General features: G+C 76.5%; 57 protein-coding genes (2 of these 57 running past the window's edge). 26 read left to right on the top strand and 31 right to left on the bottom strand.

From position 1 onward, the window contains the following. Together ACL02T_RS08910 and ACL02T_RS08905 are read left to right on the top strand one after the other, a co-directional pair. A protein-coding gene (locus ACL02T_RS08910) for a class I SAM-dependent methyltransferase (protein ID WP_412830140.1) crosses the window boundary here: on the top strand, positions 1-155 show its 3' end. 493 nt of this gene lie to the left of the window's left edge; the window shows 155 of its 648 coding nt (coding positions 494-648); the start codon falls outside the window, past its left edge; the stop codon is at positions 153-155. Between the two features lie 61 nt (positions 156-216). Next, complete coding sequence (locus ACL02T_RS08905) at positions 217-1,257, top strand: CHASE3 domain-containing protein (RefSeq protein ID WP_412830139.1); 1,041 nt, start codon at positions 217-219, stop codon at positions 1,255-1,257. Between the two features lie 7 nt (positions 1,258-1,264). Here the strand turns inward: ACL02T_RS08905 and ACL02T_RS08900 are convergent, their stop codons facing one another. Then, positions 1,265-2,140: a universal stress protein gene (locus tag ACL02T_RS08900; RefSeq protein WP_412830138.1), complete on the bottom strand. Its 876-nt coding sequence runs from the start codon at positions 2,138-2,140 to the stop codon at positions 1,265-1,267. 146 nt (positions 2,141-2,286) lie between these two features. Further along, the gene (locus ACL02T_RS08895; protein WP_412830137.1) at positions 2,287-2,859 is read right to left on the bottom strand and encodes an Rv1733c family protein; all 573 of its coding nucleotides are present in this window, start codon (positions 2,857-2,859) and stop codon (positions 2,287-2,289) included. A gap of 242 nt (positions 2,860-3,101) precedes the next feature. Here ACL02T_RS08895 and ACL02T_RS08890 point away from each other — a divergent pair, with 242 nt between their 5' ends. Together ACL02T_RS08890 and ACL02T_RS08885 are read left to right on the top strand one after the other, a co-directional pair. Then, the gene (locus tag ACL02T_RS08890) at positions 3,102-3,569 is read left to right on the top strand and encodes an Hsp20/alpha crystallin family protein (RefSeq protein ID WP_412830136.1); all 468 of its coding nucleotides are present in this window, start codon (positions 3,102-3,104) and stop codon (positions 3,567-3,569) included. 65 nt (positions 3,570-3,634) lie between these two features. After that, positions 3,635-4,645, top strand: a complete 1,011-nt coding sequence (locus ACL02T_RS08885; RefSeq protein WP_412830135.1) for a glyceraldehyde 3-phosphate dehydrogenase NAD-binding domain-containing protein — start codon at positions 3,635-3,637, stop codon at positions 4,643-4,645. A gap of 64 nt (positions 4,646-4,709) precedes the next feature. On the opposite strand, the gene ACL02T_RS08880 is transcribed toward ACL02T_RS08885, so the two are convergent. The 4 genes from ACL02T_RS08880 to ACL02T_RS08865 are packed head-to-tail and all read right to left on the bottom strand — an operon-like array spanning position 4,710 to position 7,219. Further along, complete coding sequence (locus ACL02T_RS08880) at positions 4,710-5,402, bottom strand: CBS domain-containing protein (protein WP_412830134.1); 693 nt, start codon at positions 5,400-5,402, stop codon at positions 4,710-4,712. Further along, a complete protein-coding gene (locus tag ACL02T_RS08875; protein WP_412830133.1) occupies positions 5,399-6,388 on the bottom strand; it encodes a CBS domain-containing protein in 990 nt (329 codons plus the stop codon). The genes ACL02T_RS08880 and ACL02T_RS08875 overlap by 4 nt, the downstream gene beginning before the upstream one ends. Further along, a complete protein-coding gene (locus tag ACL02T_RS08870) occupies positions 6,385-6,963 on the bottom strand; it encodes an Rv1733c family protein (RefSeq protein WP_412830132.1) in 579 nt (192 codons plus the stop codon). The genes ACL02T_RS08875 and ACL02T_RS08870 overlap by 4 nt, the downstream gene beginning before the upstream one ends. Next, the gene (locus ACL02T_RS08865; protein ID WP_412830131.1) at positions 6,950-7,219 is read right to left on the bottom strand and encodes a hypothetical protein; all 270 of its coding nucleotides are present in this window, start codon (positions 7,217-7,219) and stop codon (positions 6,950-6,952) included. Before ACL02T_RS08865 ends, ACL02T_RS08870 begins: the two co-directional genes overlap by 14 nt. Before the next feature lie 206 nt (positions 7,220-7,425). On the opposite strand from ACL02T_RS08865, the gene ACL02T_RS08860 reads away from it, so the two are divergent. Then, a complete protein-coding gene (locus ACL02T_RS08860; RefSeq protein WP_412830272.1) occupies positions 7,426-8,268 on the top strand; it encodes a universal stress protein in 843 nt (280 codons plus the stop codon). Then, the gene (locus ACL02T_RS08855; RefSeq protein ID WP_412830130.1) at positions 8,265-8,939 is read left to right on the top strand and encodes a CBS domain-containing protein; all 675 of its coding nucleotides are present in this window, start codon (positions 8,265-8,267) and stop codon (positions 8,937-8,939) included. Before ACL02T_RS08860 ends, ACL02T_RS08855 begins: the two co-directional genes overlap by 4 nt. Positions 8,940-8,961: 22 nt before the next feature. Here ACL02T_RS08855 and ACL02T_RS08850 read toward each other — a convergent pair whose 3' ends face one another. The 5 genes from ACL02T_RS08850 to ACL02T_RS08830 form a co-directional block, all read right to left on the bottom strand. Next, the gene (locus ACL02T_RS08850; protein ID WP_412830129.1) at positions 8,962-11,445 is read right to left on the bottom strand and encodes a glycoside hydrolase family 65 protein; all 2,484 of its coding nucleotides are present in this window, start codon (positions 11,443-11,445) and stop codon (positions 8,962-8,964) included. Between the two features lie 86 nt (positions 11,446-11,531). Continuing rightward, positions 11,532-12,773, bottom strand: coding sequence for a site-2 protease family protein (locus ACL02T_RS08845; RefSeq protein WP_412830128.1), 1,242 nt, complete (start codon positions 12,771-12,773; stop codon positions 11,532-11,534). 52 nt (positions 12,774-12,825) lie between these two features. Beyond that, positions 12,826-14,274 carry a wax ester/triacylglycerol synthase family O-acyltransferase gene (locus tag ACL02T_RS08840; RefSeq protein WP_412830127.1) on the bottom strand — a complete coding sequence of 483 codons (1,449 nt, stop codon included), beginning with the start codon at positions 14,272-14,274 and terminating at the stop codon, positions 12,826-12,828. A gap of 11 nt (positions 14,275-14,285) precedes the next feature. Further along, positions 14,286-15,044, bottom strand: coding sequence for an AMP-binding protein (locus ACL02T_RS08835; protein WP_412830126.1), 759 nt, complete (start codon positions 15,042-15,044; stop codon positions 14,286-14,288). Positions 15,045-15,052: 8 nt separating this feature from the next. Next, entirely contained in the window at positions 15,053-16,426 is a 1,374-nt protein-coding gene (locus tag ACL02T_RS08830) for a WS/DGAT domain-containing protein (RefSeq protein ID WP_412830125.1), read from the bottom strand. A 528-nt stretch (positions 16,427-16,954) separates the two neighbouring features. Between ACL02T_RS08830 and ACL02T_RS08825 the strand changes: the two genes are divergently transcribed. Further along, complete coding sequence (locus ACL02T_RS08825; protein WP_412830124.1) at positions 16,955-17,221, top strand: phosphopantetheine-binding protein; 267 nt, start codon at positions 16,955-16,957, stop codon at positions 17,219-17,221. Positions 17,222-17,237: 16 nt separating this feature from the next. Here ACL02T_RS08825 and ACL02T_RS08820 read toward each other — a convergent pair whose 3' ends face one another. Both ACL02T_RS08820 and ACL02T_RS08815 read right to left on the bottom strand, forming a co-directional pair. Continuing rightward, positions 17,238-17,732: an ATP-binding protein gene (locus tag ACL02T_RS08820; protein WP_412830123.1), complete on the bottom strand. Its 495-nt coding sequence runs from the start codon at positions 17,730-17,732 to the stop codon at positions 17,238-17,240. A gap of 59 nt (positions 17,733-17,791) precedes the next feature. Next, a complete protein-coding gene (locus ACL02T_RS08815; protein WP_412830122.1) occupies positions 17,792-18,139 on the bottom strand; it encodes an anti-sigma factor antagonist in 348 nt (115 codons plus the stop codon). A gap of 193 nt (positions 18,140-18,332) precedes the next feature. On the opposite strand from ACL02T_RS08815, the gene ACL02T_RS08810 reads away from it, so the two are divergent. Beyond that, on the top strand, positions 18,333-18,788 hold the full coding sequence (locus ACL02T_RS08810) for an ATP-binding protein (protein WP_412830121.1): 456 nt from the start codon (positions 18,333-18,335) through the stop codon (positions 18,786-18,788). Here the strand turns inward: ACL02T_RS08810 and ACL02T_RS08805 are convergent. Continuing rightward, on the bottom strand, positions 18,742-19,743 hold the full coding sequence (locus ACL02T_RS08805) for a universal stress protein (RefSeq protein WP_412830120.1): 1,002 nt from the start codon (positions 19,741-19,743) through the stop codon (positions 18,742-18,744). The genes ACL02T_RS08810 and ACL02T_RS08805 overlap by 47 nt on opposite strands. A gap of 222 nt (positions 19,744-19,965) precedes the next feature. On the opposite strand from ACL02T_RS08805, the gene ACL02T_RS08800 reads away from it, so the two are divergent. Both ACL02T_RS08800 and ACL02T_RS08795 read left to right on the top strand, forming a co-directional pair. Next, complete coding sequence (locus ACL02T_RS08800; protein ID WP_412830119.1) at positions 19,966-20,592, top strand: universal stress protein; 627 nt, start codon at positions 19,966-19,968, stop codon at positions 20,590-20,592. Positions 20,593-21,038: 446 nt separating this feature from the next. Further along, positions 21,039-21,212: a hypothetical protein gene (locus ACL02T_RS08795; protein WP_412830118.1), complete on the top strand. Its 174-nt coding sequence runs from the start codon at positions 21,039-21,041 to the stop codon at positions 21,210-21,212. A gap of 504 nt (positions 21,213-21,716) precedes the next feature. Here ACL02T_RS08795 and ACL02T_RS08790 read toward each other — a convergent pair. The 5 genes from ACL02T_RS08790 to ACL02T_RS08770 form a co-directional block, all read right to left on the bottom strand. After that, the gene (locus ACL02T_RS08790) at positions 21,717-23,225 is read right to left on the bottom strand and encodes a multicopper oxidase family protein (RefSeq protein WP_412830117.1); all 1,509 of its coding nucleotides are present in this window, start codon (positions 23,223-23,225) and stop codon (positions 21,717-21,719) included. A gap of 45 nt (positions 23,226-23,270) precedes the next feature. Next, positions 23,271-23,537 carry an SHOCT domain-containing protein gene (locus ACL02T_RS08785; RefSeq protein WP_412830116.1) on the bottom strand — a complete coding sequence of 89 codons (267 nt, stop codon included), beginning with the start codon at positions 23,535-23,537 and terminating at the stop codon, positions 23,271-23,273. A gap of 153 nt (positions 23,538-23,690) precedes the next feature. Further along, positions 23,691-25,994, bottom strand: coding sequence for a heavy metal translocating P-type ATPase (locus tag ACL02T_RS08780; RefSeq protein ID WP_412830115.1), 2,304 nt, complete (start codon positions 25,992-25,994; stop codon positions 23,691-23,693). Beyond that, positions 25,994-26,986 carry a DUF8832 domain-containing protein gene (locus tag ACL02T_RS08775; RefSeq protein WP_412830114.1) on the bottom strand — a complete coding sequence of 331 codons (993 nt, stop codon included), beginning with the start codon at positions 26,984-26,986 and terminating at the stop codon, positions 25,994-25,996. Before ACL02T_RS08775 ends, ACL02T_RS08780 begins: the two co-directional genes overlap by 1 nt. A gap of 13 nt (positions 26,987-26,999) precedes the next feature. Continuing rightward, positions 27,000-27,281 (bottom strand): metal-sensitive transcriptional regulator, encoded by a 282-nt coding sequence (locus ACL02T_RS08770; RefSeq protein WP_412830113.1) that lies wholly within the window; start codon positions 27,279-27,281, stop codon positions 27,000-27,002. A 251-nt stretch (positions 27,282-27,532) separates the two neighbouring features. Here ACL02T_RS08770 and ACL02T_RS08765 point away from each other — a divergent pair, with 251 nt between their 5' ends. From ACL02T_RS08765 to ACL02T_RS08705, 13 genes are all read left to right on the top strand, one after another. After that, a complete protein-coding gene (locus ACL02T_RS08765; protein ID WP_412830112.1) occupies positions 27,533-27,883 on the top strand; it encodes an NADH-quinone oxidoreductase subunit A in 351 nt (116 codons plus the stop codon). Further along, on the top strand, positions 27,874-29,286 hold the full coding sequence (locus ACL02T_RS08760; protein ID WP_412830111.1) for a hypothetical protein: 1,413 nt from the start codon (positions 27,874-27,876) through the stop codon (positions 29,284-29,286). The genes ACL02T_RS08765 and ACL02T_RS08760 overlap by 10 nt, the downstream gene beginning before the upstream one ends. Further along, positions 29,279-30,235 carry an NADH-quinone oxidoreductase subunit H gene (locus tag ACL02T_RS08755; RefSeq protein WP_412830110.1) on the top strand — a complete coding sequence of 319 codons (957 nt, stop codon included), beginning with the start codon at positions 29,279-29,281 and terminating at the stop codon, positions 30,233-30,235. Before ACL02T_RS08760 ends, ACL02T_RS08755 begins: the two co-directional genes overlap by 8 nt. Further along, complete coding sequence (locus tag ACL02T_RS08750) at positions 30,236-30,793, top strand: NADH-quinone oxidoreductase subunit J (RefSeq protein ID WP_412830109.1); 558 nt, start codon at positions 30,236-30,238, stop codon at positions 30,791-30,793. It abuts the gene before it with no gap. Beyond that, on the top strand, positions 30,790-31,095 hold the full coding sequence (locus ACL02T_RS08745) for an NADH-quinone oxidoreductase subunit NuoK (protein WP_412830108.1): 306 nt from the start codon (positions 30,790-30,792) through the stop codon (positions 31,093-31,095). Before ACL02T_RS08750 ends, ACL02T_RS08745 begins: the two co-directional genes overlap by 4 nt. Positions 31,096-31,102: 7 nt before the next feature. Continuing rightward, the gene (locus tag ACL02T_RS08740; protein WP_412830107.1) at positions 31,103-32,962 is read left to right on the top strand and encodes an NADH-quinone oxidoreductase subunit 5 family protein; all 1,860 of its coding nucleotides are present in this window, start codon (positions 31,103-31,105) and stop codon (positions 32,960-32,962) included. A 13-nt stretch (positions 32,963-32,975) separates the two neighbouring features. Then, positions 32,976-34,493 carry a complex I subunit 4 family protein gene (locus ACL02T_RS08735; RefSeq protein ID WP_412830106.1) on the top strand — a complete coding sequence of 506 codons (1,518 nt, stop codon included), beginning with the start codon at positions 32,976-32,978 and terminating at the stop codon, positions 34,491-34,493. Beyond that, a complete protein-coding gene (locus tag ACL02T_RS08730) occupies positions 34,493-35,932 on the top strand; it encodes an NADH-quinone oxidoreductase subunit N (protein WP_412830105.1) in 1,440 nt (479 codons plus the stop codon). Before ACL02T_RS08735 ends, ACL02T_RS08730 begins: the two co-directional genes overlap by 1 nt. A gap of 69 nt (positions 35,933-36,001) precedes the next feature. Beyond that, a complete protein-coding gene (acsA, locus tag ACL02T_RS08725) occupies positions 36,002-37,816 on the top strand; it encodes an acetate--CoA ligase (RefSeq protein WP_412830104.1) in 1,815 nt (604 codons plus the stop codon). Further along, positions 37,813-38,811 (top strand): pyruvate dehydrogenase (acetyl-transferring) E1 component subunit alpha, encoded by a 999-nt coding sequence (gene pdhA / locus ACL02T_RS08720; RefSeq protein WP_412830103.1) that lies wholly within the window; start codon positions 37,813-37,815, stop codon positions 38,809-38,811. Before acsA ends, pdhA begins: the two co-directional genes overlap by 4 nt. After that, a complete protein-coding gene (locus tag ACL02T_RS08715) occupies positions 38,808-39,800 on the top strand; it encodes an alpha-ketoacid dehydrogenase subunit beta (RefSeq protein WP_412830102.1) in 993 nt (330 codons plus the stop codon). The genes pdhA and ACL02T_RS08715 overlap by 4 nt, the downstream gene beginning before the upstream one ends. A 1-nt stretch (position 39,801) precedes the next feature. Beyond that, positions 39,802-41,289: a dihydrolipoamide acetyltransferase family protein gene (locus tag ACL02T_RS08710; protein WP_412830101.1), complete on the top strand. Its 1,488-nt coding sequence runs from the start codon at positions 39,802-39,804 to the stop codon at positions 41,287-41,289. A gap of 145 nt (positions 41,290-41,434) precedes the next feature. Then, positions 41,435-42,193 (top strand): ABC transporter ATP-binding protein, encoded by a 759-nt coding sequence (locus ACL02T_RS08705; RefSeq protein ID WP_412830100.1) that lies wholly within the window; start codon positions 41,435-41,437, stop codon positions 42,191-42,193. 46 nt (positions 42,194-42,239) lie between these two features. Here the strand turns inward: ACL02T_RS08705 and ACL02T_RS08700 are convergent, their stop codons facing one another. The 3 genes from ACL02T_RS08700 to ACL02T_RS08690 all read right to left on the bottom strand — a co-directional run bounded on the left by ACL02T_RS08700 (position 42,240) and on the right by ACL02T_RS08690 (position 43,858). Next, a complete protein-coding gene (locus ACL02T_RS08700; protein WP_412830099.1) occupies positions 42,240-42,926 on the bottom strand; it encodes a universal stress protein in 687 nt (228 codons plus the stop codon). A 215-nt stretch (positions 42,927-43,141) separates the two neighbouring features. Continuing rightward, entirely contained in the window at positions 43,142-43,414 is a 273-nt protein-coding gene (locus ACL02T_RS08695) for a metal-sensitive transcriptional regulator (RefSeq protein ID WP_412830098.1), read from the bottom strand. 36 nt (positions 43,415-43,450) lie between these two features. Further along, entirely contained in the window at positions 43,451-43,858 is a 408-nt protein-coding gene (locus ACL02T_RS08690; RefSeq protein WP_412830097.1) for a carboxymuconolactone decarboxylase family protein, read from the bottom strand. A gap of 249 nt (positions 43,859-44,107) precedes the next feature. Here ACL02T_RS08690 and ACL02T_RS08685 point away from each other — a divergent pair, with 249 nt between their 5' ends. Next, positions 44,108-44,719: a rhodanese-like domain-containing protein gene (locus tag ACL02T_RS08685; RefSeq protein WP_412830096.1), complete on the top strand. Its 612-nt coding sequence runs from the start codon at positions 44,108-44,110 to the stop codon at positions 44,717-44,719. A gap of 83 nt (positions 44,720-44,802) precedes the next feature. On the opposite strand, the gene ACL02T_RS08680 is transcribed toward ACL02T_RS08685, so the two are convergent. The 6 genes from ACL02T_RS08680 to ACL02T_RS08655 form a co-directional block, all read right to left on the bottom strand. Next, positions 44,803-45,444 (bottom strand): chemotaxis protein CheB, encoded by a 642-nt coding sequence (locus ACL02T_RS08680; RefSeq protein WP_412830095.1) that lies wholly within the window; start codon positions 45,442-45,444, stop codon positions 44,803-44,805. A gap of 52 nt (positions 45,445-45,496) precedes the next feature. After that, positions 45,497-47,077, bottom strand: coding sequence for a DUF4389 domain-containing protein (locus ACL02T_RS08675; RefSeq protein ID WP_412830094.1), 1,581 nt, complete (start codon positions 47,075-47,077; stop codon positions 45,497-45,499). Continuing rightward, positions 47,074-47,562: a universal stress protein gene (locus ACL02T_RS08670; protein WP_412830093.1), complete on the bottom strand. Its 489-nt coding sequence runs from the start codon at positions 47,560-47,562 to the stop codon at positions 47,074-47,076. Before ACL02T_RS08670 ends, ACL02T_RS08675 begins: the two co-directional genes overlap by 4 nt. 107 nt (positions 47,563-47,669) lie before the next feature. Then, the gene (locus tag ACL02T_RS08665; protein WP_412830092.1) at positions 47,670-47,909 is read right to left on the bottom strand and encodes a DUF1918 domain-containing protein; all 240 of its coding nucleotides are present in this window, start codon (positions 47,907-47,909) and stop codon (positions 47,670-47,672) included. Between the two features lie 19 nt (positions 47,910-47,928). Then, entirely contained in the window at positions 47,929-50,433 is a 2,505-nt protein-coding gene (gene ppsA / locus ACL02T_RS08660) for a phosphoenolpyruvate synthase (protein ID WP_412830091.1), read from the bottom strand. Continuing rightward, entirely contained in the window at positions 50,430-51,380 is a 951-nt protein-coding gene (locus ACL02T_RS08655) for a universal stress protein (protein ID WP_412830090.1), read from the bottom strand. Before ACL02T_RS08655 ends, ppsA begins: the two co-directional genes overlap by 4 nt. 217 nt (positions 51,381-51,597) lie before the next feature. On the opposite strand from ACL02T_RS08655, the gene ACL02T_RS08650 reads away from it, so the two are divergent. Next, complete coding sequence (locus tag ACL02T_RS08650) at positions 51,598-52,473, top strand: universal stress protein (protein WP_412830089.1); 876 nt, start codon at positions 51,598-51,600, stop codon at positions 52,471-52,473. 29 nt (positions 52,474-52,502) lie between these two features. Here ACL02T_RS08650 and ACL02T_RS08645 read toward each other — a convergent pair whose 3' ends face one another. From ACL02T_RS08645 to ACL02T_RS08635, 3 genes are read right to left on the bottom strand one after another with little or no spacing between them, the layout of a single operon-like run. Next, positions 52,503-52,982 carry a universal stress protein gene (locus ACL02T_RS08645; protein ID WP_412830088.1) on the bottom strand — a complete coding sequence of 160 codons (480 nt, stop codon included), beginning with the start codon at positions 52,980-52,982 and terminating at the stop codon, positions 52,503-52,505. Continuing rightward, positions 52,975-53,445 (bottom strand): CBS domain-containing protein, encoded by a 471-nt coding sequence (locus tag ACL02T_RS08640; RefSeq protein ID WP_412830087.1) that lies wholly within the window; start codon positions 53,443-53,445, stop codon positions 52,975-52,977. Before ACL02T_RS08640 ends, ACL02T_RS08645 begins: the two co-directional genes overlap by 8 nt. Beyond that, positions 53,442-54,182: a SpoIIAA family protein gene (locus ACL02T_RS08635; RefSeq protein ID WP_412830086.1), complete on the bottom strand. Its 741-nt coding sequence runs from the start codon at positions 54,180-54,182 to the stop codon at positions 53,442-53,444. Before ACL02T_RS08635 ends, ACL02T_RS08640 begins: the two co-directional genes overlap by 4 nt. A gap of 315 nt (positions 54,183-54,497) precedes the next feature. Here ACL02T_RS08635 and ACL02T_RS08630 point away from each other — a divergent pair, with 315 nt between their 5' ends. Continuing rightward, positions 54,498-55,040, top strand: the beginning of a protein-coding gene (locus ACL02T_RS08630; RefSeq protein ID WP_412830085.1) for a cation-translocating P-type ATPase. Its footprint extends 2,256 nt past the window's final position; only the first 543 of its 2,799 coding nucleotides appear in the window; its start codon is at positions 54,498-54,500; its stop codon lies off the right edge, out of view.

Genomic DNA, 55,040 nt, shown 5'->3' with positions numbered 1-55,040 from the left:
CGGTGTGGCGCACCCTCGCGTGCGGATGCCGGCCCAACCAGGACACCGCCGCCCTGCTCGAGGACGCGGGATTCGCCTGGGTCGACAGGGACCGGCACGACCTGCCGGTCCCCGTGGTGTCCCCGCTCGTCGCCGGTCTGCTGATCCCGCGGTGACGTGCTCGAGGTCGCCGCGGAGGATTCCCGCGCCCGCCACATCGCCTTACGCTCCGAACGTGTGAGGCGACCTCGTCCGGGCCGGCGCTCCCTGCGCCGGCGCATCCAGATCCTCGTGGGTGGGGTGCTCGCGACGGTCCTGGCGCTGCTCGCGGTCGCCCTGGTCAGCTCCTGGCAGGCCGCCGCAGCCGACCGGGTCGTGATCGAGCGGCTCGGACCCGCGGCGACCTCGCTGGAGCGGCTGCAGAGCGCCTACGTCGACCAGGAGACCGGGCTGCGGGGGTTCGTGCTGACCGGGCAGGAGCCGTTCCTGGAGCCCTACACCGCCGCCGAACCCGTCATCGCCGCGGAGCAGCGGCGGCTCCGCGACGCCCTGCCCGAGCACACCGGCATGCTCGACGAGGTGGCCGCCGCTCACGAGGACTGGTCGACGAACGTCGCCCGGCTCGGCCTCGAGCTCCGTCGCGCCGGCGACATGGACCGCATCCTCGCCATGGTCGGGCAGGGCGTGGGGAAGAGCCGCTTCGACGCGCTCCGCGCCCGGCTCGACGCGGTGCGCACGCAGGTGGAGCTGGAAGCCGCCGCGGCGCAGGGGCACGCCGATGCGGCACGGGCGCGGGTCACGACCGTGCTCGTGGCCGCCGGGGTGCTCACCGTCCTGCTCGGTGTCGCGGCCCTGGTGTTCCTCCGCCGCTGGGTGATCACCCCGCTCGACCGGCTGGTCGACGACGTCTCCCAGGTCGCGGGTGGCCGGTACGGGCATCCGATCCGCGACGACGGGCTGCTCGAGCTGGCCACGGTCGGCCGCGGGGTCGGGCTCATGCGTGACCGGCTGACCGCCCACGCCGCCGACGCCGCCGCCCTGGCCCGCCGGGACGGCGGGGCGGCCGAGTCCGAGCGGATGGCCGGTGAGCTGCGCGAGGACGTCCTGCTCGAACTGTCCTCGATCACCATGGCGGTCACCGCGGCCGGGGCCCGCCACCCGGACTCGGCGCAGGACCTCCGGCCGGTGGTCGACCGGCTCGACGAGGTCATCCGCACGACCAGCACCGCGATCTTCGGGCGGCCGGGTGCGGAACCCGACCGTGAGCAGGGCGGTTGACGCGAGATCAGTCGGCCGGGGCCGCGGCCGGGACGCGGACGGGGCCGAGGACGACCGGGCAGGGGGCGAAGCCGACGAGCCCGCGGCTGGTGGAGCCGAGCAGCATCCCGTCGTCGTGCCGGGGCGACCGGGCGGCGCGCCGCGGCGCGACCACGACGAGCCGGGCCGACTCGGCGAGTCGCAGCAGCGTGCGCAGCGCCGTGCCCTCCACTCCCCGGGCCTCCACGGGTACCTCCGGGACCCGGGCGGCGGCCCGCTGCCGCGCGGCGTCGAGGGTGGCCCGGCCGCGGGCGGCCAGCTCGGTCGGGTCGTCCTGCAGTCGGTGCGCGCCGCCGCCGGGCCCGGCGACGACGTCGGACCAGGCGTGTACCAGCAGCAACGTGGCCGCAAGGTCGTGGGCCAGGTCGGCGGCGAGATCGAGGGCCCCGGCACCGGCCTCGGTGCCGTCGACCCCCACGACGACCGGTCCGGAGACCGCCGGCGGCCGGTCCGGCGCCGCACCCCGGACGACCGCGAGCGGGCACGGCGTCCCCCCGGCGAGCCGGGCGGCGGCGGTCCCGGCGAGGAGCCCGGACGAGCTGCCCTCCCCGTAGCTGCCCACCACCAGCAGGCCCGCGGTGTCCGCCCGCGCCAGCAGCGCCTCCGCGACGGCCTCCGGCCCCGCCGGACCCTGGACGAGGTCCGCGTGGGCGCCCAGCTTCGCGGCGAGCGCGGTCAGCCATCCGGGTGCCCCGGTTCCCGCCCCGACGTGCACCAGGTGCAGCGGGGCCCCGCGGGCGTCGGCGATCTCGGCGGCCCAGGCGGCGGCGTCCCGGGCGGACGGTGCCTCGTCCACCCCGACGACCACCGGTCGTGCGGCCCGTTCCTGCTCGCTGTCCACCACGCGTCCCCCTGAGGTCCGGCCGGTCCCCGGCCACGGTCTGCCGTCCCTCACGGTCGCACGACCCGCCGCTGCGCGGCAGGGCACGCCGGCGCGAGAGCCGGTGCGCTGCGGGCGGCACGACCGGGACCTGTGCCCCTACCGCCCGCTCACCCGGTCGAGGTCCGCCCGCTCCAGCGCGGCTCGACCTCCGCCCACTCCCGGCCCCACGTGGCGGCGTTGGCCCGCAGGAGCACGGCCGCGAGGAGCCGGCGCACGCCGACGAGCACACCCACCAGCAGGCCCAGGAGGACGGCGGCGCCGAGCACCGCGCCGCCGAGGACGGACCCGCGGCCGGCCGGCGCGGGGGCGGTGGCGCCGCTCCGGTCGACCCAGACGAGCTCGACCTCGCCCGCGGCGGGCCGCCCGGGCACCTGCACGGTCCCGGTCCGGGGTGTGCCGTCGGGCGCGGTCCACCTGGCGGGCACGCGGGAGGTCGGTGCGACCCCGCGCGTCGCGGCGGGTGAGAGCGGCGGGGCATCGGCCAGGACGGTCGCCTCGACCTGCGTGCGCTCGGCCGCCTCCTGCTCCGCCCGGGCCAGACCCGCGCCGTAGTTGGACAGGGCGAGCACGATGATCGCGAGCGCGCCCAGGAGACCGGCCACCGACAACACCACCACGGCGGCCAGTTCGATCCGGTCCGTGCCGCGTCGCGGCAGCGGGCGAGCCTCCTCGGCGTCCACACCGCACCTCCCGTGCTCGCCGTCCGGGGACACGGTCAGCCAACCTCGGCGCCCTCGGTCGTGGCAGGGCCGGTGGTCCCACTCGCGGGCCACCGTCGGCGGCACGCACGAGGGACGTCCGCCCGCCCGGAACCGGGACCGACGCCCCTGCGCACCGGCGGCGCGGCGGCGCAGGGTCGGAGGGGCCCGCAGGAGACGAGGACGACGACACCCGGGCACGAACGACGACGAGGAGGACGGACATGAGCATGATCTCGCGCCGCGAGAAGGGATCCGACGTCTCGCCCTTCGGCCGCATGGACCGCCTGTTCGACGAGTGGTTCCGTGCGCTGCCGATGCGACGGCCCTTCGGGCCGGACTGGCCCGGGGAGGAGCTGATCCGGATCGACGAGTACCGCGAGGGCGACACCCAGGTGATCAAGGCCGAGCTGCCCGGCATCGACCCGGCCCGGGACGTCGAGATCACCGCCACCGACGGCATGCTCCGGATCAAGGCCGAGCGCCGCATCGAGCAGGACCGCGAGGACAAGGGCTACACCCGCCACGAGATCCGCTACGGGTCGATGACCCGCACCCTTCCCCTGCCCGAGAACGTCTCCGAGAGCGACATCACGGCGAGCTACGCGAACGGCATCCTCGAGATCCGCGTCCCGATGCCGCCCGAGCCCGAGGTGAAGAAGCCGACCACCATCCCGGTCAGCAGCTCCTGACCACGATCCACCGGGGTGCCGCGCCCGCCCGGGCGCGGCACCCCTCGTCACGAGGGGACACCGCCGTGCGCGTGCGCGTGAGCATCGACGGGGCCGGGCGACTCGGCCGTCAGCTGCTGCGGGCGATCACCGACCGCCGGGAGCCCGACTACGAGGTCGTGGCGGTCCGCGACCGCGCGCCGGCCCACGAGGTCGCGCGGCGGCTCCTGCACGACTCCACCCACGGCCACTGGGACCACCGCGTCGAGGTCGTCGACGAGCACCTCGGCCTCGACGACCACACGATCCGGGTGCTCCACGAGGAGCACCCGCACTGGGCCGGCGCCGACGTGGAGATCGTCGTCCGCACCGGGGCCGACTGTGCGGGAGGGTCGGCGCCGTTCGACCGCGAGGGTGCGCGCCCGGCCCACGGTGTCCGCGCCGTCCTCGTCGCCGGGGGACCGGACGACGGGGCGGACGTCACGGTCGTGCCCGGCCTCGACGAGGACGTCTACGACGCCACCCGGCACCGCGTGGTCTCGGCGTCGTCGGCGGAGGCGGCCTGTGCCGCGGCGCTGCTCGCCCCGCTGCACCGCGGCTTCGGCGTGGTGGACGCGCTGGTGACGGCGGTCGAGGGCCGGACCGCACCCGTCGCCGACCCGACCGACCCGCACCTCGGGCGCGACGCCGCGGTCAACATCGTGCCCACGGGCTGCCGGGTCGGCACCGAGGTCGGTGCGCTCCTGCCCGACCTGCGCGACCGCGTCGACGGGCTGGTGCTCCGGGTGCCCACCGCCGACGCCGCCCTCGTCGACCTGACCGCGCGGCTCGCCGCGCCCGTCACGCCCGGACAGGTCCGGCGCAGCCTGACCACCGCCGCGGACGGCCCGCTCAAGGGCCTGCTCACCTGCACCCGGGAGCCGCTGGTCTCGCGCGACGTCGTCGGGGAGACCGCCTCGTGCGTCGCCGACCTCGGCCTCGTCCGCACCCGCGGCGAGCTGGTCACGGTGGTGGGCTGGTACGACCCCGAGGCCGGACACGTGCACCGGGTCGCCGACCTGCTCGGGATCATGGCCCGCACCCTCCCCGGTCGCTGAGCCCCGCCGCCGGACCCGGTCGCCCGGCCCGGTCGCCCGGCCCGGTCGCGAGGACCGGGCTCACTCAGAGGCTCCAGACGTCGACCGCCCGCTCGTCCACGTCGTGGGTGAGCCGGTCGACCACGTCGACCACCCCCTCGAGGCGGCGGGTCAGCGTGACGGCCACGACGGCGTCGGCATGGCTCGGGACCCGGCCCTCGAGCGTCACGATCCCGCCGGATGCCGTCACCGTCACCCGTGCCGGGTCCACGAGCAGGATTCGGAGGAAGACCTCGTCGCGGACCTCGCGCACCAGGTCCTCGTCCGGTCGCTCGAACACGCGCAGCAGGTCCCGGCGGCCGACCACGCCGCGCAGCCGCAGCGTGTCGTCCGCGACCCGGTCGACGACCGGGAGCCAGCCCACCCGGTGCGTCGCCATCGTGCGTGCCGCCTCGGCGACGCCGGTCTCGGGCGTCACGGTGACGACCTCGGTCGTCATGAGGTCGCGCGCGCGGGCGTGCGGCGGGACCTCCGGACGGTGCCGCCACCGGAGCCGGCGGTGGACCACGGGCGGCTCCACGTCGTCGTGTTCGGCGAGGCGGAGCACGTCCGCCTCCGACACGACCCCGAGCAGGCTCTCCCCGTCGAGCACGGGCAGCGTCCGGACGCCGCGCCGGCGCAGGCCGGCGACGATCTCGGTGACGGAGGCGTCCGGGCCGACCGCCTCGACGTCGGTCGTCATGACCTCGCCGACGAGGGTCCGCCGCAGCGCGCTCACCGTGTCACCCCGGCCGGTTCGGCCGCGCGGGCAGGGCGGGCCTCCTCGTCCGGCTGCCCCACGGACGGCACGACGGTCACGCTGCAGGGTGCGTGCAGCACGCAGTGCACCCCGACCGAACCGAGCAGCAGGCTCGCCCCGGCCCCACGCCCCCGCGAGCCGACGACGAGCAGGTCGGCCCCCGCCGCGCAGCCGGTGAGCACGTGCCCCGGGTCGCCCGGCACGGCCCGCACCGCCACCTCCGGGAGTGTGGCCGCGCCGTCCTCCGCGCGCATTCCCCCGGCGACCTCGCCGGCCCTCGCCCGCAGCTCGCGCTCGATCTCCGCGGCCAGCCCGGCCGGCGTCGGCACCTGCGGGACGCCGTAGACCACCGGCCAGGAGGCGGGAACGGCGAACGCCGACACCACCTCGACCCCGGCTCCGCGGCGGGCCGCCTCGCGCAGCGCGAAGCGCACCGCGGCGACGGCACCGGGCGACCCGTCGTCGCCGACCACGATCCGCCCGCCGGGTGCGGCCTCGCGCCGGGCCGGCCGGTCCGGCAGCCCGCGCCGCCGGCGCACCTGCTCCGCGCTGTGCTCGCCGCGCGCGACGACCCGCAGCACGTCCCGGCGGGTGACGATCCCGACCAGGTCGCCGTCGTCGACGATCGGCACCGACCGCACGTGGGAGGTCAGCATCAGCGACACCAGGTCCGCGAGATCGTCCTCCGGGCGCATCGCGAACGGTGTCCCCGACATGGCCTCGTCGACGACCTGCGGTGCGGGGCCCTCGGGCCACCCGTCGGGCCGGAACCGGTCGCGGACCAGGTCGGTCTCGGTCGTGATGCCGAGCAGCCGCCCCCCGGCGTCGACCACCGGGGCGGCGGTGAAGCCGTGCGCGGCCAGCAGGGCCGCCGCGGCCGCGACCGGTGTCCCGCTCCGCACGGTGATGACGGGGCTGCTCATGACGTCCTCGGCCCGCAGGCCGGTCACCACCCCGGCGGTCACCGGGTCCTCCGCCACTGCGGCTCGACCTCGGCCCACTCCCGCTCCCACTCGTCGGCGTGCAGCCGGCCGACCCCGCGGAACGCCAGGTGCCCGAGGGCGCCCACCACGCACCCGCCGACCAGCAGGACGCCGAGCGCGGTCGCGAGCGTGACGAACACGGCCTCGGTCGTCGTCAGCGGCGCGCGCACCAGCCGGCCGTCGTCGGTGACCCATGCCCCGACCGGCGCCCCGACCTGCGCCGGGCCCGTGACCTCGGTGGTCCCGGTGTGCTCCACCCCCTGGCCGTCGGTCCAGCGCACGGCGGCGGGGACGCGGTGGGCGCCCTCGGGCACGATCGGCACGTCCTCGGTCAGCACCGCGACGACAGGGCTGCGATCCCGGGCCTCGGCCTCGACCCGGTCGGACAGGGCGCCGTGCACCCTGAGCCCCAGCACGAGTGCGGCCCCGAGCACCAGCAGCGCCGCGGCGCAGACCGCCCAGGCGGTCAGGTCGGCGATCCGGTCGGATCGGCGACGGGGCATCCGGGCGGCGCGGCGTCCGGGACGGGACGGGCGGGCGTGCTCATCGGCGCGCATCGCGGGTCACCCCCACGGGCGCGGCCGGGCGGTCGACGGAATCGGTGCGCGGCATGTCCTCGTCTCCTCGCGGGTCGATCGACGGTTCCGGGGTGTCCGTCCCCGGTGCCGCAGCGCTCGCGGTCAGCAGCGCCGCGTCGACGGCCGGGTCGAGGTCGGCCTCGTCGCCGTACAGCGCGTCGAGGACGGGATCGGTGTCGTCGACCCCGGCCGGCTCGACGGGCGGGTCCTGCGCCGTCGGCGACCGGGTGCTCATGGGCCCAGCGTGCCCCCGGGGTCCGCGCTCGGAGCAGGGCCGAAGGTCCGCCTTCGCCCCTGCGGTGGCCACGAGCGGGACGGGCCCACCGGCGGCGCCGCGCACCGGCGGGCCGGGCCGAACGCCCCTGCCTCGTTCCGGCCGGACCGGGACTTCGGACACTGCCCCCGGGCGCGCCGCGGCGGGAGGCTCCGGGCGTGGACGAGATGCGCTCCGACGTCACCGCGGACCGGCCGGTGGTGGTCCTCGACGACGGCGGGACCGCGGCCGGGCTCGCCGCCCAGCGGTGGGCCGCGGCCGAGGCCGCCCGCCACCGGCTCCCGCTGCGGCTGGTCGGGACCCGGGACGACCTCGCGGCGGCACGCACCCTGCACCGCCTTCGCCGCGAGTACCCGCGCCTGTCCGTGCACCTGACGGGGCTCTCCGCCGCGCCGGCCGAGGCCCTGGGCCCGCTCACCGCGAAGGCGTCGCTGCTCGTCCTGCCCGCGCCGGCACCCGCCGCCGTCCTCGCCGCCACCTGCTGTCCGACGGCCGTCGTCCCGGCCGGCGAGCCCGTCCGCGGCCGGGTGGTCGTGGGCGTCGCACCGTGGACGCGCGAGGACGTGCTGCGGCGGGCGGTGGAGGAGGCCCTCGCCCGGGACGCGGTGCTGGTCGCCGCGCGCGCCTGGAGCAGCAGGCTCGTCGACCTGGGCCGGGTCCTGCCGGCCGGGCTGACCCGGTGGGACCGCGCGGCGGCGCGGGCCGAGCGCGAGCTCGCCGACACGCTCGCCCCGTGGCGGGACCGTCCCGGGCTGCGGCTGCACCCCGTCGTCGTCCGGGACGACGCCGCACCCCTGCTCGTCATGCTGTCGGCCGAGGCCGAACTGCTCGTCCTGGGCCGGTCGGCGCGGGGTGCGGCCACGGGGACGGTCGCCGGCGCCGCCACGGCCGAGGTCCTCGCGGCGGCCCGGTGCCCCGTGCTGGTCGTGCCGGAGCGACCACCGACCCTGCCGGCCCGGGACTCGCGTACCTGTGCCGACGCGCCGCACCGGTCGACGCTCGACGCATGAAGAACCTGACCGTCGGCGACGTCATGACCACGGCGGTGCTGACCGCCCGTCCCGCGATGCCGCTCAAGGAGGCCGCGCGGGTGCTGCACGACCGGCACATCAGTGCGCTGCCGGTGCTCGACGAGGACGACCGGCTCGTCGGGATCGTCTCCGAACGCGACGTCCTGCTCGCCCAGAGCGCCCCGATCCCCCGCGACGCGCACTGGTGGGAGGCGCCCGCGCGCCGCGACGAGCTGCGCCGCCGCTCCGGGGACACCGTCGGCCACGTGATGACGACCAAGGTGGTGACCACTGTCGCGGACGTGCCGCTCGCCCGCGCCGCGCGGCTGATGAACCGGCACGGGGTCAAGCGCCTGCCGGTCCTGGACGAGGCCGGCAGGCGCCTGGTCGGCGTGGTCAGCCGCACCGACCTGCTCCGCGCGTTCCTGCGCTCCGACGACGACATCCGCGCCGACGTGCGCGGCGAGGTCCTGGTCCACCTGTTGTGGCAGGACCCGACGGCCGTGGAGGTCGAGGTCGTCGACGGGGTGGTCTCGTTGACGGGCGAGCTGGGCGAGCGCAGTACGGCCGAGGCCGCCGAGCGCCTGGTCCGCCGCCTCGACGGGGTGGTCGACGTCGTCTCCCACCTGACCTGGCGGATCGACGACGGCGGTCTCGCCCGCCGCCGCTGAACCGGCGCCGGGCCGGCCGCCGTCAGCGACCCGCGGCCGGAACCGGGGCCACCGTCCCGGCCGCGGTGGGCACCGCGGTGAAGCGGGCCGTCTCCCCGGGGTGCAGGAGCCGGACGTCCTCGCCGCAGCCCACCCGGACCGGCCGACCCGGGCCCGGGGCGGCGGCGACCCGGACCTCGCGCCCGCTGACCCGCGCGTCGAGCGTGACGCCGCGGTACTCCACCGCGAACTCCAGCGCGCCGAAGCGGCTCGGCCAGTGCGGGTTGAACCACAGCGCGTCGGCCCACGTCTCCAGGCCCGCGAAGCAGCGCTGCAGCAGGTCGACCGAGCCGGCCATCGCGCCGAGGTGCACGCCCTCGGCGGTGGTGCCGCCCTGGACGTCGGCGAGGTCGCTGCGCAGCGCCCGCGCGAAGTGGTCGAGGGCGTCCTCGCGGTGCGCGCGGGCCAGCACCCAGGCGTGCACGAGGGCGCTGAGGGTGGAGCCGTGGGCGGTGCGGGCGAGGTGGTGGTCGATGGTGCGCGGGATGACCTCCGGCGGCAGGGCGTAGCCGAGCCCGCCGAGCAGCTCGCGCAGCTCGTCGGCGGAGAGCAGGTAGAAGAGCATGAGGGTGTCGGCCTGCTTGGAGACCTGGAAGTCGTCGACCGAGCGGCCCTCCGCCTCCAGGATCCGGTCGAGGCGCTGCAGGTCGCCGTACCGGCTCCGGTAGTCCGCCCAGTCCAGCTCCTCGAGCCGGCTCGCGCCGTGGAACTGCTCGAGCACGCCGTCGGCCCGGAACGGCACGTACATCCGCCGGCACAGGTCCTCCCAGTGCAGCAGCTCGGCCGGGGTGAGCCCGAGCCGCTCGACGAGCTCGGCGCGGCGGGTGCCGGGCAGCGCGGCGAGGGTGTCCCGGGCCCGGTGCCAGAGCCACACGGCCATGACGTTGGTGTAGGCGTTGTCGTCGATCCCCGGCTCGGCGGCGCCGGGATAGCGCGCGGAGTACTCGTCCGGCCCCATCACGCCCCTGATCCGGTAGCGGTCGAGCGCCGGGTCGTGCCGGGCGAGGTCGGCGAAGAACCGCGCGATCTCCAGCAGCACCTCGGCACCGTGCCCGGCGAGGAACTCCCGGTCGCCGGTGGCCTGGTAGTACTGCCAGACGTCGTAGGCCACGGCGAGGCCCACGTGCCGCTGCAGGTGGCTCGTGTCGGGCAGCCACCGGCCCGAGAGCGGGTTGAGGTGCACCCGCTGGCTCTCCTCCCGGCCGTCGCTGCCGGACTGCCAGGGATACATCGCCCCGCGCAGCCCGGCGGCCCGGGCGGCCCGGCGGGCGGCGTCCAGGCGCCGGGTGCGGTAGTACAGGAGCGACCGGGTCAGCTGCGGCATGCGCAGGGTCAGCACCGGGAGCACGAACAGCTCGTCCCAGAACACGTGCCCCCGGTAGGCCTCCCCGTGCAGGCCGCGTGCCGGGACGCCGGCGTCGAGATCGAGGTCGTGCGGCGACGCCGTCTGCAGCACGTGGAACAGCCCCAGCCGCAGCGTGCGCAGCGTCTCCGCGGTGGTGGCGGCGTGCTGGTCGCCGACGCCGTCGGTGAGGTCGACGCGGAACCGCCGCCAGAGCTGGTCCCAGGCCAGCTCGTGGCCGGCCAGCAGGGTCTGGAAGCCCGGCGCCTCGGCGAGCTGCTCGACGGCGGTCAGCGCGGGGTGCGACACCGCCACGTCGCGCGAGGTGACCAGGGCGACGATCTTCTCGACGGTCACCGCCCGGCCCTCGGCGACGTTCAGCTCCAGGTCGTGGGAGATCCGGCCGCGCTCGCGCAGGGTGCGGCGGGTGGCCCCGACTCCCCCGCCGTCGTCCACCCGGGTGCGCGCGGCCTGGGCCACCGTCAGTTCCGACTGCGTGGTCCGCGCGACGAGCAGGACCGTCTCGGGATCGACCTCCTCGCGGACGAGGACCCGCAGGTGCCGGGCGGCCATCTCCCGGTAGCGCGCCACGCCGGAGTTGGTCACCGTCCCGTCGAGCCCGGAGCGCACCCGCAGGCGCCCCGACCAGTTCTCGGGCGTGAGGACGGTCTGCAGTCCGGCCAGGTGCCGGCGGTCCAGGTGGACGAACCGGCGCTGGCGCAGCGCCGTCCGGCGGCCCGCGGCGTCGGCGAACCGCAGGACCCGGCTCAGCAATCCGCGCCGCAGGTCCAGGGTGACCCGGTGCTCGAGCAGGTGGGCGGGGTCGAGCGGGTCGATCCACTCCCCCTCGACCGCGACCCGCAGCACCAGCCAGTTCGGGAGGTTGACCATGCTCTCGGTCTCCACGCGGACGCCGCCGATCTCGTCCGTGAGCCGGTTGAAGAACCCGGCGGCGTACGTGCCCGGGTAGTGGGCGCCGCCGGCGCGGCTCTCCGGGGCCGCACCGCGCACCGCCTGGTACCCGTTGCCGAGGGTGCACAGTGCCTCGCGGCGGCCCTCGTCGGCGGGGTCGAACCCGTCGAGGACCAGGGTCCAGGCGTCCGGGCGACGCGTTCCGGCGGGCACCGCCGGGTCGGTCCCCGGGCCGCCCGTCACCGGGCCGCCCGTCCCCGGGCCGCCCGTCACCGGACCGCCCGTCCCCGGACCGGCGCTCACCGCCGGCTCTGTCCGTCCAGGCGCTCCAGCTCGACGAGCCGGGCGAGATCGGCCGTCGTGACCGTGCCCAGGGTCCGGCCGTGGTCGACGACGACGCCGAGGACGTCCGTCCCGGGCACGGGGCCCAGCCCGGCCAGGCGTTCGAGCGGGGTGTCGACGCCGACGACCCGCTCGCCCGGCAGCGCCCGGCCCGCCTCGCGGACGCGGGTGGTGGCGCGCCGGCCGGCCGGGAGCCGCGCCAGGTCGCGCACCGTCACCAGCCCCACCGGGTCGCCGTCGAGCCCCAGCACGAGGAAGGTGGTGTCACGGGACGGGCGCGCACGCAGCTCCGCGGCCAGTGCCTCGGCCGTCCACCCCGCCTGGGCGACGAACCCCGGCGGGTGCACGACCTCGGCGACGGTCCGGCCCGCCAGCGCGGCGGCGACCCGGCTGCCCGCCTGCTCGCTCGCCGCGGTGCGGCCCACGAACCATCCGACGGCGGCGAGCCACAGGCCGGACAGGTCACCTCGCCACACCAGCAGCAGGCCGACGAGCATCATCAGCAGGCCGAGGAACCGCCCGGCCGCGGCCGCGGCCCGGCGGCCCCGCTCCCGGTCGCCCGTGATCCCCCAGACCAGGCCCTCCAGCACCCGGCCGCCGTCGAGCGGGGCCGCCGGCAGCAGGTTGAACACGGCCAGCAGCACGTTGACCGAACCCAGCCAGCCGAGCGCGGCGACCACGACCGCGGGCCAGCCCTCGGCGCGGCCCAGCGCGGCGAGCGCGAGGAAGCCGCCGCCCAGCCCGGCCGAGACGACCGGGCCCGCCAGGGCGACGAGCGCGAGCGCCCGCGGGCCCCGCGGCCGGCCGACCATCTCCGAGATCCCGCCGATGATCCAGAGCGTGACCCGCCGGACGTCGACCCCGAAGCGGTGCGCCACGAGCACGTGCGCGAGCTCGTGCGCGGCGATGGTCACCATGAACAGCACCCCGGCGACGGCCGCGACGGCCCAGAGCACGCCGGACGGCGTCCCGGGCGCGGCGGGGGGCAGCACCCCGGCGGCGAGCAGCCAGGCCAGCAGGGCGACGACGACCAGCACCGACCAGTGCAGCCCCACCGGGACGCCGGCCACCCGCCCGACCGACAGCACCCCGGGCCGCGGCTCCTCCTCCCGCGACGCGGGACCGGGACCACCGGGTTCCGGCCGGCCGGCCGGCCCCACGGTCGGCCCGGGGCCGGTCGAGGGCGTGCTCGCGCGCATGGGCTCCTCCTCGGGCATCGGGGGCGACGCTACGAAACCGCCGGTGCGGCGATCAGGGGCGAAGGTCCCCGGGCACGGGGACGGCCCGCACCCGTGGTGCGGGACCCCGGTCCCCGTCCCGCCCGGCTACCGCGGCCGCCAGGGCCACGAGCCGGGCCAGCTCCGCGTCGGTCCCGGCGGCCAGGACGTCGAGGTCGTCGGCCGACTCGTCACCGGTCAGCCCGACCACCACGGCGTCGCGGTAGCTCAGGATCGAGACCCCGATCCGCACGGTGCTGGCGATCGGCACGTACGGGATGATCTCGACGAGCTCGCGGCCCAGGCCGTAGAGCGTCCGCCGGGGTCCGGGCACGTTCGTCGTGACGGTGACGACCGACCGTTGCGGCAGATGCGCGGCCAGCCGCACGACCGCTGCGACGAGCGGGAACGGTCCGAAGCGGGCCAGTCCGGTGAGGACCGCGCCCGCCTCGGCCTCGCCGACGCTCTTCAGTTCCGTCAGCTCGGCGCGCACGGCCGCGAACCGGCCCAGCGGGTCGGCCAGGTGCACCGGCAGGCGTGCGAGCAGCAGCGACACGCGGTTGTCCCGGATCCCCTCCTGGCCGGGCGCGCGCACCGACACCGGCACGAGCGAGCGCACCGAGGTCGGCAGCGGGACCTCGCCGCGCGCCAGCATCAGTTCCCGCAGCCCGCCGGTGACCGCGGCGAGGAGCACGTCGTTGACCGTGCCCCCGAGGGCGTGGCGCACCGCGCGGACGTCGGCCAGCCGGAGCCGGGTCCAGGTGAACCGGCGCGGCCGCGCGACCGGCCCGGTCAGCGATGACCGGGCCGCGGGGAGCAGGCTCCCGGCGAGGGCGAGCGAGCCGCGGGCCGCCGCGGCCAGGCGGGGCGGCCACCCCGCCGGGTGGCGCAGCATCCCGGCAGCGGCACGCAGCGAGGTCACCGGCAGCAGGCCCAGGTCACGGACGGCGGTGGCCGCCAGCGCGGCCGCCGACGGGGGCTCGCCCGGCCGCCAGTCGTCGGGGACCGGCGGCAGCGGCTCGGGCTCCTCGTCGAGCAGCACGCGGTAGAGGTCGGTGCCGGAGACGCCGTCGACCATGCAGTGGTGGACGGTCGAGATCAGTGCCCACCGCCGTCCGGCCAGGTTCTCGACGAGCCAGTACCGCCACAGCGGTCGGTCCCGGTCGAGTCGGGTCGCCATGACCCGCGCCATCAACCCGCGCAGCTCCGCGTCGCCCCCCGGCGACGGGAGCGCGGTCCGGACGAGGTGGTGGTCGATATCGAAGTGCGGGTCGTCGATCCACACCGGCGGGCCCAGGTCGAACGGCACCCGGACGGCGCGTTGCCGGTAGCGCGGGACCAGCGGCAACCGCCCCGCGAGGTGCGCGCGGAACGCGGCGTAGCCCGGAGGCGGGCCCTCGAAGACCGCGATCGAGGCGATCGCCAGCGACGCCGCGGGCTCGGCGTCCTCGGCCTGCAGGAACGCCGCGTCGAGCGGCGTCATCCGGTCCGGGCTCACAGCGCGCGCTTCAGGATCTTGTCGCTGGCCCCCTTGGGCAGCGAGTCGCGGAACTCCACCGACCGGGGGTACGTGTCGGAGGCGACCCGCTCCCGCACGTACTCGATCAGCTCGGCATCCGTCGCGCGGTGCCCCGGCCGCAGCGCGACCACCGCCCTGACCTCCTGCCCCAACCGGCGGTCCGGCACCCCGACCACCGCCGCCTCGCGCACCGCCGGGTGCGTGTAGAGCACGTCCTCCACCTCGCGCGGGTAGACGTTGTAGCCGCCCCGGATGATCAGGTCCTTCTTCCGGTCGACGACGAAGACGAACCCGTCGGAGTCGGCGCTGATGGTGAAGGTCGTCGTGGAGGCGGTCTCGGTGAGCCCGTAGCCCTCCAGCACGGTCACGCCGAACTCGCGCTCGAACGCGTCGAGCACCTCGGCCGGGATCGGCGCGCCGCCGGACACGCCGACGCGCAACGACGACAGGTCGCGGCGGTGCCGGTCGGGGTGCTCGAGCAGCGCCACGTACATCGTGGGCACGCCCTCGAACACGGTGACCCGGTCACGCTCGATCACCTCCAGCGCCTTGCCGGGCTCGAAGCGGGGGATCCGCGTCATGGTCGCGGCGAACCGCACGCAGACGTGCAGCTGGCTGGACAGGGCGTAGACGGGGAACAGCGGCGGTGGGCGGGCGCCGCCTCGCGCACCGTCGTCGCCAGGTTCAGGCCCATGTCCGTCCTCCTCGTCGGTGGGCTGGGTGAGGGTGCGCACCCCTCGCGTCAGGGCGCCGCCGCGGGGACGGGCGCGGACGTACCGAGGGCCTCGGCGACCTCGGCCCCGAAGGCGCGGACGAGCCGGCCCGCGTCGCCGACCAGGCGCCCGTCCGTGCCGAAGCCGGTGAAGACCTGCCCGGCGTAGCTGAACATGCAGACGGTCAGCCCCTGGTCGCCGCTGCACGGCGCCCACCCCACGCTCCCGGTCACCGGCGCCCCGGCCAGGGTCATCGGGACGGGCGGGCCCGGCACGGTGGTCAGCACACCGACCGCCTTGTCGGCGAAGAACCGGGCGACGGGCACCCCGACCGCCGCGGGCGTGCTTCCGACCAGGCGCTGCGTCGCCGCGGTGAGCCAGGGCTCCCAGGAGTGCCGGATGCGGTCGTTGCGCGCGTGCACCTCGGCGAGCCGGGCGGCGAACGGGCCGTACGTCGGCAGCACCGCCAGGACCAGTGAGAAGTGGTTCCCGAGCGCCGCCGGCGGCGCCGGGTCGTACGGCTCGAGATTGACCGGGACCATCCACGCCAGGTCCGCGGGTGCCCCGCCGCGGGCGTCGAGCACCCGCCGGACGGCGCCGCCGACCAGGGCGAGCAGGACGTCGTTGACGGTGGCGCCGTGGCGATGGGCGAGGTCGGCGAGCGCGGCGAGCGGCACCGGGTCGCCCCAGGCGGCGTGCTTCGCCGGGCCCGGAGAGCCCGTCCACGCCGTGCAGGGGTTGGACCAGGCGAGCAGCTTCACCAGGCTGCCCACGCTGTGCAGCGCGGTGCGGGCGAGCTCACCGGCGGCGCCCACCGCGCGTCGCGGGTCCAGCAACGCGGCGGGTGAGGGGGCCCCGCTCATGTGGGTGGCAGGCGGGGTGAGCGCGGCGGCGTCGCCCGGGTGGGCCGGGTCGAGCAGCTCGACCATGAGCCGGGTGAGCCGGATGCCGTCGGTGATGCTGTGGTGGACCTGCAGGACGACCGCGCTCCCGGACCCGTGCGGCAGCAGGTGCACCCGCCACAGGGGGTGCCTGCGATCGAACTCCGCCGACCGCAGATCGCCCACGAACCGCTGCAGGTCGTGCTCGGCGGCGTCGGCCCGGCGGTCGACGTGCAGATGGCGGTCGAGGTCGAAGTGCGGGTCCTCCTCCCACACCGCCGGCAGCGGCCACGGCGGCAGGACCGGCCGGCACCGCAGGACCGGGTACCGCCGGAGCATCCGCCCGGTGATCAGGGCCCGGAGCCGGCCCGGGTCGACGGGGGTGGCGGTCCAGGTCGCGGACACGACCGAGAGGACGTTCTCGGGCCGGTCGAGTCGCAGCCAGACCCTGTCGTCCGCCGGCATGGGGATCCACAGCACGAGGTCCACGATCGCCGGGCCGCGCACGCGGACACAGGGCACAAGGGCTCCCTCCGACCTGTCGCCGCCCGGTCAGTCCTCGGGAAGGGGCGGGCAGCACCAGGACGGGATGCCCGTCGCCCGGCGGCGCCGCCCGCAGGACGACCCGGCCCGCCGCGGTCAGACCGGTGGCCGCGAGGGCGCGGCCGACATCGGTGGCGTAGAGCGGCCACGCGGGCGGGTGCTCGTGCGGACCCGGCGGGCGGGCGGGGAAGGGCGTGCCCGGCACCCAGGCGTCCGTTCCGGCTGCGCTCGCGGAGGGGATGGCGCTCACGACGACCTCTCACCGATCGGGGCCCCGACCGTCCGCGTACGCGGATCCGGTGCTCCCGGTCACATCTCGGTCGTCGGTGCCGGACGGTCGGGTGCGGGTCCTCCGGCCCTGCCGTGGGGAGGCCGACACCGACAGGGTGACGGATCGGACCTTCGGGCCCTCCGCGAACCCGCGAGATCCACCGGACCCGAGACCCCGCCGACCGAGACCCCGCCGACCGAGACCCCGCCGACCGAGACCCCGCCGAGGTGCCCGCCGTGACCGACCCGACCGCCCCCGCCACCCCCGCCGAGGAGGCCGCCCGCGCGCTCGTCGTCGACGTGCTCGCCGGGATCGCCCCCGGCCCCGAGCTCGACGGGCTCCGCCCCGGCGACGACCTGCGGGAGACCCTCGGGCTCGACTCCCTCGACTTCCGGAACCTCGTCGTCGGGGTGTCCGGGCGGACCGGTCGGCGGATCGAGGAGGACGACTACGAGCGCCTGACCGATCTCGCCGGATGGGTGCGGCTGCTCACCACCGGCTGAGGTACCTGGACGTCGGCTACCGCACCGGGCTGACCCGGCTCGCGATCGTCACCGTGGTGCCCTCGGACCTGCCGTCGATCGTCATCTCGGCGACCAGGGCGCGGATGAGGAACAAGCCGTGCCCGGGCCGCAACCGCTCCGCCGGCTCGCGCCACCGGCCGTCGTCGGAGACCACCAGGTGGACGCGGCGGAACCCGTGCGGGCCGGGGCCCACCTCGGCCCGCACCCGCACGAGCCCGGGATGGTCGTAGGTGTCCGGGCCGACGCCGTACCCGTGCTGGATGCTGTTGGTCACGGCCTCGCTGACCACGAGGACCAGCTCGTCGGCGTGGGCCGGGGGCCAGGCGTGGTCGACCAGCCAGGCGGCGAGCTCGTCACGGGCGATCGAGGCGGACACCAGGTCGGCGCGCAACGACAGCTCCAGCACGGTGGGCCCGTGCGACCCGAACCCGTTGACCCGCGGGTGCCGGCGGCCGGAGGCCTGCTCGTCCTGCTCGGAGGGGGGAGCCATGGCCGCCGATCACCTCGCTTCTGCTGTGCTCGGGCCCTCCGCGGGCACGTGCTGCCGCGTCATCCGGCGTCGCGGAGGGCGGCCTCGACGTCGTGGTAGAGCGCCAGCACCCCGTCCAGGCCGACGATCTCGATCGGCCTGATCACCGGCCGGCTGTAGTCGACGACGACCCGCAGCGGCCGGGCACCGCGATGGTGCACGGCCTCGTCGGCGCTGTCGGTGAGCGCCCGCAGCCCGGGGGAACCGAGGAACTCCACGGCCGTGAGGTCCAGCACCAGCACCCGGCCGTCCAGGGAGTCGAACGCCGCCCGCAGGGACTCCCGCAGCCGGGGCACGGTCAGCGCGTCGACCGCGCCCTCGACGGTCACGACGAGCGCGTCGCCGCCCTCCCGGGCGTGCACGGTCATCAACTGCTCGCTGGTCGGCCGGACGGGGGCCGTTCCCCCACCACCCCCGCCGTCGGGCGTGCGTTCGTCACCGGCAGGTATCACGCGGCGAACCCTACAGGCCGGTACCCGCCCCGCTCTGCGACCCGAACGCACCGGCTGTCGGCCGGGCGAACGAACGTTTGGGAGCGTCCGTCCGTGGTCATCCGGTGTCGTGCCGCCCCCCTGCGCGTCCTTCTGGCTGGCGCCGGACGTGGCCTCGGCATCACTGACGCGCGAACGGGTCCGGTCCTGGCTCGACGACCACGGTTGGCCGCCGGACGAGGCCCACGACCTGGTCTACGCGGTGAGCGAGGCCGTCACGAACGCCGCCGAGCACGCGTTCCGCACCCCGCCGCCACGGCCGCGGCCCGACCCCCCGTCGATCTGGGTGGACTGCCGGCTGCACGAGCACGACGACGGCCGGGAGGTCCGCATCGTGATCAGGGACAACGGCTGCTGGAAACCCGCCGACGCCGACCGCGGCTTCCGTGGCCACGGGCTCACCCTGAGCGGTGCCTTCGTCGACACCTTCCGGCTCGCCACCGGCGTCGCCGGGACGACCGTCGAGCTCACGGGCCGGATCACGGCGGCGTACCCCGGGCGGCCGCGCCGGCGCCCTCGCGGCTGAGGGCACCGGCGCCGCCCCGCCACCGGGGACCGACCACCGCGACGGGGCAGTGCGCGAGGAGCACGACGCGGCGGGCGACCTCACCCAGCGCGACCGTGCCGCGACCCCGGCGGCCGCGTGCGCCCACGACCACGAGCCGGGCCCCGCGGGAGGCCTCGGCCAGCGCGGCCTCCGGCCGGTCCCGGGCGACGGTGTGCCGGATCTCCACCTCGGGGAACGCGCCGGCCCAGCGGTCCACCCGCGCGTCGATCGCCGCCCGGACGTCGGGGGCGAAGGCGGCGAAGTCCACGGACGGCGCGAGGTACGGGTCGAGCGGTGTGTCGCTCCAGGCGTGCACCACCTCCAGTGGCACCCCGCGGTCGCGGGCCTCCCCGAGGGCGAAGCGGAGCGCCGCGTCGCCGTCGTCCGAACCGTCGATCCCGACCACGACGCGGGCGCCCCCCGGCGCCGGCCCGACGCGCTCCACGAACACCAGCGGGCAGCTGCTGCGCGCGGCCAGCGCCAGCCCCAGGAGCGACCCGGACCAGCCGCCGACCGGGCCGCCGACGACCAGCAGGTCCGAGTCGTCCGACATCCGGCCGAGCACCTCCCCGGGCGCGCCCTCGAGCACCTGCCGGACGATCCGTGCCCCCGGCAGCAGGTAGCCGGCGTGCTGGGCGGCCCGGTCGACGTGCCGCCCGGCGGCTTCCCGCAACAGCGACCGGCTGCGCTGCGCCGCGTCGGCCGCCTCGGGGTGACCGTTCTCGTCCGCCCGCCACTCGACGACCTCCACCAGCCGCAGCACCGCCCCGCGGCGGTCCGCCTCGTGGGCCGCCCAGGTGGCGGCGTCGATCGCCGCGCGCGAGCCGTCGATGCCGACGACCACCGTCGGGGCGGGCACCTGCGCCGGATCCCGGTAGCGGGGGTCGGGGTGCACGGCCTCGCCCTGTGCCGGGTCGTGTCGGTGGTCCACCATGGTCGCCTCCGTCCGTCCCCCCGAGGATGCGGCGCCCGCCCGCCACCGCGCCGCGGCGCATGGGCCCGACGTCGCGGGGACCTTGGGCCGGACCCCGGCCCCGGCCCGCCGCGCCCTCCGTCCCGGCCGCCCGGGCCCTGCGACCCTGCCGCACCCGGGGCTCGCGGGCCCACCCTGGGTGCGACGTCGCGGTAGCCGACCCCGACCAGACCGGAGAAGACGATGATCCTGCTCGACCATCCCGCCCTCGCCGGTGTGGACACCCTGGTGCTGCTCGACGAGGGGGCCGACGCACCGGGCGGCCGCCGACCTCCCGGGTGGGTCCGGCGCTGGGTCGACGGCTCCGCGCCGGTGGTGGAGGCCGCCCCGGGCAGCGACGTGGCGGCCGCGGTGACGGAGGCCGGCCGGACGCGCCGCGCGGCGGTCCTGCTGCTGCGGCGCGACACCACGCAGCCGCCGCGCCGGATCGTGGTCGCCGTGCAGGAGCACGCCGCCGACCGGCCCGTCGTCGACGCGGCGGTGTCCGCGGCCGCGGCCTGTCGCGCCCGGCTGCGGGTCGTGCACGCCGTACCGCGCTCCTTCGGCGAACGCAGCGTCGGCCTGGCCGAGGCGGTGGAGCGCGGGCGACGACTGGTGAGCTCGGTCGGCACCGCCGAGGAGCCGGGTGTGGCGGTCAGCCGGGACCTGGTCCGGGCATGGCCGCACGAGGTCCTCGACGAGACCCTCGACGCCGACCTGCTGGTCGTCGGCGGTCCCCGGCCGGAGGGCCCCACCGACCTCGGGCTCACCGCCCGCGCCGCGGTCGTGCACGCACCCTGCTCCGTGCTGGTCGTGCCGCGCGCGGGCTGATCCGCGGCCCGCACGGGAGCAGGAGCGGGCGTGCCCCGCACCCGTGAGGTCCGATCACCCAGCGTCGTCGACGACGGTCTCAGCGTCTTCTCAATTCACCCGTCTAGGCTCCCGGGCCGTGACTCGGTCGTCGGCGCCGCGCGGTGCGGGGTCGACGCCTGCCGGGCACGGCGCGCGCCGTGTCCCGGGAGGGCGGTCCTCCTTCCGCTGGTCGGCGCTGGCGCTCGTCCTGGGTGGGTTGCTGGCACTGTGCTGCTGCCTGGACACCACGGCGGCGCACTCGGCCCGCGGGGGCCTCCGGCCACCGGCACCGCTGCGGGTGTTCTGCCGTTCGGCGAGGTGCCCGGCGACGCGCACGTCTTCGGCGGGTCCGCGCGAGTGGTTCACGCGTCCGCGCAGCGCGAACGGGCCGAGCCGTCGGAGACGTGTGCGCCCCTGCCTCGACCGTGCCCACGTGCACGCCGGCGCAGTACCGCGCCCCGCTCGGCGCCACCGGCGCCGTCGTGCTCCCGGTGGTCGTGGTCGTGCCGGCCCTCGCGCACTCGGCACCGGTCCCGTCCGTCCTCGGCGTCCCACCGCCGGCCCCGTCGCCCGACCGGCTCTGTGTGATGCGGACGTAGGCCGGCTCACCGGTCCCGCCCGATCCCCGTGCGACGCCCGCACCGGCACCGGCCCACGCCGCCGCGCCGGCTGTCGGCTCGCTCCACCCTTCGCCGGGGACGCCCCGCGTCCCCGCCTTCGGCCTCGGCAAGGTGACCGAGCTGTGTCTTCCCCCGACCGTGTCGACCCACGGCACGCAACGTCCGCCAGCCGACCTGTCGTCGTGGCGGCCGGTGCGGCGGTGGCCGTCCTGCTCGGGGCCCAGGCCCTGTCCGTGTTCGCCCAGTCGCTGCACGACCGCGCAGGAGTGTTCGGCACCTGCGCGATCGAGCTCGACGCCGTCTCCGCGGCCACGGACCTCGCCGTCGTCAGCACGACCAGCCGCACCGTCGAGGACGGGGTCACGAACAGCTGCCAGGAGCCCCGACAACGCGGACCAGGTGCGCTCACCGGAGCAGGACGGGTGTGCGGTGTGGGACCTCGCCGGGTGAGCGGCCCGTGGCGGGTCCGGCCCGCCCCGCTCGCTAACGGACGACCACCGTGGCCATCATCCCGGCGTCCTCGTGGTCGAGGATGTGACAGTGGTAGACCGTGCGGCCGGTGTGGGCGGTGAACGGGATGCGCAGCCGCACCCACCCGCCCGCCGGCACGAGCACCACGTCCTGCGGCACCCCCGTCGTCGGGCCGCCGTCGCTCGCGGCGACCACCGTGAACGGCCAGACGTGCAGGTGGAAGGGGTGCGCGAGCGGGCCGGTGTTGGACACGGTCCACTCCTCGACCGTGCCGGCGGCGACGATCTGGTCGTCGCGGTCCGGGTCGTAGGAACGGCCGTCGACCGTGAAGCTCATCGGAAGCGCGTCGTCGCCGCCGTCGGCGGGCCCGCCGCGCACCATCCCGGCCGGGCCCATCCGGAAGGCCGTCGAGCGGGTGGCGGTCGCCGGGCCGGGCGCGGGCTCGGCGGGCAGCCGGGAGGGCAGCGGGGACACCACGGCGGCCGCGCCGTCGACCGCCATCGTCGCGAGCGCGACCGGTCCCGTCGCCGCCGGTGGCGCCCCTGCGCGGCCGCCCATGGCCGCGCCGCGGTCGTAGGGATCGGCGAACAGGGTGAACCGGCCGGGGCGGTCGGGCTGCACGACGACGTCGGCGCGGTTGCCCGGGGCGAGCACCAGCCGCTCCCGAGGCACCGGGGCGGGCAGGAACGCACCGTCCTGGGCGATCTGCGCCGGCGTGTGGCCCTCGAGCCGGAGGGCGAGCACCCGCGAGGTGCAGGCGTTCACCAGGCGCCAGCGCTGGGCACGGCCGGGGGCCGCGGGCACCACCGGCCGGTACTGGCCGTTGACCAGCACCAGGTCTCCTTCGCGGCCGCGCATCCGCTCGACCGGCGCGGCCGGCGCGACGGTGCCGTCGGCGGCGAGGGTGATGTCGGTGACGAGCAGGACCCGGTCGTCGTCGACGGGCAGGTCCGGACCGCCGTCGACGAGCACGGCGCCGGCGAGACCGCCGAAGAGCTGGTCGGCCACGGTGCCGTGGTGGTGCGGGTGGTACCAGTGCGTGCCCGGCGGGTGGTCGGGCGGCACCGGGATCCGGTAGTCGAGGGAGGCGCCGGGGTCGATGCGGAGGAACGGGTTGTCGGCGTTGCCCTCCGGGGAGACCCGCAGGCCGTGGGTGTGCAGGTTGGTGGGCTGGTCGAGGTGGTTGACCAGCCGCACGGCCAGCTCGTCACCGGGGCGGACCCGCAGGGTCGGCCCCGGTGAGGAACCGTCGAACCCGAGCGCACGGGTGTCCCGGCCGGCCACGCGGGCTCCCGCCGCCGCGACCAGCTCGATCGCGAGGCGCCCGTCCCGGCTCACCCTCTCCGGCGGCCGGGCCAGCTCCTCACCGCTCGCCCCGGGCACCAGGACCTCGCCGGGTACGGCGTCGCCGGCGGGACCGGAGGTCGCCGCGGCCACCCACCCGGCCGCACCGGCGACCAGGGCGACGGCCCCGGTACCGCCGAGCACGAGGGCCCTCCGACGGGTCAGCTGCCGGGTCATCCGGGCACGTCTCCCCCGCTCACTCGGTCGGTCCGGCGGGCCCGACTACCCGGGCAGGTCGGACCGCGTCCGTGCGGTGAGGGTGTCCAGCCGGCGGCGGTACTCGTCGTCGTCGATCTCGCCCCGGGCGTACCGCTCGGCGAGCAGCTGTTCGGGAGCCGACCGCTCCGGAGGCGTGGGAGTGGTCCGGACGTGGCGGACGGCGCGGATGCCCACGACGATCGCCGTGATCACCAACGCCCAGAACACCACGGTGCTGAAGGCCATCAGGGCGTAGCCCCAACCACCCATGTGGGTGCCCCACCAGAACATGATCGGTCGTCCTTCCGCCTCGGTCGGCGCAGGGAGCCACCGACCCCGTCAGGTTGCCTCGTCGGGGCCGGCTCGCGCAGGGGACAAGGGCCCCGGGCCCGGCGGCGAAGGTCCCCGCCGCCGGGCCCGGGTGGGCGCCCGCTCAGCGCGCGGTCAGCGCGCGGCGGGCGTGAACCGCCGGAGCCGCAGGCTGTTGCCCACGACGAACGCCGAGCTGACCGCCATCGCGGCGCCGGCCAGCATCGGGTTGAGCAGGCCGAGGGCGGCCAGGGGCAGGGCGGCGACGTTGTAGGCGAACGCCCAGAACAGGTTGCCCTTGATCGTGGCGAGGGTGCGCCGCGACAGCCGGATCGCGTCGGCCGCCGTGCGCAGGTCGCCCCGGACGAGGGTGATGTCGGCGGCCTCGATCGCGACGTCGGTGCCGGTCCCCATGGCCAGGCCGAGGTCGGCCTGCGCGAGCGCGGCGGCGTCGTTGACCCCGTCGCCGACCATGGCCACGACCCGCCCGCGGGCCTGCAGGTCCTCGACGACCTTCAGCTTGTCGGCGGGCAGCACCTCGGCGATCACCGTCTCCGGGCCGGGCTCGATGCCGACGTCCCGGGCCACGGCCTCGGCCGAGGCCCGGTTGTCCCCGGTGAGCAGGATCGGGGTGAGCCCGAGCCCGCGCAGCCGGGCGATCGCCTCGGCCGAGGTGTCCTTGACGGTGTCGGCGACCACCAGTACCGCGCGGGCCCGGCCGTCCCAGGCGACCGCGACGGCGGTGCGGCCGTCGGCGGCCTCCGCCCGCACCGCCCGGTCCAGGTCCTCGGGCAGCGGCTGGCTCCACTCCTGCAGCAGCCGCGGCCGCCCGACGAGCACGGCGTGCCCGTCCACCACGCCCTGCACACCGAGGCCCTCGTGGTTGGCGAACTCCGCGACGTCGGGGAGCTCGCCGATCCGGTCGCGGGCGGCACGGGCGATCGCGGCGGCGACGGGGTGCTCGGAGGCGTTCTCCAGGGCCCCGGCGAGCCGCAGCACCTCGTCCTCGCTGGTCCCGTCGGCGGCGTGGACCGCGGTGAGCGACATGCGGCCGGTGGTGACGGTGCCGGTCTTGTCGAGCAGGATCGCGTCGACCCGGCGGGTGGACTCGAGGACCTCGGGACCCTTGATCAGGATCCCGAGCTGGGCGCCGCGGCCCGTGCCGACCAGCAGCGCGGTCGGGGTCGCGAGCCCGAGCGCACAGGGGCAGGCGATGATCAGGACGGCCACCGCGGCGGTGAACGCGGCCGCGGCGCCGGCGCCGGTACCCAGCCAGAAGCCGAGGGTGACCGCGGCCAGGGCGATCACGACCGGGACGAACACCCCGGAGATCCGGTCGGCGAGCCGCTGGACGGCCGCCTTGCCGGCCTGCGCGTCCTCGACCAGCCTGGCCATCTGGGCCAGCTGGGTGTCGGAGCCGACACGGCGGACCAGGACCACCAGCCGTCCGCCGGCGTTGACCGTGGCGCCGACGACCTCGTCCCCGGCCGCGACCTCGACCGGCACGGACTCCCCGGTGAGCATCGACGCGTCGATCGCGGAGCTGCCCTCGACCACGGTGCCGTCGGTGGCGATCTTCTCCCCGGGCCGGACCACGAACCGGTCGCCGACGACCAGCTGCGCGACCGGGATCCGCACCTCGCCGTCGCCGCGCAGCACCGCGACGTCCTTGGCGCCGAGCTCGAGCAGCGCGCGCAGGGCGGCGCCGGCGCCGCGCTTGGAGCGGGCCTCGAAGTAGCGCCCCGCCAGGATGAACGTGGTCACCCCGGCGGCGACCTCGAGGTAGATGTTGCCCGCCCCGTCCGAGGGGCTGACCGTCAGCTCGAACGGGTGGGTCATGCCGGGCATCCCGGCGGTGCCGAAGAGCAGCGCGTACAGCGACCACGCGAAGGCCGCGAGGGTGCCCAGCGAGATCAGCGTGTCCATGGTGGCGGCGCCGTGGCGCAGGTTCGCCCACGTGGCCCGGTGGAAGGGCAGCGCCCCCCACACGACGACCGGCGCGGCCAGGGCGAGCGAGATCCACTGCCAGTAGGTGAACTGCAGCGCCGGGATCATCGCCAGCGCGACGACCGGCACGGACAGCACGATCGACACCAGCAGCCGCTGCCGGGCGGCGCACAGCTCGGCGGACTCCTCGCCCGTCTCGCCGTCGGGACGGTCGGGACCGGCGGACGGGGCCGGGGGTTCGGGCAGCCGGGCCCGGTAGCCCGCGGCCTCCACCGTGGCGACGAGCTCGTCCGCGGCGATCCCGTCCGGAGCGGTGACCCTCGCCTTCTCGGTGGCGTAGTTGACCGTGGCGGTCACACCGTCGAGCTTGTTGAGCTTGCGCTCGATGCGGTGGGCGCACGACGCGCAGGTCATGCCGCTGATCACGAGCTCGACGTCGGTCACCGTGCCGGTCCCGGTGGCCGGTACGGAGGTGTGGCTGGTCGTGGACATCAGTGCCCCCCTCCCGCTGTGTCGGCGTGGGTGTCGGTGTGCGGGGTGCCGACCGCTCCGGCCGTTCCCCCGGGCGCCGCGCTCGCCGGACCGGCGGACACGGTGAACTCCGCGGTACGGACGGTGCCCTCGTGCCGGAAGTCGAGGAAGAGCCGGTAGTCCCCCGTCGAGGGCACCTCGACGAAGAACCGGACCTGCGGTCCTGCGGCGGTCCGCCCGTCGCCGGGGCTGCCGTCGGGGTGGACGTGCAGGTAGGCGAGATCGGACGAGCGCAGGGCGACCAGGTGTCCGTACGCGCCCAGGTAGGGCTGCAGGTCGGTGACCGGCGCACCCTCCTTCGTGACGGTCGGCGTGAGCGGGGAGGACCGCCCGGCGGTGAGCTCGCCGTCGAGGCGGACCTCGTAGCCGTCGACCTGCGCGACGCGGCCGGTCCGGTGGCCGACCGGGTCGTCGGGGCCGGCCGCGGACAGGTCCACGCCCAGGGTCGTCGCCGGTCCGCCGGTCGGGGTGAAGTCGGCGAAGGCCCGGTAGACCCCACCCGCGGGAACGTCGAGGGGGGTGCGCCAGGTGCCGTCGGCGTCCATGGTCGGGTGCAGGTGCTGGAACCCGGTGAGGTCACGGCGCACCACGATCAGGTGCAGCCGCTTGGTGTGCTCCTCGTCGAACGCGGTGACGGTGGCTCCGTCCGGGCCGGTGATGCGGAAGGCGAGATCGCCGGTGGTTCCCGCGGTCAGCGTCGAGGCGGTGGGCGTGAGGGTGTAGCCGCCCCTGCTCGACGCCAGCCCGGCGGGCTGGTCCGCGGTCTCCGGGACGGCGCCGCTGTGAGTGTCCCCGGCGTCCCCGTCGGCGCTGCCGCCGAGGGTGCCCGCGGGAGCGGCCGGAGCCGCGGCGGGGCCGGACAGGGGACCGACAGCGGATCCGGTCGCGTACGCCCCGAGAGCGAGCAGGGCGAGCGCCGCGCCGTAGGCGGAGAGCTTCGCGAAAGTGTTCATGATCGTCGCGCGCTCAGGACCTGACCAGGCGGGCGATCGCGGCGCTGGCCTCGGCGACCTTCTGCTCGGCGACCATGCCGCCCTCGGCGACCGCGTCGGTGACGCAGTGCTTGAGGTGCTCGTCCAGCAGGTTGAGCGCCACGGCCTCGAGCGCCTTGTTCACGGCGGAGATCTGGGTCAGGACGTCGATGCAGTACTTGTCCGACTCGATCATCTTCGTGATGCCCCGCACCTGGCCCTCGATGCGGCGCATCCGCTTGAGGTGCGAATCCTTGGTGTCGGCGTATCCGTTCACTGCGTCCTCCTCGTGAGCGCTACGGCAACCATACCCTAGGGGGGTACCGTAGCGAGAGCCCCGTCTCCACACGCGCGCGGAATGCGTGACAAGTCCGCCGTCGAGGATTCGTCCGCGCCCGATCGGGAAGGAAGGCCTTCGGGTGTCCACTGCGCCCCGTCGGGGTGCACGGAGTGGACAGGCCGAGCGGGATACCCCAGTATGCCCATGCCGGGTAGGGGTATGACAGGACCGAGGTCTCGGAGGTGAGGATGAGCGAGTTCGTGCCGGTACTGCTCGCCCTCGGCGCGGTACTCGTCCTCGTCGCCGCGCTCCACGCGGTCGCGGCGCTCACCGCGACCGCACGGGCGGCGACGGCGGTCCTCCCGTTCGCGGGCGGACTCCCGCCGGCGCAGCACGCCTTCTCCCGGTTCCACGTGCGCTGGTACCCGGTGACCATGGTGTTCCTGGCCTTCGACATGGAGATGGTCTTCATGTACCCGTGGACGCTGGTGGTGTCCCGCGTCGGGCCCTCCGCGGTGATCGAGATGTTCGTCTTCCTCGGCATCCTGGTGGCGGGGGTCGTCTACGCCTGGCGCGAGGGCGCGCTGCGATGGACCTGAGGACCCGGCTACGGCGGTACGCGGCCGGGCGACCGCACGTGCTGATCGTCGCCGCCCGCGGCGGGACGGCCGTGCGCCTGGCCGTCGAGGCCGAGCTCGCCCGGCGCGACTGGCCGCTCGCCGCCACCCCGGCCGACGCGGACGTGCTGCTCGTCGCCGGAACTCCCGGTCGCGAGCTGGCCGACGCGGTCTCGGACATCTGGGCGGCGATCCCGCAGCCCCGTACCTACGCCGCGGCGCCCCGTCTCCACGACCTCGGGACCACTCTGGACCGGGCTGCGGCCGACCTCGTCGCGGGGGACTCGGCCGGCGGTCCGCCCTCCTCGCGAACGGCACCCGACCACACGGCGGACGAGCACGGGCAGGCCGACCGGTCCCGGAACGCCGACCAGGGCGATCACGGCGACCACGACGACGAGCACGGCGTCGACCAGAACGACGACCAGAACGACGACGAGGGGCACGACGACGAGGGGCACGACGACGAGGGGCACGACGACGAGGGGCACGACGACGAGGGGCACAGCGACGACCAGGACGACGAGGGGCACGACGACATGGAGATGCCCGGCGACCTGCCCATGGCCGACGTCGGCGAGGATCGCGACGGGTTGATGCTCGACCGGCTGCAGGTGGCGCTGGGCCCGGTCCTGCCGGACTGGCCGGCCGGGCTGGTGCTCGAGGTGGTCCTGCAGGGCGACGTCGTGCAGGAGGCGCGCGCCCGGCTCGTCGACGACCCGCTCGGCGATCCCTTCTGGACGCCCCGCCCCCCGGGCGACACCGAGCACGGCGACGTCGCGGACCCGGCGCGGCGGGCGGCCCGCGAGCTCGACGCCCTCGCCCGGTTCCTCGCGGTGGCGGGCTGGTCGGCACCCGCGGCCCGGGCCCGCCGGCTGCGCGACGGACTCCTCGCCGGGGATCCCCCGGATCCGGCCGTCACCTCGGCCGAGGCGCTGGTGCGGCAGGTGCGCCGCTCGCGGACCCTGTGCCGGATGCTGCGTGGCCTTCCCCACGTGCCCGCCCGGTTCGCGCTCCGCCTCGACGCCGTCGACGACGCGTGTGCGGCACTGCGCGAGCCCGCCACGCGGGCCGCCGCCGGCGTGTCGCCCCCGCCGGGGGGTGACCGGACCCGGCCGGAACTCGGGGAGCTGGAGCGCCTGCTGGTCGGCGCCGACCTCGCCGCGGCCCGCCTGCTCGTCGCGGCCGCCGACCCCGTCACCGAAGGCAGCACCGAAGGCAGCACCGACCGCAGTACCCACCCCGCCGCAGGAAGCACGGGCGGCATCGGTAACGGGCCCGCCCGGGACGACGCGCAGCGGGTCGGGCAGGGGGCCGTGTCGGGTGCCGGCGACCGGGAGGCACCGCACGGCGGGCAGCCGGAGAGGGGGCACGAGCATGGTTGAGCCGGTTCCGGTGCCGGCACCCACGGCGGCGCTGCCGTGGTGGTGGGCGCTGCTGGTGCCGGTGCTGCTCGTCGCGGTGGCAGGGGCCGTCGCGGCCGCCGACGCGGCAGTGACCGCGCGGGCGGCGGGTCGCCCGGACGGGCTCGCCGCACCGGCGCGGGAGGCGGCGCGGCTGCTGGTCGGGCAGCGCCGTCGCACGGTGGCGGCGGACCCGGTGCTGTGGCGGGCGGGGTCGGTGGTCCTGCCCGTGGCCGCCGTCCTGGCCGCGGTCGTGGTCCCGCTCGGCTCGCGGCCCGTCGCCGATCTCGGGATCGGGATCGTCTGGTTCAACGCCATGGAGGTCCTGGCCTGGGCCGCGGTGTGGCTGGCCGGGTGGGGGCCCAACAGCGTGCTGTCGCTGGTCGGCGGGTACCGGTTCGTCGCACAGGGGCTGGCCAACGAGCTGCCGCACATGTTCGCCCTCACCACCGCCGCGCTGGGCGCGCAGAGCCTGCGGGTCACCGACGTCGTGGCCGCGCAGCAGGACCTGTGGTTCGTGGTGATCATGCCGGTGGCGTTCGTGGTCTTCCTGGTCTCGGCGGCCGCGATGGCCTTCTGGGGGCCGTTCGACGCCCCGGTCGGCGGTGATCTCGCCGGCGGGGCGGCCGCGGAGCTGTCGGGGGTGGACCGGCTGCTGTTCCTCGGCGGCCGCTGGCTGCTGCTGACCGCCGCGGCGGCGATGGCGGTGCCGCTGTTCCTCGGCGGCGGTGCCGGGCCGCTGCTGCCCGCGTGGGCGTGGGTCGTGGTCAAGACCGGCGCGGTCCTGGCCCTCCTGGTGTGGGCACGGCGCCGGTTCCCGACGATCCGGATGGACCGCTGGACCGAGGTCTCGTGGATGGTGCTCGTGCCCCTGACGCTGGCCCAGGCGTTGGTGGTGGCCGTGGTCGTGCTCGTGCAGGGAGGCCTCTAGATGGTCGTGGCGTTCTGGGTGCTCGCCGTCGTCGCGGTGGTGTGCGGGTTCGGCGTGTTCCGCCTGAACTCGATGGCGCAGGTGACCTTCTCCCTCCTGGCCTCCTTCCTCGCCGTGGCCGGGCTGGTGGTGCTGCTCGGGCTCGGCTACCTGGGCGCGGTCATCGTGCTCATGATGGTGATCGAGATGGTCGTCATGGCCGTCTTCATGATCATGTACATGATGAACCCGGCCGGGCTCATGCCCATGGCGATGTACCACAACAAGCCCGGGGCGATGACGATCTCGGTGGGCACCTTCGTGCTGCTCGCCGCGGGGATCCTGCTCGTCGACTGGCCGCAGCGCCGGGGCGTGCCGGGCCCCGACCCCACGTTCGCGCTCGGTCGGTCGCTGATGGGTGAGCAGATGCTGACCATGATGGTCCTCGGGATCACGCTGTTCGCCACCATCGTGGCCACGGTCGTGCTGTCGACCGGGCGGGGCCGCTACGACCGCCTCGGCGACGACCTCGACGCGGCCACCGCCGACGACCCGCTCGGAGGAGGTGTCGGCCGGTGACGCTCGAGCCGTTCCTGCTGGCCGCGGCCGGACTGTTCGCCATCGGGCTGTACGGGGCGCTGTCCCAGCAGTCGATCGTCATGCTGATGATGGGGCTCGAACTGATGCTCAACGGGGTCATCCTGGCCGCCGCCGCGTTCTGGTACTTCCTCGCCCCGGCCGGCACCGAGGGCCAGGTCCTGATCGTCGTGGTGGTCACCGCGATGGCGATCGAGATGGCCGCCGGCTTCGCCGTGACCACCGCGATCTACCGGGCCCGGCAGGTCGACATGACCGACGGCGCCGCGGACCTCGAGGGCTGAGCCGCTCGTGGTGCTGTACTGGCTGATCGCGCTCCCGCTGCTGGCCGGGGCCCTGCTCGCGCTGGGCGGACGACGGGCCGAGCCGCTGGCCCCCGCCCTCGGCACCGGTGTGTCGGTCGCCGTCCTGGCCCTCGCGGTGCTCGCCGCCGTCACCCGCCCGGCCACGGACGCGCCGCTGTTCGCCGGGATCCGGGCGGGGTTCGCGGTCGACGGGCTCTCGGCCGTGCTGGTCGTGACCGTCGCCGTGGTGCTGGTCGCGGTGCTGGTGTTCGCCGCGGGCGAGGCGGAGCTGCGGACCGGCCGGTTCACCGGCCTGATGCTGGTCTTCGCCGCGGCGATGCTCGCGACGGTGACCGCGGCGGGCCTGGCCCCGCTCCTGATGGCGTGGGAGGTCATGGGTGCGGCGAGCTGGGCGCTGATCGGCTACCACCACCGCGACCCGGCCGCGGTGCGCGGCGCGCACACCGCGTTCCTCACCACCCGCGCCGCCGACCTCGGGCTCTACCTCGCCGCCGGTGCGGCGCTGGCCGGCGGGGTCGGGTCCCTGGGGTTCGACGCGCTGCCGACGGCGTCCGGCGGCTGGCGGGATCTCCTGGTGGCCGGGGTGGTGGTCGCCGCGCTGGGCAAGTCCGCGCAGCTGCCGTTCAGCTTCTGGCTGTCCGGGGCGATGCGCGGCCCGAGCCCGGTGTCGGCGCTGTTGCACTCGGCGACCATGGTCGCCGCGGGCGCCTACCTGCTGGTGCGGCTGAACCCGCTGCTCGGCCCGGTCGGCTGGGCCGGCCCGCTGGTGGCGTGGACCGGGGCGGCGACCGCACTCGGGCTGGGCCTGGTCGCGGTGGCCCAGCGCGACCTCAAGCAGCTGCTGGCCGCGTCCACCTGCGCGCAGATCGGCTACATGATCCTCGGCGCCGGGGTCGGCGGCGGGTCGGCCGCCGTGCTGCAGCTGGTCGCGCACGCGGCCACGAAGAGCCTGCTGTTCCTGGCCGCCGGCGCCTGGCTGACCGCGACCGGGACCAAGCAGCTGGGCAGGCTCGCCGGGGCGGCCCGACGGTTCCCGCTCGTGGGTGCGGTGTTCACGGTCGGGGCGCTGACCCTGGCCGGGCTCCCGCCGCTGTCGCTGTGGGTCGCCAAGGACGCCGTCCTCGCCGCCACGCTCGACGCACGGGTGCCCGGCGCCGTCGCCCTGTACGTGGTCGGGCTGGCCGGTGCCGCCGTGGCCGCGGTGTACAGCGCGAAGGCGCTGTGGTTCGTGTGGCGGCCGGCCCCGCGGACCGACGTGCCCGGTGGCGGGGCCGGGACCGACGGGCGGGAGCAGGACCCGACCGGGCACGTGCCGGCCGTCGCCGGGCCACCGCTGGTCCTGCTGGCGGTCGGAGCCGCCACGCTCGGGCTCCTCCCGGTGCTCGGCCGCGGCGTCCTCGCCCCCGGGTCCACCCCGCGCTGGTGGGAACTCCTCGTCTCCGCGGTCGTCGCGGTGGGCGCGACCCTGTGGGGCTGGCGCAGCGCCACCCGGCTGCCCGAGCCGGGGCCGGCGGCCCGCTGGTGGGACCTGGAACGGGTCGCGCGGCTGCTGGTGGTCCGCCCCGTGCGCAGGCTGGCCGAGGGGCTGGCGGGGTTCGACGACCGCGTCCTCGACCGCGGGGTCGACTCCACCGCACGCGCCACCCTCGCGCTGGCACGGCTGCTCGACCGGCGCGGCGAGCCCGCGCTCGACGGCACCGTGCGGGGTGTCACCGACGGCGCCCGGGCGCTGGGCCGGTGGGCCCGGCGACCGCAGACCGGGCAGCTGCACCAGTACTACGCCCAGGCGTCGGTCGGCTTCGTGGTGCTCGCCGTGCTGGCCGTCGTCGTGATCGTCGTGTCCTGAAGGAGGCCCAGCGGTGCTGTCGCTGATCGTGTTCCTGCCCGCCGCGGTGGCGGTGGTGCTGGCGGCGCTGCCCGCGCGGCTGCCGGCCCGGGTGTTCGTCGGGACGTGGATCGCCGCCGCGCTGGCCGATCTCGCCCTGATCGTCGCCGCCTGGGTGCGGTTCCCCGGCGCGGCGACGAGCGACGGGTACGCCTTCGAGGAGCGCGTGCCCTGGATCCCCGGCGTCGGGGTCTCCTACCACCTCGGGGTGGACGGGCTGTCGCTGCCGCTCCTGGCGATGACGGCGGTGCTGTTCGGGGCGTGCGCGGTGTTCGCGCTGCGCGAGACCCGCCGGGTCAAGCCCTACGTGCTGCTGTTCCTGGCCCTGCAGACGGTCTGCCTGGGGCTGTTCGCCGCACTGGACCTGATCCTGTTCTTCCTGTTCTTCGACCTCTCGATCGTGTTCATGTACTTCGTGATCGCCGGGTGGGGGCACGCCGAGCGGGCGCGTGCCGCGGCGCTGACGTTCTTCCTCTACACCTTCCTCGGCTCCCTGGCCCTGCTGCTCGGGTTCATCCTGCTGTACCTCGCGGCCGCCCCGCACACCTTCGACATCGTCGCGCTCGCGGCCGCCAACCCGCTCGCCGCCGGCGGCCCCTACGCGGGCCTCACGCTGCTGGCGCTCGGGGTCGGGCTGGCCGTGAAGACACCGACCGTGCCGTTCCACACCTGGCTGCCACCCGCGCACACCGAGGCCCCGGCCACCGGATCGGCGATCCTGGCCGGGGTGCTGCTGAAGATGGGCACCTACGGCTTCGTCCGCATCGCCATGCCCCTGCTGCCCACCAGCTGGCGGCAGTACGCGCTGGTCGTGCTCGTCGTCGGCGTCGTGTCGGTGGTCTACGGGGCGCTCGTCGCGCTCGCCCAGACCGACCTCAAGCGCATGATCGCCTACACCTCGGTCAACCACATGGGCTACGTGCTGGTCGGGATCGGGGCCGCCGGGCTCGTGGTCGCCGGCGACGCCCAGGCCCGCACCCTGGCCACCACCGGGGCGCTGGTCCAGATGGTGTCCCACGGGCTGATCACCGGCGCGTTGTTCCTGCTCGCCGGGGTCCTCCACGACCGGGGCCGCACCTACGACCTCGGCGCCTGGTCCGGGCTGGCCGCCCGCACCCCCCGGTTCGCCGCGCTGTTCGCCGTGGCCGCGTTCGCCTCCCTGGGGCTGCCCGGCTTCTCCGGGTTCGTCGCGGAGTTCCAGATCTTCACCGGTTCCCTGCCCGCGGCCCCGGTCCCGGTCGCGATCGCGGTCACCGGGATCCTGGTCACCGCCGCGTTGTTCCTGGTGGCGCTGCAGCGGTTGTTCCTCGGGCCGCTGCGCGTCCCGGACGCCCCCGGCACCCCCCGCGCGGTCGCCGACCTGCGGGCGAGCGAGCTCGTCGCGATCGCGCCGCTGCTGGCGCTGGCCACCCTGATCGGGCTCGCCCCCCGGTTCCTGCTCGACGTCGTCGAGCCCGCCGCGACGGCCGTGAACACCCTGGTCGCGCGGTGATGAACGAGAACCCCGCCGCGCTGATCCCGGAGCTCGCGCTGCTCGCTGCCGCGGTGCTCGGGCTGCTCGCCGGGTCGTGGCTCCCGCGGACGCGCCAGTGGCCGGTCGCGGTCCTCGCGGGGGCCGCCTGCGTGACCGGTCTCGTCGCCACCGGCCTGGCGTTCCCCCGGCCCCCGGAGACGGTGTTCGGCTCCCACGCCGTCGACACCACCACCAACGCGACCCGGCTGATCGTGCTGGTGGCCGTCCTGCTCGCCGTCGGCGCCTCGGTCGACACCGCCCGGGCCCGGCCGCGGGAGACCGAGTACTGGGTCCTGCTGCTGCTCGGCGCGCTCGGCGCCGTCCTGCTCGCGGGCGCCACCGACCTGCTGTTGCTGTTCGCGGCGTTCCTGCTGGCGAGCATCCCGCTCTACGCCCTGGTCGGGTGGGCCGCGACCGCGTCGGGCACCGAGGCGGCGATGAAGTACTACCTCTCGGGCGCCTTCGCCGGTGTCACCATGATCACCGGGGTGGCGCTGCTGTACGCCGCCGGCGGTGGCACCGCCTACGCCACCCTGCGCGACGGGCTGGCGGCGGCGGGCGGCCGGTCGGTGCCCGCCCTGGCCGCGGTCGGGCTGATCGCGGTGCTGGCCGGACTGGCGTTCAAGGCCGGCGCGGTACCGGCGCACTTCTGGGTGCCCGACGTCAGCGAGGGCACCCCGGCACCGGTCGCCGGGATCGTCACGACCATCCCCAAGATCGGCGCGCTCGTCGCCGCCCTCCGGCTGCTCTCGGCCGCGATCCCGGACGAGGTCGTCGACTGGCCGCTGATCGTGGCGATCCTCGCCGCGGTGTCGATGACGCTCGGGAACCTCGCCGCCTTCTTCCAGAGCTCCGTCCAGCGCCTGCTCGGCTACTCGGCCGTCTCGCAGGTCGGCTACGTCCTGATGGCCGTCGCCGTCGCCTCCCGCACCGGGCAGGCGGCCCCGGCCCTGCTGGTCTACCTCGCCGCCTACGCGGTCACCAACCTCGGCGCCTTCGCCGTCGCCGCCGCGGTCGTGGCCCCCGGCGGCGGCCCCGCCCGCACCCTCGACGACCATCGTGGCCTGGCCCGCCGCCGCCCCGCGCTCGCCACCGCACTCGTCGTCTGCCTGCTCGGGCTGGTCGGCACGCCGCCGACCGGGGTGTTCCTCGGCAAGCTCGCCGTCTTCACCGCCGCCGTCGACGGCGGGATGGCGTGGCTGACCGTCCTCGCGGTGGTCAACACCGTCGCCAGCCTCTTCTACTACCTGCGCTGGATCGCCCCGGTGTTCACCGACCCCCCAGACCGGCAGCCCCGCGAGCAGCACGGCAGACCACGGCCGTGGGCGAGCGCCACCGCGGTCACGGCCGCCGCGGCATCGCTCGCGATCGGCGTCGGCGGGGGCCTGCTGCTCGGCCTGGTCACCGGCACGGGGTGACGGAGGTCCCGCCGACGCGGGGACCGGTGCCCCTGCCCCGTCGTCGGCGCCCGCACGAGCCTCGCTCCCATGCCCTACGCCACCATCGGCAAGCCGGACCACGTGCGGCGCGCCGCCGTCATGGGGGACTACGCCCGCGCCCGCCGCGAGTTCAGCTGGACGCACGCGCGGCTGGAGCTGTCCGGCCTGCCGGGCGGCAGCGGGCTGAACATCGCGCACGAGGCCGTCGACCGGCACGCCGCGCACGCCGCCCGCCGCGGCCGGACCGCGGTGCGGTTCCTCGATCGTGCCGGCACCGTCCACGACCTGACGTACGGCGAGCTCGCCCGGCGCAGCAACCGCTTCGCCCACGTCCTCGGCACCCTCGGCGTCCGGCCCGGGGAGCGCGTGTTCACCCTGCTCGGCCCGCAACCGGAGTTCTTCGTCGCGGCGCTCGGCACGCTGAAGGCGCGCGCGGTGCTGGCCCCGCTGTTCTCCGCCTTCGGACCGGAACCGGTGCGCCGGCGCCTGGAGCTGGGCGAGGCCGCGGTGCTGGTCACCACGCCCGCGCTCTACCGCCGGACCGTCGCCCCGGTCCGGGACGCCCTGCCGGGGCTCCGGCACGTGCTGCTCGTCGGGCCGCCCGGCGAGGAGGGCTGCTCGCTCGACGCCCTGCTCGACGCGGCGAGCCCGGAGTACGTCATCGGCCCCACCGATCCGCAGGACCCCGCGCTCCTGCACTTCACCAGCGGCACGACCGGGACCCCGAAGGGCGCACTGCACGTGCACGAGGCCGTCGTCGCACACCACGCCACCGCCCGGGTGGCCCTCGACCTGCGACCCGACGACGTCTACTGGTGCACCGCGGACCCCGGCTGGGTCACCGGCACCTCCTACGGGCTCGTCGCCCCGCTCGTGGTGGGCGCGACCCTCGTCGCGGACGCCCGCGAGTTCGACGTGCGCCGGTGGTACCGCGTCCTCGCCGAGCAGCGCGTGACGGTCTGGTACACCGCACCCACCGCGCTGCGGATGTTCATGGCGGCCGGGCCGGTGGAGGCGCGGCGGCACGACCTGTCGGCGTTGCGGCTGATCGCGAGCGTGGGCGAGCCGCTGAACGGCGAGGTGGTCGTGTGGGCGGACGCGGTGCTGGGCCGGCCGGTGCACGACACGTGGTGGCAGACGGAGACCGGCGCCATCATGATCGCCAACTTCGCGGGCTCGGACATCCGGCCCGGGTCGATGGGCCGCCCCGTTCCCGGGATCGGCGCGGGGCTGCTGGAGCAGGGGCCGGACGGCCGCGCGCTCGTCGCGCCGGACGGGCGGGTCAAGGTGCTGCACGGCGAGGCGGAGGGCGAGCTGGCGCTGCGGGCGGGATGGCCCTCGATGTTCCGCGGCTACCTCGGTGCCCCGGAACGCCACGCCCGGTGCTTCGCCGACGGCTGGTACCTGACCGGCGACATCGCCCGTCGCGACCGCGACGGCTGGTACTGGTTCGTGGGCCGCGCCGACGACGTCATCAAGTCCGCCGGCCACCTCGTCGGCCCCTTCGAGGTCGAGAGCACGCTGATGCGCCATCCGGCGGTGGCCGAGGCCGGGGTGATCGGCGTCCCGGACGCCACGGCCGGCGAGGTGGTGAAGGCCTTCGTCACCCTGCGGGCCGGTGCGGAGCCCGGCGAGGAGCTGCGCCGCGAGCTGCTCGCCTTCGCCCGTCGCGAGCTCGGGGCGGTGGCGCCGAGGTCGATCGCGATCGTGCCGGCCCTGCCCCACACCCGCAGCGGCAAGGTGATGCGCCGGCTGCTGCGCGCCCGTGAGCTCGGGTTGCCCGAGGGCGACCTGTCGACGCTGGAGAACGCCGCGGACGTGCTGCCGGGCACCGGTGCCGACACCACGGCGGGCGCGCCGTGAGCGACCCGGGGCCCGCCGCCGACCGGACCGGCCTCCTCACCACGATGCTGCGGATCCGGCGCTTCGAGGAGCGGTGCGTCGAGCTCTACAGCGCCGGGGCGATCCGGGGCTTCCTGCACCTGTGCGTGGGCGAGGAGGCCGTGGCCGCCGGCGTGCTGGCGGCACTGACCCCCGACGACGCCGTCGTCTCCACCTACCGGGAGCACGGGCACGCGCTGGCGCGCGGGGTGCCGATGGAGTCCCTGCTGGCGGAGATGTTCGGCCGGGTGACCGGCTGCAGCCGGGGGCGGGGCGGCTCGATGCACCTCTTCGACGCGTCCCGGCGCTTCTACGGCGGCAACGCGATCGTCGCCGGTGGCATCCCGGTGGCCGTCGGGCTCGCGCTCGCGGACCGGCTGCGCGGCCGCCCGCACGTGACCGCCTGCCTGTTCGGCGACGGCGCCGTCGCCGAGGGCGAGTTCCACGAGTCGCTCAACCTCGCGGCGCTGTGGCACCTGCCGGTGGTGTTCTGCTGCGAGAACAACCGGTACGCGATGGGAACGGCACTCGCCCGCAGCCACGCCGAGACCGATCTCGCGCTGCGCGCCGGGTCCTACGGCGTGCGGTCCTGGGCGGTCGACGGCATGGACGTGACCGCGGTCCGTGCGGCCACCGCACTGGCCGTGGACACCGCCCGGGCCGGGGGCGGGCCCTGCTTCCTCGAGCTGCGCACCTACCGCTTCCGCGCCCACTCGATGTACGACGCCGACCGCTACCGCGACCGCGCCGAGGTCGAGGCCTGGCGCGCCCGGGACCCCGTCGAGCTGCTGGCCGCCGCCCTCACCGCGGACGGGCTTCTCGACGAGCCCGGCCGCAAGGAGCTCGAGGAGGCCGTCGGCCGGGAGATCGACGAGGCCGTGCGCGCGGCGGAGGCCGCCCCGGTCGAGCCGGTCGAGGACCTCCCCCGGTTCGTGACCACGGAACCGACGGGCACGACGACGGGGGCCGGCGGATGACCGTCACCGCGGGATCGCGCACCCTCACGTTCCGCGAAGCGTTCCGCGAGGCCCTGCGCGAGGCGCTGGCCGGCGACGACCGGGTCTTCCTCATGGGCGAGGACGTCGGGCGCTACGGCGGGTGCTTCGCCGTCAGCCAGGGCCTGCTCGAGGAGTTCGGCGAGGAGCGGGTGCGGGACACACCGCTGTCCGAGTCCGCCTTCGTCGGCGCCGGGATCGGCGCCGCGCTCGGCGGGACGCTGCCGATCGTCGAGATCATGACGGTCAACTTCGCGATGCTCGCGCTCGACCAGATCGTCAACAACGCCGCCACCCTGCGGCACATGTCGGGCGGACAGCTGTCCGTGCCGCTCGTCGTCCGCATCCCGACCGGGCCGGGCCGCCAGCTCGCCGCGCAGCACTCGCACACCCTGGAGGGCTGGTTCGCCCACGTCCCGGGCCTGCGGGTGGTCGCCCCCGCGACGCTGGAGGACGCCCGCGGCATGCTCGGCGCCGCGCTGGCCGACCCGGACCCCGTGCTGGTCTTCGAGCAGATCGCGTCGTACGGGGTGCGCGGCGAGCTCCGCGCGGGCGCCGAGGCCGTCGACCTGGACCGGGCGGCCGTCCGGCGGCCCGGGTCCGACGTCACCGTCGTGGCCTACGGCGGCACGCTCGCGCCCGCGCTGACCGCGGCGGCCCGGCTCGCGTCGGACGGGGTGTCCGCCGAGGTCGTCGACCTGCGCACGCTGCGACCGCTCGACAGCGGGACGGTCCTCGACTCGGTCGCCCGCACGCACCGGCTCGTCGTGGTGGACAACGCCTGGCGCACCGGCGGGCCCGGCGCGGAGGTCGTCGCGCGGGTGGCGGAGCAGGCCCTGGACGAGCTCGACGCCCCGGTGGAGCGGGTCGGCGCCGTGGAGGTCCCGATCCCCTACGCGCGGCAGCTGGAGGAGGCGGCGCTGCCCTCCGTCGCGCAGGTCGTCGAGGCGGTCCGCCGGGCGGTCGGCTGACATGGGCGAGTTCACGATGCCGGCGCTCGGCGCGGACATGACCGAGGGCACCGTCCTGGAGTGGCTCGTCTCCCCCGGCGACGAGGTCCACCGCGGGGACGTCGTGGCCGTGGTCGACACCGACAAGGCGGTCATCGACGTCGAGTGCTTCGACAACGGCGTGGTCGAGCGGCTGCTGATCGGCGTGGGGGACACGGTTCCGGTGGGTACGCCGCTGGCGGTGATCGGCCCGGCGCTCACCGGCCCGGCGCCGGGACGCGGGCCGCGACCGGGGCCCCTCCCGCCGCCCGAACCGCCCGCGCCGCCCGGACCCGAACCTGCCCCGGTGCCACCGGTGCCCCCGCCCGTCCCCGGGCCGCCGCCCGTGCCGACGCCTCCGCCACCGCCGCCCGCGCCCGGGCGGCCCCCGCTCCCGCCGCCCGAACCCGGCCCGCCACCCGAGCCCGGCCCGTCCCCGGTACCGCCACCCGAGCCGGGGCCCTCACCGCTGCCACCGGCCGAGCCCGGCCCGCCGCAGCCGGGGCCCCGGGTCGGGTCGCCGCTGGTCCGCCTGCACGCCGCCGAGGCGGGCATCGACCTGCGGGACGTACCCGGCACCGGCCCCGGTGGCGTGATCACGCGGACCGACCTGGACCGGATCCTGCACCCGGTGCAGCCCTCCCGACGGCGCCCGCGTGTGACCCCCTACGCGCGCCGGCTCGCCGCCGAACGCGGGCTCGACCTCGCGGCGCTGCGCGGCTCCGGGCCCCGGGGGCTCGTGCGCGCCCGGGACCTGCCGGCGCCCGCCGCGACGACCGGCACCGGAGCGGCCACCGCACGTCCCGACCCGCGGCGGGCCACGGCCGGGCTGATGGCCCGCTCCAAGCGCGAGATCCCGCACTACTACCTGGGCACGCAGGTGGACCTGGCCACCGCCCTCGAGCGGCTCCGCGACCACAACCGGCGCATCCCGGTGCCGGAACGCGTGCTGCCGGCGGCCCTGCTCCTGTGCGCGATCGCCCGGGGCCTGCGCGCCGTCCCCCAGCTGAACGGGCACTGGGTCGACGACTCCTTCCACCCGTCCGAGGGGGTCCACCTCGGCGTGACGATCTCGCTCCGGGGCGGCGGGCTCGCCGTCCCCGTGCTGCGCGACGCCGCCGTCCTCGATCTCGACGCCCTCATGCGCGCCCTCGCCGGGGCCGGTGCCCGCGCCCGCGCCGGACACCTGCGCTCGTCCGAGGTCACCGGTGCCAGCGCGACCGTGACGAACCTCGGCGAGCTCGGTGTCGACACCGTCGTCGGGGTCATCCACCCGCCGCAGGTCGCCCTGGTCGGCGTCGGTGCGGTCCGCACCCGGCCCTGGGTCGTCGACGACGCGGTGGTCCCCCGGCCCGTCGTCGACCTCACGCTCGCCGCGGACCACCGGGCCACCGACGGGGCCACGGGCGCACGGCTGCTCCGCGAGATCGGGAGGACCCTCGAGCACCCGGAGGACCTCGTCCCCGCCTGACGGTGCCCCCGGGGTCGCGGCGCCTCGTGGTCCGGTGTCGGACGTCCGGCGGGAGCGACGCGGCGGGCCCGCTCGGGTGGCTCCGCGCACCGCCGGTCTTTCGACCCTGCCGGACCCCGTGGCCGCGGTCCTAGCGTCGTGCGGCGTGGAGGACTCCGCGCAGCACCCCGTGATCGAGGTCCGCGGCCTGGTCAAGCGTTTCGGCCCGGTCACCGCGCTCGACGGGCTCGACCTGCGGGTCGACCGGGGCGAGGTGCACGCCCTGCTCGGGCCGGACGGCGCCGGCAAGACCACCGCTCTCCGGGTGCTGCTCGGGCTCCTCCGCCCGGACGCGGGGACCGTGCGCGTGCTGGCCGCGGACCCGCGGCGGGACGCGGTGGAGCTGCACCGCAGGATCGCCTGGGTCCCCGCGGGAGCGGATCTGTGGCCGGACCTCTCCGGCCGGGAGGTCGTCGACCTGCTCGGTGTCCTGCGCGGCGGGTCCGACCGCCGGCGCCGCGACCAGCTGTTCGAGCGGTTCGCACTGGACCCGACACGCCCGTGCCGCGGCTACTCCCCCGCCGAGCGACAGCAGACCGCTCTGGTGGCCGCGATGGCCTCCGAGGTGGAGCTGCTCCTGCTCGACGAGCCCACCGCGCTGCTGGACGCCACCGCGGATGCCGAGTTCCGCCGCGCGGCCGTCGAGGAGCGCGGGCGCGGCCGGACGGTGCTGCTCTCGGGCCGCCCCTCGGCCGGCCTCGAGTGGATCGCGGACCGCGTCACGCTCGTCCGGACGGGCCGGGCCGTCGAATCCGGCGCACCCGCGCGGGCCGAGAGCCCACCCGCCGGCCCGCTCGACGACGAGCGCCTCGCCCGCCTGCTCCACGACCTCGGCGTGGCCAACGACTGGCACCCCGGCCGCTGAGCCCGGCCTCGGGCCGTCGAGCCCGGCCGCCGAGCCCGCTCGGCGCTCAGGTCCTGGCGGGTCGCCCGCTGCCGGGTCGCTCCCGGTCGAACCGGTGCAGGGGGCGGCGCCGCGAGGCACCGGCCAGCAGGACCGGGACGTCGGAGTGCGCCGTCGCCGCCTGGGCCACGCTGCCGAGCAGCCGGTGGGACAGGCCCGTGCCGCGTCGGCCCAGCACCAGGACGTCGGCCCCCTCGTCGCCCGCGAGGCGCAGGAGGACCCGGGCCGGGCTGCCGCAGGCGATCTCGACGACCGGGGGCGCCACGTCGGCGGGGAGCCAGGCGGCCCGCGTGGCGAGCAGGTCGTGCATGGCCGCCCGGCGCCCGTCGTCGAACTCGGCCGCGTCGGGGTCCAGCACGCCGACCAGGACGAACCGTGCCCCGTCCGCGAAGAGGCCCGCGGCCAGGCGGACGGCCCGGTCGGATTCCGCGGAGCCGTCGATGCCGACGACGACCGTCGCCGGCTCGCGGTCCCGCCGCGTGCCCGAACCCGCGCCGGCCTCGCGTTCGAGCACGGCCGTGTCCCGCCGCGCCCGCTCGGCCGCGATGGGCACGAAGAACAGGCCCAGCACGGCGCCGAGGAAGTACCAGCGCCAGCCGCGGTAGCCCTGCCGGCCGAGCAGGACCACGGCCGCCGCGAGCCCCGTGAGCACCCAGACGGCGACGACGACGGCGACGAACGCGATGGTGGGCATGCCGGCTCCCGCTGCTCCCCGTCCGCCGGGTGTGGCGGATCGGTGCGCAGTCTGGGACCGCTCCCCGCCCCCGGACGAGGGTCGGCGGTCGGTGTGCACCGGGACGGAGGTCCCGGCCGTCGCCCGGACCTCCGCACGCCCTGCGCACGAGCTGGCCACGTGGTCGGCGCGATGCGCGCCGGTCGGCGCGGGACGCCGAACGCGGTCGGCGCCGGTCAGGCGAGGGACAGGAAGAGCTTCTCCAGCCGTTCCCGGTCGGCGGCGGTGGGCCGGCCCTCCCCGTTCCCGGCGACGCATTGCTCCAGGCCGGTTGCGATGATCTTGAAGCCGGCCCGGTCCAGGGCCTTCGACGCGGCGGCCAGCTGGGTGACGACGTCGGCGCAGTCGCGGCCGTCCTCGATCATGGCGATGATCCCGCCGATCTGGCCCTGTGCCCGGCGCAGCCTCTTGACCACGTCCGACAGCGCCTCGGCATCGTTCAGCTGCATCTCGCCCTCCGCGACCTCTCACGGACGAGGATACCCCTACGGGTGGGGGTGCTGGACGGGCCCGGGGGCGGGGCGGTCCCGCCCGTCCGGTCCGGCGCCGCCGGCGAACTCACGGAAGGCGGCGAAGGCGCGGGGGCCGTAGACGGTGCCCGGACCGCCGTTCAGGAGGATCGCCACCCCGATCGCCTCGGCCACCTGCTCCTCGCCGGCTCCGGACGCCGCGGCGCCCCGCGCGTGCGCGGCGATGCAGCCGTCGCACTCCTTGGTCACGGCGATCGCGAGCGCGATCAGCTCCTTGGTGCACCGGTCGAGCGCGCCCTCGCCCATGGCCGCCTCGTGCAGGCCGGCGTAGCCGCGGTAGACCGCGGGGATCGCGCGGCGCAACTGCCGACCGAGCTCGCGTACCTCGTCGCGGACCGCCGCCCCGTGCTCGTGGTGCCCCATCCCGGACCTCCGTGCCGTTCCCGTGCCCCTGCCGTCCTCCGTCGGGCGCCGTGCCCGGCACCCGGTCCGAGTCTCACCGGGGCGCGGGCGACCCGGACCGGGTCGGACGACACGTGCCGGCCGCCGTTGGACCCGCAGGCACGGACACCCCCCGACATACCCCAGGGGGTAGCGTACGGTGGGAAGGGACGCGGCGGGGGTCCGCCAGGAGCGGACCACGGGCGCCGCCCGCGGAGCGAGAGGAATCCCATGAGCACCACACCCGAGACTGCGGCCGGCCCGGTCGGCCACACCGTCGACGCCGACACCGTCCGCGGCTGGATGGACGCCCCGGAGCGGTTGACGGTGATCGACGTCCGCAGCCCCGCCGAGTTCGAGACCGTGCACGTCCACGGCTCGTACAACGTGCCGCTGCCCCTGCTCGGCGAGCACGCCGCCCAGGTCGCCGAGCGCATCGACCACCGCACCGTCCTGGTCTGCCAGTCCGGGGTCCGGGCCACCGACGCGCACCGGCGTCTCGCCGCGGTCGGGATGGGCGACCTGCACGTCCTCGACGGCGGGGTGCCCGCCTTCGAGCGGGCCGGCGGCCCGGTCGTGCGCGGCCGCGCCCGGTGGGCCCTCGAACGGCAGGTCCGCCTGGTCGCGGGCAGCCTCGTCACCGCGGGGGTCCTGGGCAGCCTCTGGAAGCGGCCCGCGATCGCGCTCGCCGGGGCGATCGGCGCCGGCCTGACCTTCTCGGCGCTGACGGACACCTGCGCGATGGGCCGGCTGCTGGCCGCCCTGCCCTACAACCGCGCGGGCGCTCCGGTCGACCCGGCCCGCACCCTCGACGCGCTGGGCCGTCCCGCCGCCCGGAGCTGACCGACCGCGCCGCGCAGGGCCGCCGGTCCGGCAGGTCGGGCCGCTCGGCCGGGAGGACCGACGCCGGGACGCGCAGGTCTCGCTCAGGTCGCCCCGGCGGCCAGGTTCGTCGCCCGGTCGAGCCGGGTGACCAGGTCGCCCGGGATCTCGTCGACGGACAGGACGCGGTCGACGACGTCGGCGCGACCGATCGCCGCCGCCGGCATGGCGAAGTGCGCCGACGACGCCTCGTCCGCGGCGAGGACCGTGCCACCGAACTCGTGCACGGCGACGGCCCCGGTCGCCCCGTCGTTGCCGGCCCCGGACAGGATGACCGCGATCGTGCGGGACCCGGCGGTGACGGCGAGCGAGGCCAGCAGCAGGTCGGCGGACGGCCGGTACGGTGGCGGCCCGTCCGAGGCGATGAGCGCGAGGGCCCCGTCGGTGGTGGCCAGCGCGTGCGCCCCGGACGGCACGACGTACACCCGGCCCTCCCGCAGCCGTTCCCCGTGCCGCACCTCGTGAACGGGCATCGCGCACCGGCGCGCGAGGATCGGGGCGAGCAGGCTCCGCGGCCGGGGCCGCTGGTGCTGCACCACGACGAACGCCGCCGGCAGTCCCGCGGGCAGCGGCGTCAGGACCCGCAGGAGCGCCTCCAGACCACCCGCCGAGCAGGCGAGCACGACGATCTGCCTGGCCCGCGGCGCGGTGGGGGTCCAGGTCCCGGAGCCGGCCGTGACCGTCATGCTCGCGGCCCACCGACGCTCCGGACCGGCGCCGCGACGTGCGCACGGGCCGTCATCCGGGTGCTCCCGCCGGTTCGCGGCGCACGTGGGCGGCGCCGGCGATGATCAGGATCCCGACGGCGAGCAGGCCGAGTCCGGTCCACAGGGCCACCGCCGAGGTCACCCCGAGCACGGGCACCTCGGCGGCGACCTGGACGTCGGCCGCCACCGGCGCGCTGCCGTCGGCGTTCATCACCACGGCGGTCCAGGTGCCCGGCGCCGGGGTCCACGAAGCCACCTGGGTCCCGGGCCCGGAGGCGGCCGCGACCCAGAACGACTGGGTGGCGGGCGGCGCCACGGCCGGGCCGCCCGGGATCTGCTCGACCCGCCCGACCGGCGGCGTACCGGTCGGGCCCGGGCCGCCGCGCCAGACGCCCTGCCCGGCACCGCCGAGGTAGCGGGTGACGTCCGCGGTGGGCCCGATGCCCACGAACACGTCGCCGCCGCGGGTGGAGGTGGCGCGCAGGACGACCTCCCCCAGGACACGCGCGGCCACGTCGGTGTCGGAGCCGGTGTCGATCACGACCGGGTCGGTGCGCAGCGCCGCCCCACCGGTCGAGGCCGACCCGATGCCGGAGGCGACGAAGCCGGCCGCGTCCCGGCCGACCCGGTCGGTGACCAGTCCGGAGAACCCGGCGATGCTCAGGCCCAGCGCGATCGCGGTGACGACCGCCCCGGCGACGAGCAGCACGGAGCGACCCGGCGAGGGCGGCGGCACCGGGGTCGGGGACGCCGTACCCGGCGGCTCCGGCGGGACGTCGGCGGACACGGGCCGGTCGAGGACGGCGGCTCCGGTCGCGCGCACCCCGGTCGCGCCGCCCGGCGGAGGTGCCGGAGGGGCCGGGGCGCTCGCCGCCGGCGCGGGGCCCGACGGGACCGCTGCCGCCTGCCCGGGCCCGCCCGACGGACCGGGCGCCGGCGGGACCGGCTCCTCCCCGCCCTGGTCGAGGCGGAACGGCGGGTACTCGTCCGTCATCAGCGCGACGTAGGCGAGGACCCGGAGGACCCACCTGTCGAACCCGAGCACCAGGTCGAACAGGCCGCGCGGATAGCGCCCGGTGAACAGCAGCGCCACGACGGCGATGAGGACCAGCACGGTCACCAGCCCGCCGTCGAAGGCGATCGCCCCGGTGGTCCCGATCCGCCACACGAGGGTGCCGCCGGCGCCGATCAGGAACACCAGCACGAGGTAGTGCGGCAGCGCCAGCAGCCACCACTTGACCAGGACGAGCCCGCGGGACAACCGCTCGGGAGGGTCGATCTCCAGCCGGGCCGGGTAGTCCGGGACGTCGGCCAGGGTGAACGGCGGGTACCGGTCCGTGCCGTTGGCGGCGTAGCCGTAGTAGGCGACCCGCCATCCCCAGCGCAGCACCCCGAGGGTGAAGGCGAAGAGGGTGCGCGGGTAGCGGCCGGTGACCAGGATCGCGACGAACGCGACCACGGTCAGGACCCAGAACGCCAGGCCGAGCACGGCCAGCACGATCAGGTGCGGCACGAGCAGCAGCCACTTGACCAGCCACAGCCACCGTGACGGCTCGCGCTCGAGCCGACCGGTGACCCGGACCGGGTACCGGGGGGCGCCGCCGGAAGTCACGATCCGCTCCCGGCGGCCTGGCCCGCGGCGACCGGACTCGTCCGCGGCGGGCGGACCACGGTCACCCGGCACGGGGCGTGCAGCACGCACTGCAGCCCGACCGAGCCGAGCAACGTGCTCGCCATCCCGCCGCGGCCCCGGTGGCCGACCACGAGATCGTCGGCGTCCTCGGCCTGCGCCAACAGGACCGACGCCGGCGAGCCGGGCAGGGCCAGGACGTCGACCGGGACCTGCGCCGCCTCGCCGTCCAGCCCGGCCCGCACCTCGGCCACGGTGGACCGCAGGCCGCTCTCCAGCGTGCGGGTGATCTCGGCCGACGTCGGGGGTACGGCCATGTCGAACTCCGGCCAGTAGTCCGGTGTCTCGAAGGCCATGACGGCCCGCACCCGCGCCCCCCGGCGCGCCGCGTCGCGCAACGCGTGCTCGAGCGCGATCCGCGAGCCCGGGGACCCGTCCATTCCCACGACGATCGTCGGTGCTGCCACGATTCCTCCTCTGCCGGTTGCCGACGGGTCGCCGGCGTCGGGACGAGCCTGGCCCGGTCCGGGCCGACCGGCCCACGGTCCCGGGTCCCGGGTCTGCGGGCCGGTGGTCACGTGAGCGCGGGACGGTTGCGGCCGTCGGGGCCCGGCGGGTCGCCGCCGGGCGCGTGCCGTTCCAGATGGGCGTCCGGCGGCGGGAAGACCAGGCTCTCGTGGTCGTCGTCGAGCCACCGGACCCGGTAGGGCGGCGAGCCGTCGGGATGGAGCAGCCCGACGATCTGACCGCGCCGGCCGTGGCTCTCGTGCGGGCCGGGCGGGACGATCAGCCAGTCCCCGATCCGGGCGTTCATGATGCCGACACCCGGCGGGTCACGGCCGCACCTCCGTCCGGCGCGCGGCCTCGAGCAGCACGCGACGCTCGGCGGCCGCGACGGCCGCGCGGGCCGCGCCGACCGCATCCGGGTTGACCGAGATGGACGTGATGCCGGCGCGCACCAGGAACTCGGCGAACCCCGGCACCCGGCTCGGGGCCTGCCCGCACAACGACGTCGGCACGCCGAGCATCGTGGCCTGCTCGAGGATCGAGGAGATCGTCGCGAGCACGGCCGGGTCCGACTCGTCGTAGAGCTCGGCGAGCCGCTCGGAGTCACGGTCGACGCCCAGCACGAGCTGGGTGAGGTCGTTGCTGCCGATGGAGATGCCGTCGATGCCCAGCCCGACGTACTCGGGCAGCCAGTGCACCACCGAGGGCACCTCGGCGGTCAACCACTTCTGCAGGCCCCGCCGGCGGCCCACCGGGCTGCCGTCGACGAGGTCCAGCACCGCGGCGAGCTCCCCGCGGGTCCGCACGAACGGGATCATCAGGTGCACGTTCGGGCAGCGGTCGCGGACCTCGGCGAGCATCCGCAGCTCCAGCGCGAACAGGTCGGGCTCGTGCAGGTAGCGGAAGGCACCCCGGTAGCCGATCATCGGGTTCCGCTCGACGGGCTCGAACTCCTCGCCGCCCCGCAGGCCCCGGAACTCGTTGCTCCGCAGGTCCGTGGTGCGGTAGAGCACCGGACGCGGCGCGAACGCCGCCCCGATCCGGCCGACGGCCCCGACCATCGCCTCGACGAAGGCCGCCTCCTCGCCCGCGGCGAGCATCGCGCGCGGGTGCCGCCCGCCCAGGGCGGAGGTGAGCGCGAGCTCGGCGCGCAGCAGGCCGACCCCGTCGACGTCGAGCGCGGCGACGCGCTCGGCCGCCTCCGGCAGCGCCAGGTTGACGTGCAGCTCAGTCCCCGTCGTGATCCGCTGCGCCACCGGAGGCACCGGCCCGGCGCCGGGGGCGGTCAGGGCCTCGACCCCGCCGGCCGGGGACCGGACCACGGCGGGGGCGGCACGTTCGACACCGCCCCGGACGACCTGACCCGCGGTCCCGTCGACGGTGACCACCTCGTCGTCGCACAGGTCGGCCGTGGCCGTGCGGGTCCCCACCACGGACGGGATGCCCAGCTCCCGCGCCACGATCGCGGCGTGGCAGGTCACGCCGCCCTGGTCGGTGACCACGGCGGCCGCCCGTCGCAGCGTCGGCAGCCAGTCCGGATCGGTCCGGGGCGCGACCAGCACGTCGCCGGGCCTCAGGCGGTCCCCCTCCCGCGGCTCGTGCAGCACCCGGACCGGACCGCTCGCCCGTCCGGGCGCGGCGGCGAGGCCCGTCGCCAGCACGACGCCGCGGGGCGCACCGTCCGCCTCCGGCGCGGGCCCGGTCGTGGCCGGCCCCGTGGTGGTCGGCCCCGTGGAGGTCGACCCCGTGGAGGTCGACCCCGTGGAGGCCGGCCCCGTGGTGGCCGGCCCCGTGGAGGTCGGCCCCGTGGAGGTCGACCCCGTGGAGGTCGGCCCGGTGGTGGCCGACACGGTCGTGACGGGCCGGGCCTGCACGAGCCAGAGGTGGTCGGCGGTCATCGCCCACTCCACGTCCTGCGGGCGTCCGTAGTGCTCCTGCGCCCGGAGGGCGAGCCGGGCGACCGCCTGCGCCTCGGCGTCGACGAGCACGCGGGCTCTCGCCCGCTCGTCGGCCAGGCGCACCGTGACGTCGTGCCCGTCGGCCCCGCGGACGATCTCATGGGTCTGGTGCCCCACCCGCACCGACAGCATCTGCAGGTCGGGTACGGACAGGACGTAGGTGTCGGGCTCGACGGCCCCGCTCACCACCACCTCGCCCAACCCGAGCGCCGCCTCGACCACCACGCGGTCGCGCAGTCCGGTGGTCGGGTCGGCGGTGAAGGCCACGCCCGAACGCTTCGCCGGCACCATCAGCTGCACGACGACGGCGACGACCGGCTGGGCGGTGTCGCCGCGCTCGGCGCGGTAGGCGAGTGCCCGCGGTGCCAGCGCGGACGCCCAGCAGTCGACGATCCGGTCACACAGCTCACGGGCACCGCGGACGTCGGTGAACGTGGCGTGCACCCCGGCGTACGACGCGGACGAGCTGTCCTCGCCCAGCGCGGAGGACCGGACGGCGACGGAGGCCGGTCCGAGGTCCTCGATGCCCAGCCCCGCATAGGCGGTGTGGACCTGCTGCGCGAGATCGGCGCCGAGCCCGGCCTTGTGCACGAGTTCCTGGATGCGCTCGCAGTCCGCGGAGAGGGAGAGCCGGCTCCGGTGCTCGCGCGCGGCCCGCAGCGTCTCGGCGTAGCGCGTCGCGATCTCCTCGCCGACCCCGGCGGCCCCGATCGAGTCCCGGTAGGCGTCCGCGGTGACCACGAACCCGTTCGGCACCGGGAACCCCGCCGCGACCAGCTCGCCCAGGTTGGCGGCCTTGCCCCCGACCTCGGCGGCGTCGGCCACGGAGACGGCCGACAGGGGTCGGACCCAGCGCGGGTCGAGCGCCCTCATCGGCCGGCCTCCTCGGCCGGCGCGGCCGGCTCCCGGGACGACTCCCGGGCCGGCTCCGCAGCGGTGCTCCCCCCGTGGACCACGGCGACCGGGCACGGGGCGTGGTGCAGCAGGGCCTGCCCGACCGACCCGCGCCACAGCCCGCGCGCCGGGCCACGGCCACGCGACCCGACCACGATGAGGGCGGCGCCCGCGGCCCGTTCGACGAGTGCCTCGGCGGCGTTGTCCCGCACGAGCACGGCCCGCGCCTCGACCCCCGGGTACTTCTCGGTCCACGGCTCGAGCGCCCGCGCCACCAGGGCGCGTTCCTCGGCGGCGATCGCGTCCCAGTCCATGAGGTTCTCCAGGGCCGCGTCGAGCTTGGCCTCGCTCCAGGCCCGGACGGCGACGACCTGCCCGCCCCGCCGGGCGGCCTCCTCGAACGCGAAGCCGACCACGGCCTCGTCGCGGGGCGTCCCGTCCACCCCGACGACGATCGCGTCCCCGCGATCGGTGCGGCCACGCACGACCACCGCCGGGCACCGCGCGCTCGCGGCGAGCCGGCGGCCGACGGAGCCGAGCAGCAGGCCGGTGAACCCGCCCCTCCCACGGCTGCCCACGACGACCAGCGACGCCGTGCCCGACTCCTCGGCGAGCACCTCGGCCGGCGACCCGCTGACCACCTCGCGGTCGATCTCGAGGCCGGGCGCGACGGCGGCGGCCACTGCGGCGGCCACTGCGGCGGCGTCCTCGGCGCTTTCGCGAGCGTCGTTCAGCAGCGCCTGGTGCGCCCGCTCGCCTCCCCTCGGCGGGAGCACCAGGTGCTCCGGCGGCGGCGGGACCGCGACGACGAGACGCAGCGACGCATGCCGCTCGCGCGCCTCGACCGCCGCCCAGCGCACCGCCTCCAGGGCGGGGTCCGATCCGTCGACCCCGACGACGACCGCGCCGCCGACCATGCCCGACATGGTTCCTCCCGACTCGTAGCCCACCTCCCCACGGTCGGGCCGTGGCGCCCGCGCGCACAGCGGCGCTCCGACCCCTCCGGACGGGCCGAACGGCCCGGGTCGGTCCTCTCGGGCCCAACGTCGGTACCCGCCGGGTCGGTCGGCACCTGCGGGCCGGGGCGGGACCGGATCATGCTCGGCGCATGACCACCACGACCTGGTTCCCGATGTGGACGCGATGAGCGCCCGCCCCGTGATCGCGGGCACGGACGGATCGGGCGGCGCGACCCGGGCGGTCGCCTGGGCGGCGGAGGAGGCCCGGCTGCGTGGCCTCCCGCTGCAGATCGCCTGCGTGCTCGCCCGCCGGACGGCGGGGCCACCGCTGGTCGCGGAGGACATCGTGCGGCGCGCCGCCGCGGTCGCCCGCATCAACGGCCCGGGCGTGCCCGTCGGCACCCGGGTCCTGCACGGTCGCCCGGACGAGGTCCTCGCCCGGCTGGCCGCGGACGCCGAGCTCCTGGTCGTCGGGCACCGGGGTGGCGGCCGCGCACTACCGACCCTCGGCCGGACGGCGGCCCGACTGGTCCGGGCGGCACGCCCGGCCGTCGCCGTGGTGCGCGCCGCACCGGGCCGCCCGGTCCCGGACCGGGCCCGGCCCGTGCTGGTCGCCGTCGACGGGCGGCCCGGCAGCGGGGCCCTCGTGCGGTACGCGGCGGACACCGCCGCGGCCCGGGACGCGGACCTGCACATCGCGCACATCTGGGACGAGCGTCCCGCCGACGTCGCCGCCCGGCTCGGCCGCCGGCAGCGGGTCCCGCACCGGGTAGCGGCGGAGCGGGCGCTGGCCGAGATCGCCGCGACGGTGACCGCGGACCACCCCGGCCTGCGGATCCGCTGCACCGTCGAGCGGGGCCGACCGGCGTGGTCCGTCCTCGAGCTCTCCGACGCCGCCCAGCTCGTGATCGTCGGCCGGCACCTCGGCCCTGGCCTCGGCGCCCTGACCTCGGTGCTGCTGCAGGCCTCCAGCTGCCCGGTCCTGCTGGCCCCGCGCTCCCCGGCCGGCGTGGCCCGCCCGCGGCGGCGGGAAGGGACGGCGAGCACGCCCGCGGGTTAGGTCGGCGCAGGTCGGCGGGCAGGTGGGGCTCAGCGGGGTTCGTGCACGACCACCACCGGGCACCGGGCGTGGGTGGTCACGTGCTGCGCGGTCGACCCCAGCAGCAGGCCCGCGAAGCCGCCGTGCCCCCGGCTGCCGACGACCAGGAGCCCGGCGTCCTTCGCGGCGTCGAGCAGCACCGGCGCCGCGCCGCCCTCGACGACCTCCGTCGTCACCTCCGCGGCCTGCTCGGCAGGCAGCGCGTCGCGCACGGCGAGCTCCAGCGTCTCGGCCGCGATCGCGGGCCAGTCCACCCACACCTGGGGGATCGGCATCGGTCCGTACGAGACCGGGATCGACCACGCGATCACGGCCCGCACCCGCGCCCCGGTGAGCGCCGCCTGCCGCACCGCCCACTGCAGGGCGTGTCGCGACGAGGGCGAGCCGTCCACCCCGACGACGATCTCGCCGGGTGCGGCGGCGCCGTGCACCGGGGCGCGCTCGGCCGGTTCCGCCCGCTGCTCAGGCATGCTCACGGCTCACCGGACCCGTGCTCCCCGGCCACGCCCGCCCGGCCCGCGGCTGCCGGGCGGCGACCAGGCGCAGCACGTCGCACCGGGTGAGGATCCCGACCACCCGGCCGCCGTCGATCACCGGCACGGCCCGGATCCCCGCGTCGAGCATCGTGCCGACGACCTCGGCCAGGTCGTCCTCCGGCTGCGCCCGGACCGGCCGGTGCGTCATCACGGCGGCGACCACGGCCTCGGGGTCGACCTCGGCCTGCCAGCCCTCCGGGAGGTCCGGGCAGCAGGCCAGGTCGGCCGCCGTCACCATGCCGACCAGGCGCCCGCCGCCGTCGACGACGGGGGCGACGCTGCGTCCGTGCGCGGCGAGGACGGACGCCGCCGCCTGCACGGGGCTGTCCGCCCGCAGCGTCGTCACCGCCGTGCTCATCGCGTCGCGGACCTTCGCCGCGACCTCCCCGGCCGTCACGATCCCGCCGCCCAGGCCTGCGCGCCCGCCAGGTCCGCGTACCCGAACACCCGGACCTGCGGGTGCACGACGTGCTCGACGGTCGAGGCGGCCGCCGTGGCCACGGGGACGTCGGTGGCGAGGGCGAGGCGACCGACCTTTCCCTGGTGCCCGACGACGAAGCGCACGTGCCGCAGCAGGCTGCCGAGGCTCGTCCAGCGCGGCACTCCGCGCAGGTGCAGCACCAGGCCGGGCAGCTCGCCGTGCTCGCGCATCCACGGGTCGACCGTCGCGGCGAGCGTCTCGAAGTCCTCGATGCGTAGAGCCTCGGTCACCTCGGCGGTCACGACGCCGGTCGACTCGTCGAGAACCGCGTCGATCGCGGCGCCGGCCGGCAGGGCGGCGAGCCATGCGGCGGCCGCGGTCCGCTCGCCCGGCGCGAAGACGCGCATCGGGAAGGGCACGACGAACACCGCCCACCGGGTGGCGGTCGTGATCCAGCCGAGGCGGGTGACGACCGCGGCGCCGTCCATCGCGCCGAACGCGTGGAGCCCCAGACGCACGTCGTCGACGACCGCCGGCGGGGTCAGCCCGGTGAAGTCGTCGTCGATCTCGATCAGGCACCGCAGCCGGCCGGAGTCCCGCATCGCGTCCTCGACCATCGGCACGATGACGTCGTCGTAGTCCTGCGGGGTGAGGCGCCCTCCGACGCGCAGTCCCAGCACGCCGTCGGGGAGGTCGCCCAGCTTCTCGATCATGTGCTCCTCCGGGAGATGCGGCGATCGCGCAGGGGCTCGGGCCCCACTGTCGCTCGGGACGACCCTACGGCCGCCGACCACCGCGGGATCAGGGCCGAAGGTCCACGGTGGATCGGGGCGGAGGCGGTGGATGCGGAGGCGGTGGATGCGGGCGGCGGTGGATCCGGGCGGAGGTCGGCGAGCGTGCCGATCCCGGGCGAGCGGGTTGTCCGGTCCCGGCTGAGCGTCCCACCGGGAGGGGCCGAAGGCCCCTGCACCCCGGGCGCCCGCTGCAGGTTGTCTGGAACGGTCCACGTGATCACCGGGAGCCCGGCTGTGTCGACCACCAGCACCTCGCGCAGCACCGAGCCGTCGACGACGACCGGTGCCGCCGATCCTCGCGAGCCGGTGGAGGTGCTGCTGCGCGACCTGCGCTCCTCCCGCTCGGGGCTGAGCTCCGCGGACGCCGCCCGCCGGCTCGACCGCTACGGCCCCAACGTGCTCGAACACCGGGCGGGCCGGGGCTGGCCGCGGGCGCTGGTGCGGCAGTTCGTGCATCCGCTCGCCCTGCTGCTGATCGTCGCGGCGGCGCTGGCGTTCCTGTCCGGGACTCGGGAGCTGGGCTGGGCGATCCTCGCCGTGGTCGCGCTCAACGCGGTGTTCGCGTTCGTCCAGGAGACCCAGGCGAGCAGGGCGGTCGAGGCACTCGGCCGCTACCTGCCACCCCGGTCGCGGGTGCGCCGCGACGGGACGGTCGGCGAGATCCGGGCCGCCGAACTGGTGCCGGGCGACGTGGTGCTGATCGCCGAGGGCGACCGGGTCCCCGCCGACGCCCGACTGCTGTCCGGCGCGCTGGAGATCGACGCCGCCGCGCTCACC

Source organism: Pseudonocardia oceanicola (genome assembly GCF_047200735.1).
In the GTDB taxonomy this organism is placed as follows: domain Bacteria; phylum Actinomycetota; class Actinomycetes; order Mycobacteriales; family Pseudonocardiaceae; genus Pseudonocardia.
This window is presented reverse-complemented; position numbering and strand designations above follow the sequence as displayed.

What these genes read in the sequence shown, in the direction of transcription:
- ACL02T_RS08890 (WP_412830136.1), top strand. Translation starts at nt 3,102, where the DNA reads ATGAGCATGATCTCGCGCCGCGAGAAGGGATCCGACGTCTCGCCCTTC.
- ACL02T_RS08870 (WP_412830132.1), bottom strand. Translation starts at nt 6,963, where the DNA reads ATGCGCGCCGATGAGCACGCCCGCCCGTCCCGTCCCGGACGCCGCGCC.
- ACL02T_RS08865 (WP_412830131.1), bottom strand. Translation starts at nt 7,219, where the DNA reads ATGAGCACCCGGTCGCCGACGGCGCAGGACCCGCCCGTCGAGCCGGCC.
- ACL02T_RS08860 (WP_412830272.1), top strand. Translation starts at nt 7,426, where the DNA reads ATGCGCTCCGACGTCACCGCGGACCGGCCGGTGGTGGTCCTCGACGAC.
- ACL02T_RS08855 (WP_412830130.1), top strand. Translation starts at nt 8,265, where the DNA reads ATGAAGAACCTGACCGTCGGCGACGTCATGACCACGGCGGTGCTGACC.
- ACL02T_RS08845 (WP_412830128.1), bottom strand. Translation starts at nt 12,773, where the DNA reads ATGCGCGCGAGCACGCCCTCGACCGGCCCCGGGCCGACCGTGGGGCCG.
- ACL02T_RS08840 (WP_412830127.1), bottom strand. Translation starts at nt 14,274, where the DNA reads ATGACGCCGCTCGACGCGGCGTTCCTGCAGGCCGAGGACGCCGAGCCC.
- ACL02T_RS08820 (WP_412830123.1), bottom strand. Translation starts at nt 17,732, where the DNA reads ATGGCTCCCCCCTCCGAGCAGGACGAGCAGGCCTCCGGCCGCCGGCAC.
- ACL02T_RS08815 (WP_412830122.1), bottom strand. Translation starts at nt 18,139, where the DNA reads ATGACCGTGCACGCCCGGGAGGGCGGCGACGCGCTCGTCGTGACCGTC.
- ACL02T_RS08805 (WP_412830120.1), bottom strand. Translation starts at nt 19,743, where the DNA reads ATGGTGGACCACCGACACGACCCGGCACAGGGCGAGGCCGTGCACCCC.
- ACL02T_RS08800 (WP_412830119.1), top strand. Translation starts at nt 19,966, where the DNA reads ATGATCCTGCTCGACCATCCCGCCCTCGCCGGTGTGGACACCCTGGTG.
- ACL02T_RS08790 (WP_412830117.1), bottom strand. Translation starts at nt 23,225, where the DNA reads ATGACCCGGCAGCTGACCCGTCGGAGGGCCCTCGTGCTCGGCGGTACC.
- ACL02T_RS08785 (WP_412830116.1), bottom strand. Translation starts at nt 23,537, where the DNA reads ATGTTCTGGTGGGGCACCCACATGGGTGGTTGGGGCTACGCCCTGATG.
- ACL02T_RS08780 (WP_412830115.1), bottom strand. Translation starts at nt 25,994, where the DNA reads ATGTCCACGACCAGCCACACCTCCGTACCGGCCACCGGGACCGGCACG.
- ACL02T_RS08775 (WP_412830114.1), bottom strand. Translation starts at nt 26,986, where the DNA reads ATGAACACTTTCGCGAAGCTCTCCGCCTACGGCGCGGCGCTCGCCCTG.
- ACL02T_RS08765 (WP_412830112.1), top strand. Translation starts at nt 27,533, where the DNA reads ATGAGCGAGTTCGTGCCGGTACTGCTCGCCCTCGGCGCGGTACTCGTC.
- ACL02T_RS08760 (WP_412830111.1), top strand. Translation starts at nt 27,874, where the DNA reads ATGGACCTGAGGACCCGGCTACGGCGGTACGCGGCCGGGCGACCGCAC.
- ACL02T_RS08755 (WP_412830110.1), top strand. Translation starts at nt 29,279, where the DNA reads ATGGTTGAGCCGGTTCCGGTGCCGGCACCCACGGCGGCGCTGCCGTGG.
- ACL02T_RS08750 (WP_412830109.1), top strand. Translation starts at nt 30,236, where the DNA reads ATGGTCGTGGCGTTCTGGGTGCTCGCCGTCGTCGCGGTGGTGTGCGGG.
- ACL02T_RS08730 (WP_412830105.1), top strand. Translation starts at nt 34,493, where the DNA reads ATGAACGAGAACCCCGCCGCGCTGATCCCGGAGCTCGCGCTGCTCGCT.
- acsA (WP_412830104.1), top strand. Translation starts at nt 36,002, where the DNA reads ATGCCCTACGCCACCATCGGCAAGCCGGACCACGTGCGGCGCGCCGCC.
- ACL02T_RS08715 (WP_412830102.1), top strand. Translation starts at nt 38,808, where the DNA reads ATGACCGTCACCGCGGGATCGCGCACCCTCACGTTCCGCGAAGCGTTC.
- ACL02T_RS08710 (WP_412830101.1), top strand. Translation starts at nt 39,802, where the DNA reads ATGGGCGAGTTCACGATGCCGGCGCTCGGCGCGGACATGACCGAGGGC.
- ACL02T_RS08700 (WP_412830099.1), bottom strand. Translation starts at nt 42,926, where the DNA reads ATGCCCACCATCGCGTTCGTCGCCGTCGTCGTCGCCGTCTGGGTGCTC.
- ACL02T_RS08695 (WP_412830098.1), bottom strand. Translation starts at nt 43,414, where the DNA reads ATGCAGCTGAACGATGCCGAGGCGCTGTCGGACGTGGTCAAGAGGCTG.
- ACL02T_RS08690 (WP_412830097.1), bottom strand. Translation starts at nt 43,858, where the DNA reads ATGGGGCACCACGAGCACGGGGCGGCGGTCCGCGACGAGGTACGCGAG.
- ACL02T_RS08685 (WP_412830096.1), top strand. Translation starts at nt 44,108, where the DNA reads ATGAGCACCACACCCGAGACTGCGGCCGGCCCGGTCGGCCACACCGTC.
- ACL02T_RS08680 (WP_412830095.1), bottom strand. Translation starts at nt 45,444, where the DNA reads ATGACGGTCACGGCCGGCTCCGGGACCTGGACCCCCACCGCGCCGCGG.
- ACL02T_RS08665 (WP_412830092.1), bottom strand. Translation starts at nt 47,909, where the DNA reads ATGAACGCCCGGATCGGGGACTGGCTGATCGTCCCGCCCGGCCCGCAC.
- ppsA (WP_412830091.1), bottom strand. Translation starts at nt 50,433, where the DNA reads ATGAGGGCGCTCGACCCGCGCTGGGTCCGACCCCTGTCGGCCGTCTCC.
- ACL02T_RS08655 (WP_412830090.1), bottom strand. Translation starts at nt 51,380, where the DNA reads ATGTCGGGCATGGTCGGCGGCGCGGTCGTCGTCGGGGTCGACGGATCG.
- ACL02T_RS08650 (WP_412830089.1), top strand. Translation starts at nt 51,598, where the DNA reads ATGAGCGCCCGCCCCGTGATCGCGGGCACGGACGGATCGGGCGGCGCG.
- ACL02T_RS08645 (WP_412830088.1), bottom strand. Translation starts at nt 52,982, where the DNA reads ATGCCTGAGCAGCGGGCGGAACCGGCCGAGCGCGCCCCGGTGCACGGC.
- ACL02T_RS08635 (WP_412830086.1), bottom strand. Translation starts at nt 54,182, where the DNA reads ATGATCGAGAAGCTGGGCGACCTCCCCGACGGCGTGCTGGGACTGCGC.